Source organism: Mycobacterium mantenii, from assembly GCF_010731775.1.
Lineage (GTDB): Bacteria > Actinomycetota > Actinomycetes > Mycobacteriales > Mycobacteriaceae > Mycobacterium > Mycobacterium mantenii.
Genome location: NZ_AP022590.1, coordinates 3840503 through 3898173, shown reverse-complemented (window position 1 = coordinate 3898173; position 57671 = coordinate 3840503). Strand labels below are relative to the sequence as shown.

At 68.4% G+C, this 57671-nt stretch carries 50 protein-coding genes and 1 tRNA gene (2 of these 51 running past the window's edge); 25 read left to right on the top strand and 26 right to left on the bottom strand.

The features are described from left to right. Nucleotides 1–173 carry the 5' end (the start) of a TetR/AcrR family transcriptional regulator gene (locus tag G6N50_RS17630; protein ID WP_083096773.1) on the bottom strand. It extends 448 nt beyond the left edge of the window, so 173 of the gene's 621 nt are visible here — the first part of the coding sequence; the start codon lies at nt 171–173; the stop codon falls past the left edge of the window. Between the two features lie 38 nt (nt 174–211). Here G6N50_RS17630 and G6N50_RS17625 point away from each other — a divergent pair, with 38 nt between their 5' ends. The 4 genes from G6N50_RS17625 (at nt 212) to G6N50_RS17610 (ending at nt 5543) form a co-directional block, all read left to right on the top strand. Then, on the top strand, nt 212–1441 hold the full coding sequence (locus G6N50_RS17625) for a hypothetical protein (protein WP_083096774.1): 1230 nt from the start codon (nt 212–214) through the stop codon (nt 1439–1441). A 153-nt stretch (nt 1442–1594) separates the two neighbouring features. After that, nucleotides 1595–3559: an Hsp70 family protein gene (locus G6N50_RS17620; RefSeq protein ID WP_163650861.1), complete on the top strand. Its 1965-nt coding sequence runs from the start codon at nt 1595–1597 to the stop codon at nt 3557–3559. Between the two features lie 133 nt (nt 3560–3692). Continuing rightward, nucleotides 3693–5090, top strand: a complete 1398-nt coding sequence (locus G6N50_RS17615; protein WP_083099861.1) for a DUF7159 family protein — start codon at nt 3693–3695, stop codon at nt 5088–5090. 114 nt (nt 5091–5204) lie between these two features. Beyond that, nucleotides 5205–5543 carry a hypothetical protein gene (locus tag G6N50_RS17610; protein WP_276053288.1) on the top strand — a complete coding sequence of 113 codons (339 nt, stop codon included), beginning with the start codon at nt 5205–5207 and terminating at the stop codon, nt 5541–5543. 14 nt (nt 5544–5557) lie between these two features. Here the strand turns inward: G6N50_RS17610 and G6N50_RS17605 are convergent, their stop codons facing one another. Next, nucleotides 5558–6253, bottom strand: coding sequence for a DUF3060 domain-containing protein (locus tag G6N50_RS17605; protein ID WP_083099834.1), 696 nt, complete (start codon nt 6251–6253; stop codon nt 5558–5560). A 57-nt stretch (nt 6254–6310) separates the two neighbouring features. On the opposite strand from G6N50_RS17605, the gene G6N50_RS17600 reads away from it, so the two are divergent. After that, nucleotides 6311–7345, top strand: a complete 1035-nt coding sequence (locus G6N50_RS17600; RefSeq protein ID WP_083099836.1) for an NADP-dependent oxidoreductase — start codon at nt 6311–6313, stop codon at nt 7343–7345. A 318-nt stretch (nt 7346–7663) separates the two neighbouring features. Further along, complete coding sequence (locus G6N50_RS17595; RefSeq protein ID WP_083099837.1) at nt 7664–8485, top strand: glycoside hydrolase family 16 protein; 822 nt, start codon at nt 7664–7666, stop codon at nt 8483–8485. A gap of 6 nt (nt 8486–8491) precedes the next feature. Here G6N50_RS17595 and G6N50_RS17590 read toward each other — a convergent pair whose 3' ends face one another. Continuing rightward, complete coding sequence (locus tag G6N50_RS17590) at nt 8492–9934, bottom strand: glycosyltransferase family 39 protein (protein ID WP_232069003.1); 1443 nt, start codon at nt 9932–9934, stop codon at nt 8492–8494. Nucleotides 9935–10165: 231 nt separating this feature from the next. On the opposite strand from G6N50_RS17590, the gene G6N50_RS17585 reads away from it, so the two are divergent. The 3 genes from G6N50_RS17585 to G6N50_RS17575 all read left to right on the top strand — a co-directional run bounded on the left by G6N50_RS17585 (nt 10166) and on the right by G6N50_RS17575 (nt 11937). Next, nucleotides 10166–10471: a hypothetical protein gene (locus tag G6N50_RS17585; RefSeq protein ID WP_007768747.1), complete on the top strand. Its 306-nt coding sequence runs from the start codon at nt 10166–10168 to the stop codon at nt 10469–10471. A gap of 53 nt (nt 10472–10524) precedes the next feature. Beyond that, a complete protein-coding gene (locus G6N50_RS17580) occupies nt 10525–11199 on the top strand; it encodes a GAP family protein (protein WP_083099840.1) in 675 nt (224 codons plus the stop codon). A 66-nt stretch (nt 11200–11265) separates the two neighbouring features. Further along, nucleotides 11266–11937, top strand: a complete 672-nt coding sequence (locus tag G6N50_RS17575; protein WP_083099842.1) for a GAP family protein — start codon at nt 11266–11268, stop codon at nt 11935–11937. On the opposite strand, the gene G6N50_RS17570 is transcribed toward G6N50_RS17575, so the two are convergent. Then, nucleotides 11925–12698: a hypothetical protein gene (locus tag G6N50_RS17570; RefSeq protein ID WP_083099843.1), complete on the bottom strand. Its 774-nt coding sequence runs from the start codon at nt 12696–12698 to the stop codon at nt 11925–11927. The two genes, G6N50_RS17575 and G6N50_RS17570, sit on opposite strands and share 13 nt — an antisense overlap. Before the next feature lie 28 nt (nt 12699–12726). Here G6N50_RS17570 and G6N50_RS17565 point away from each other — a divergent pair, with 28 nt between their 5' ends. After that, a complete protein-coding gene (locus G6N50_RS17565; RefSeq protein WP_083099845.1) occupies nt 12727–14217 on the top strand; it encodes a bifunctional phosphatase PAP2/diacylglycerol kinase family protein in 1491 nt (496 codons plus the stop codon). Here G6N50_RS17565 and G6N50_RS17560 read toward each other — a convergent pair. The 4 genes from G6N50_RS17560 to G6N50_RS17545 form a co-directional block, all read right to left on the bottom strand. Further along, nucleotides 14214–15605, bottom strand: coding sequence for an FGGY family carbohydrate kinase (locus G6N50_RS17560; RefSeq protein ID WP_083099846.1), 1392 nt, complete (start codon nt 15603–15605; stop codon nt 14214–14216). The two genes, G6N50_RS17565 and G6N50_RS17560, sit on opposite strands and share 4 nt — an antisense overlap. Further along, nucleotides 15602–17005: a mannitol dehydrogenase family protein gene (locus G6N50_RS17555; protein WP_083099848.1), complete on the bottom strand. Its 1404-nt coding sequence runs from the start codon at nt 17003–17005 to the stop codon at nt 15602–15604. The genes G6N50_RS17560 and G6N50_RS17555 overlap by 4 nt, the downstream gene beginning before the upstream one ends. Nucleotides 17006–17054: 49 nt before the next feature. Then, nucleotides 17055–17399, bottom strand: coding sequence for a DUF732 domain-containing protein (locus G6N50_RS17550; RefSeq protein ID WP_067837517.1), 345 nt, complete (start codon nt 17397–17399; stop codon nt 17055–17057). 198 nt (nt 17400–17597) lie between these two features. Continuing rightward, nucleotides 17598–17936 carry a DUF732 domain-containing protein gene (locus tag G6N50_RS17545; RefSeq protein ID WP_083099849.1) on the bottom strand — a complete coding sequence of 113 codons (339 nt, stop codon included), beginning with the start codon at nt 17934–17936 and terminating at the stop codon, nt 17598–17600. A gap of 468 nt (nt 17937–18404) precedes the next feature. On the opposite strand from G6N50_RS17545, the gene G6N50_RS17540 reads away from it, so the two are divergent. Continuing rightward, nucleotides 18405–18935 carry a hypothetical protein gene (locus G6N50_RS17540; protein ID WP_232068773.1) on the top strand — a complete coding sequence of 177 codons (531 nt, stop codon included), beginning with the start codon at nt 18405–18407 and terminating at the stop codon, nt 18933–18935. Between the two features lie 192 nt (nt 18936–19127). Here G6N50_RS17540 and G6N50_RS17535 read toward each other — a convergent pair whose 3' ends face one another. Beyond that, on the bottom strand, nt 19128–19943 hold the full coding sequence (locus G6N50_RS17535; RefSeq protein ID WP_083099852.1) for a L,D-transpeptidase: 816 nt from the start codon (nt 19941–19943) through the stop codon (nt 19128–19130). A gap of 362 nt (nt 19944–20305) precedes the next feature. Between G6N50_RS17535 and G6N50_RS17530 the strand changes: the two genes are divergently transcribed. Next, the gene (locus tag G6N50_RS17530; RefSeq protein WP_083099854.1) at nt 20306–22927 is read left to right on the top strand and encodes an ATP-binding cassette domain-containing protein; all 2622 of its coding nucleotides are present in this window, start codon (nt 20306–20308) and stop codon (nt 22925–22927) included. A gap of 9 nt (nt 22928–22936) precedes the next feature. On the opposite strand, the gene G6N50_RS17525 is transcribed toward G6N50_RS17530, so the two are convergent. The 3 genes from G6N50_RS17525 to G6N50_RS17515 form a co-directional block, all read right to left on the bottom strand. Beyond that, the gene (locus tag G6N50_RS17525) at nt 22937–26140 is read right to left on the bottom strand and encodes a serine/threonine-protein kinase (RefSeq protein WP_083099855.1); all 3204 of its coding nucleotides are present in this window, start codon (nt 26138–26140) and stop codon (nt 22937–22939) included. 147 nt (nt 26141–26287) lie between these two features. Then, on the bottom strand, nt 26288–27091 hold the full coding sequence (locus tag G6N50_RS17520) for a mycofactocin-coupled SDR family oxidoreductase (RefSeq protein WP_083099857.1): 804 nt from the start codon (nt 27089–27091) through the stop codon (nt 26288–26290). Between the two features lie 150 nt (nt 27092–27241). Continuing rightward, nucleotides 27242–27315: transfer RNA gene (locus tag G6N50_RS17515), tRNA-Gly, on the bottom strand. A 214-nt stretch (nt 27316–27529) separates the two neighbouring features. Between G6N50_RS17515 and G6N50_RS17510 the strand changes: the two genes are divergently transcribed. The 7 genes from G6N50_RS17510 (at nt 27530) to G6N50_RS17480 (ending at nt 36880) form a co-directional block, all read left to right on the top strand. Beyond that, nucleotides 27530–28165, top strand: coding sequence for a hypothetical protein (locus tag G6N50_RS17510; protein ID WP_179970026.1), 636 nt, complete (start codon nt 27530–27532; stop codon nt 28163–28165). Nucleotides 28166–28194: 29 nt separating this feature from the next. Continuing rightward, nucleotides 28195–28767, top strand: a complete 573-nt coding sequence (dcd, locus tag G6N50_RS17505) for a dCTP deaminase (RefSeq protein ID WP_083099860.1) — start codon at nt 28195–28197, stop codon at nt 28765–28767. Between the two features lie 107 nt (nt 28768–28874). Continuing rightward, complete coding sequence (locus G6N50_RS29745) at nt 28875–30878, top strand: DUF7159 family protein (RefSeq protein ID WP_197748076.1); 2004 nt, start codon at nt 28875–28877, stop codon at nt 30876–30878. Nucleotides 30879–31124: 246 nt separating this feature from the next. Next, on the top strand, nt 31125–32534 hold the full coding sequence (locus tag G6N50_RS17495) for a DUF7159 family protein (protein WP_163650860.1): 1410 nt from the start codon (nt 31125–31127) through the stop codon (nt 32532–32534). Nucleotides 32535–32674: 140 nt separating this feature from the next. Further along, complete coding sequence (locus tag G6N50_RS17490; RefSeq protein WP_083098474.1) at nt 32675–33835, top strand: DUF7159 family protein; 1161 nt, start codon at nt 32675–32677, stop codon at nt 33833–33835. Nucleotides 33836–33999: 164 nt separating this feature from the next. Beyond that, a complete protein-coding gene (locus tag G6N50_RS17485; RefSeq protein ID WP_428838857.1) occupies nt 34000–35460 on the top strand; it encodes a DUF7159 family protein in 1461 nt (486 codons plus the stop codon). 94 nt (nt 35461–35554) lie between these two features. Beyond that, on the top strand, nt 35555–36880 hold the full coding sequence (locus G6N50_RS17480) for a UDP-glucose dehydrogenase family protein (RefSeq protein WP_083098470.1): 1326 nt from the start codon (nt 35555–35557) through the stop codon (nt 36878–36880). Here the strand turns inward: G6N50_RS17480 and G6N50_RS17475 are convergent. Then, entirely contained in the window at nt 36877–37221 is a 345-nt protein-coding gene (locus G6N50_RS17475; RefSeq protein WP_142275716.1) for a hypothetical protein, read from the bottom strand. The genes G6N50_RS17480 and G6N50_RS17475 overlap by 4 nt on opposite strands. 28 nt (nt 37222–37249) lie before the next feature. After that, complete coding sequence (locus tag G6N50_RS17470; protein ID WP_142275715.1) at nt 37250–37705, bottom strand: hypothetical protein; 456 nt, start codon at nt 37703–37705, stop codon at nt 37250–37252. A gap of 122 nt (nt 37706–37827) precedes the next feature. Between G6N50_RS17470 and G6N50_RS17465 the strand changes: the two genes are divergently transcribed. From G6N50_RS17465 to rfbA, 3 genes are read left to right on the top strand one after another with little or no spacing between them, the layout of a single operon-like run. Further along, the gene (locus tag G6N50_RS17465; RefSeq protein WP_083098486.1) at nt 37828–38583 is read left to right on the top strand and encodes a maleylpyruvate isomerase family mycothiol-dependent enzyme; all 756 of its coding nucleotides are present in this window, start codon (nt 37828–37830) and stop codon (nt 38581–38583) included. A 28-nt stretch (nt 38584–38611) separates the two neighbouring features. Next, nucleotides 38612–38983, top strand: a complete 372-nt coding sequence (locus G6N50_RS17460) for a nuclear transport factor 2-like protein (protein WP_083098464.1) — start codon at nt 38612–38614, stop codon at nt 38981–38983. A 26-nt stretch (nt 38984–39009) separates the two neighbouring features. Next, nucleotides 39010–39885: a glucose-1-phosphate thymidylyltransferase RfbA gene (rfbA, locus tag G6N50_RS17455; RefSeq protein ID WP_083098462.1), complete on the top strand. Its 876-nt coding sequence runs from the start codon at nt 39010–39012 to the stop codon at nt 39883–39885. On the opposite strand, the gene G6N50_RS17450 is transcribed toward rfbA, so the two are convergent. The 5 genes from G6N50_RS17450 to G6N50_RS17430 form a co-directional block, all read right to left on the bottom strand. Next, complete coding sequence (locus G6N50_RS17450; RefSeq protein ID WP_083098460.1) at nt 39827–41101, bottom strand: YibE/F family protein; 1275 nt, start codon at nt 41099–41101, stop codon at nt 39827–39829. The two genes, rfbA and G6N50_RS17450, sit on opposite strands and share 59 nt — an antisense overlap. Before the next feature lie 32 nt (nt 41102–41133). After that, nucleotides 41134–42426: a pyridoxal phosphate-dependent aminotransferase gene (locus G6N50_RS17445; protein ID WP_083098458.1), complete on the bottom strand. Its 1293-nt coding sequence runs from the start codon at nt 42424–42426 to the stop codon at nt 41134–41136. A 32-nt stretch (nt 42427–42458) separates the two neighbouring features. Beyond that, nucleotides 42459–45500: a (Fe-S)-binding protein gene (locus tag G6N50_RS17440; RefSeq protein WP_083098456.1), complete on the bottom strand. Its 3042-nt coding sequence runs from the start codon at nt 45498–45500 to the stop codon at nt 42459–42461. 258 nt (nt 45501–45758) lie between these two features. Next, nucleotides 45759–47438 carry an Hsp70 family protein gene (locus tag G6N50_RS17435; RefSeq protein ID WP_083098453.1) on the bottom strand — a complete coding sequence of 560 codons (1680 nt, stop codon included), beginning with the start codon at nt 47436–47438 and terminating at the stop codon, nt 45759–45761. 132 nt (nt 47439–47570) lie between these two features. Next, the gene (locus G6N50_RS17430) at nt 47571–48107 is read right to left on the bottom strand and encodes a hypothetical protein (protein ID WP_083098451.1); all 537 of its coding nucleotides are present in this window, start codon (nt 48105–48107) and stop codon (nt 47571–47573) included. A gap of 112 nt (nt 48108–48219) precedes the next feature. On the opposite strand from G6N50_RS17430, the gene G6N50_RS17425 reads away from it, so the two are divergent. Both G6N50_RS17425 and G6N50_RS17420 read left to right on the top strand, forming a co-directional pair. Next, a complete protein-coding gene (locus tag G6N50_RS17425; RefSeq protein WP_083098450.1) occupies nt 48220–48873 on the top strand; it encodes a DUF1345 domain-containing protein in 654 nt (217 codons plus the stop codon). A 308-nt stretch (nt 48874–49181) separates the two neighbouring features. Further along, nucleotides 49182–50663, top strand: coding sequence for a sugar porter family MFS transporter (locus G6N50_RS17420; RefSeq protein WP_083098484.1), 1482 nt, complete (start codon nt 49182–49184; stop codon nt 50661–50663). Nucleotides 50664–50704: 41 nt separating this feature from the next. On the opposite strand, the gene G6N50_RS17415 is transcribed toward G6N50_RS17420, so the two are convergent. The 3 genes from G6N50_RS17415 to G6N50_RS17405 are packed head-to-tail and all read right to left on the bottom strand — an operon-like array spanning nt 50705 to nt 53185. After that, nucleotides 50705–51436: a hypothetical protein gene (locus tag G6N50_RS17415; protein ID WP_083098448.1), complete on the bottom strand. Its 732-nt coding sequence runs from the start codon at nt 51434–51436 to the stop codon at nt 50705–50707. Continuing rightward, complete coding sequence (locus tag G6N50_RS17410) at nt 51436–51996, bottom strand: LpqN/LpqT family lipoprotein (RefSeq protein ID WP_083098446.1); 561 nt, start codon at nt 51994–51996, stop codon at nt 51436–51438. The genes G6N50_RS17415 and G6N50_RS17410 overlap by 1 nt, the downstream gene beginning before the upstream one ends. Nucleotides 51997–52006: 10 nt before the next feature. After that, complete coding sequence (locus G6N50_RS17405) at nt 52007–53185, bottom strand: putative alpha/beta hydrolase (RefSeq protein ID WP_083098444.1); 1179 nt, start codon at nt 53183–53185, stop codon at nt 52007–52009. Nucleotides 53186–53368: 183 nt separating this feature from the next. Between G6N50_RS17405 and G6N50_RS17400 the strand changes: the two genes are divergently transcribed. Further along, nucleotides 53369–53899, top strand: coding sequence for a DUF488 domain-containing protein (locus G6N50_RS17400; RefSeq protein ID WP_083098442.1), 531 nt, complete (start codon nt 53369–53371; stop codon nt 53897–53899). 159 nt (nt 53900–54058) lie between these two features. Here G6N50_RS17400 and G6N50_RS17395 read toward each other — a convergent pair whose 3' ends face one another. The 4 genes from G6N50_RS17395 to G6N50_RS17380 form a co-directional block, all read right to left on the bottom strand. After that, nucleotides 54059–54928, bottom strand: coding sequence for a GmrSD restriction endonuclease domain-containing protein (locus G6N50_RS17395; RefSeq protein ID WP_232068770.1), 870 nt, complete (start codon nt 54926–54928; stop codon nt 54059–54061). Between the two features lie 665 nt (nt 54929–55593). Next, complete coding sequence (locus G6N50_RS17390) at nt 55594–56181, bottom strand: hypothetical protein (RefSeq protein ID WP_083098438.1); 588 nt, start codon at nt 56179–56181, stop codon at nt 55594–55596. A gap of 150 nt (nt 56182–56331) precedes the next feature. Continuing rightward, entirely contained in the window at nt 56332–57282 is a 951-nt protein-coding gene (locus G6N50_RS17385) for an amidohydrolase family protein (RefSeq protein ID WP_083098437.1), read from the bottom strand. A 5-nt stretch (nt 57283–57287) separates the two neighbouring features. Continuing rightward, nucleotides 57288–57671, bottom strand: the final stretch of a protein-coding gene (locus G6N50_RS17380) for an aldehyde dehydrogenase family protein (RefSeq protein ID WP_083098435.1). 1101 nt of this gene lie beyond the right edge of the window; the window shows 384 of its 1485 coding nt (coding positions 1102–1485); the start codon falls outside the window, past its right edge; the stop codon is at nt 57288–57290.

Below are 57671 nucleotides of genomic sequence, written 5' to 3'. Positions count from 1 at the left end.
GCGCGCTCGGCCACGTGCTTGGCGGTGGCGGCGGAGAATCCCTCCTCCACGATGCAGCGGACCGTCTCGTCGATGATTTTCGCCCGGGTGTCATCGCCGCGCTTGCGGGGCGCGGTGGTTCGCCGGGTGGGGCCAACCGGGCGATCGGGCGTCTGGCCAGCGACGATGGACATTGTTGACTTTATAACATAGTCGAGTTTATTTTTGGGGCGTGAGCAGCCCCTCGCGATACGCGGAATTGTCCCGTGACGAGCTCGTCGTCCTGGTTCCCGAACTGCTGCTGATCGGGCAGTTGATCGACCGATCCGGAATGGCCTGGTGCATCTCCTCGTTCGGCCGAGACGAGATGGTGCAGATCGCCATCGAGGAGTGGGCGGGCGCCAGCCCGATCTACACCCGGCGGATGCAAAAGGCGCTCGACTACCAGGGCGACGATGTGCCGACGATCTTCAAGGGCCTGCAGCTCGACATCGGCGCCCCACCGCAATTCATGGATTTCCGGTACACCGTGCACGACCGCTGGCACGGCGAATTCCACCTCGACCACTGCGGCGCCCTGCTCGATGTGGAGCCGATGGGTGAGCAGTACGTGTTCGGCATGTGCCACACCATCGAGGACCCGACCTTCGACGCCACCGCGATAGCGACCAACCCGCGTGCCCAGGTGCGTCCCATCCACCGCCCGCCGCGCACCCCGGCGGACCGGCACCCGCACTGTGCGTGGACGGTCATCATCGACGAGTCCTATCCCGAGGCGCAAAGCATCCCGGCCTTGGAGATCGTCGGCCGAACCCGGGCTGCGACATGGGAATTGGATCCCATCGACCGCTCGGACGAGGGACAGGCGGATTACTCGGGGCCGTTGCTGTCCGATTTCGACTTTGCCGCGTTCTCGCATTCGGCGCTGGTCCGGATGGCCGACGAGGTGTGCCTGCAGATGCACCTGCTGTACCTGTCGTTCGCGATTGCGGTGCGGGCGCGCGCCGCCAGCGACGACGAAGCCCTGGGCGTGTGCACCCGCGGCCTGATCGGCATCGCGGGCGTGGCCGCCGAGCGCATTCACCGCGCGCTGAAACTTCCCGGCGGGACAGAGGGCGTGCTGCGGGTCCTCGAGCTGCACCCGCTGCTGAACCCTTCTGACTACGTTGTCGCCGAGACGGAGTCGAACCGGCTGCACGTCCGCCCGTCGCCGGCCCACGACGACGAATCGTGGATCTCGCTGTGCTCGCCGGAATCCGTGCAGCCCCTGCAGGCGATCGCCACCGCGGTGGAACCGCACATCGAGGTCCGAGTTAGCGGAACGGCGACCGACTGGACGGCGGAACTGGTCGAAACCGACACTCCCGCCGAGGAACTGCCAGAGGTTTCGGTGGTCAGGGTCAGCGGCGGATCGACATTCCAGTTCGAGCCCAGGCGTTCGCTGCCGCTGACGGTGTTGTAACACAAGGCTTTTTGTCAAGGGGTTTTCGGTACCACTTCGGTGACGCAAGGGCATCGAGCGGATACCAATGACATTGCGAAGCATCGGCTTTCCGCGTGTCCACGGCTATCGTTAACGCTGGCCACCGACCCCTATAGACGAAGGTTTCGCTCTATGTACGACCCACTCGGGTTGTCGATCGGGACCACGAACCTGGTCGCTGCGCGTAACGGAAGCCCACCGGTTAGCCGCCGTTGTGTGCTTACCCTTTATCCGCACTGTGCACCGAAAATCGGTGCACCCGAAGAGAACCCGTACCTAGCCGAGCCCGGCGTACCGATGAAGGGCTTTATCGAGCGCATCGGTGATTCCGTCGCGCTGGTGTCGCCCGACGGTTCGGCGCACGAGCCGCAGCTGCTGACGGTGGAGGCACTGGACGCGATGGTGCTCGCAGCCGGTGCGGATGCTTCAAGCTCGGAGATCTCCATCGCCGTGCCCGCGCATTGGAAACCCGCGACGGTGCAGACGTTGCGGGACGCGCTGCGAACCCATCTGGGCTTCGTGCGAAGCGGTATGGCCCCGCGGCTGGTTTCGGACGCGATCGCGTCGCTGACCGCGGTGCGCTCCGAACTCGGCCTGCCGGACGAGGGCGTGGTCGGGTTGCTCGACTTCGGTGGCAGCGGCACGTCGGCCACGTTGGTCAATGTGGCGGAGGATTTCGAACTCGTCAGCGCCACAATGCGTTACGCCGCGCTGTCCGGCGACGAGATCGACCAGGAGTTGCAGCTGCGGGCCTTCGAAGAGCTGGGCCGTGGCAGCGGCCTCGATCCGGCCAGTACCGCCGGTGTCGGAGAGCTCAGCGAGCTCAGGGAACAGTGCCGCGCGGGCAAGGAGCGGCTTTCGACGGAGATGGCCACCGACATCACCGCGGTGCTCGGCGGGCGCAGTTGCAGCCTGACGTTGACCCAAGACGACCTCGAAGAGCTGATCCAGGATCGGCTCACCGGCTTCATCTATGCCTTCGACGAGATGCTGGTGCGCTACCGCAAGAGCTGGTCGGACCTCGCGGCGGTGGTCACGGTCGGCGGAGGCGCACGCATTCCGCTTGTCACCGAACGGCTTTCGATGCACGGCCGCACGCCGATCCTGACGCCCTCGCAACCGGCCCTGGCCGCGGCGAGCGGGGCGCTGATCCTGGCCTCGCGCGGCTGCGAGCTGGACCTGCGCACGCGGACATCGATAGGGCTGCTCGCCTCGTCCGACGCCGCCGGCGACGTCGTCGACTTGGGCGCCGGCGATGTGCTGGTGATCGATGACGAGGCGCTGACCGATCGCGAATTGGCTTGGTCGCAGACCGAATACCCCGGCGACCTGCGGATGCGGTTCGGAGGGGAAACCTACGACGAAGACGGTCCGGCCGGCTGGTCGATGCGGCTCAACGTCATCGAGCCGCCGCGGGAACGGCGGCCCTGGCTGCGTCTGCGGTTCTCCCAGCTGGTGATCGGCATGTCCGCCGTTGTCGCCATGACGGCGATCGGCGGGGTGGCCTACACGCTGACCGGGATAGAAAACCGCCAGGCACCGCCGGCGCCGTCCGTCGCCCCCCGGCCGGCGCCGCCGGCGAACTCCGTCGCGCCGCGCCCGGCCGCGCCACCGCCGCCCACCGCGGTACCGCCACCGCCCCCGCCGCCCAGCGCGCAACCGATTCCCAGTCCGGCGCCGCCTCCGCCGGAACCACCGCCGTCGCCGCCGCCACCGCCGCCTCCGGTGGTGGTGACCACCGCACCGCCGGCTCCCGTCTACACCCCGAAGCACACGGCGCCGCCCACCACTGCGCCGCCGCAACCGACGGTCACCACCACGGTGCCGCCGCCACCGATGGAAACCACCACACCGCCGCCGCCACCACCGATGGAAACCACCACCACCACGACGGTGCCGATGACGACGGAGTGGATACGCGTTCCGCTGCTGCCGGTCCCGATTCCGGTGCCGGTGCCCCAGAAGCAGGCTCCTGCGACTCCGCAGTACCCGCAGTACCCGCAGTACCCGCAGAACGAATATCCGCAGTACCCGCAGAACGAATATCCGCAATATCCGGGGAACTCGCAGAATCCGTTCCTCGGGCCGGGTTACTAGCGTCCGTCCTGCGTACGCACACCATCTGCGCGCCGCGCCGCACGCGGGTAACGTTTATGTCACCAAGTTCGGACGGGGGTCCATCCCGTCATGCCCTCTGCGAAGGGCGTTGAAAAGACCTTGGAGGCGTTACGTGGACATCGTGCTTGGGGTGTCGATGGCTCCCAGGACAGTCCGCCTGGTAGCGATCGAAGGCCAAAATGCGGACGGCGTGACCGTCGAACAAGAAGAGTTCGCGGTTGGGGCCGTTGACAATTCGGCCGCTGGTGCGGTCGATCAGGTGATCGACGCGATCATCGGCAGCCGCGAAGGCGTCATGGAGGGCGGCCACCGGCTGGCCTCGACCGGCGTCACCTGGAGTGACCCCGCCGGCGTCGGCGCGCTCCGGGACGCGATCGCCTCCCACGAACTGGGCGGCGTGATGTTGGTCGCCCCGTTGCTCGCCGCGGCCGCGCTGGCACAGACCGTGGGTTACGCGCTGGGCTACGAACGCCTCGCGATGCTGTTCGTCGAGCCGGCGAACGCGACGCTGGCCGTTGTCGACGTCGCCGACGGCTCCATCGTCGATCTGCACCGGCGCCAGACCGGCGACGGTGGCGGCGGGGGGCTGGCCACCGAGCTGGCGGCGATGGTGTCCGGCCTGGACGCCCGCGGGTCCCCCGCCGACGGTGTGTTCCTGGTCGGCTGCGGCACCGACATCGTGGCGCTCAAGTCCACGCTCGAGGGGGCCACCTCGCTTCCGGTCATCGGCCCCGAGGATCCGGACATGGCGCTGGCCCGCGGGGCGGCGCTGGCCTCGGCAAACGCCCCGCTGTTCGCGTCGTCGACGGCGGCGCTGGCCTACGCGCTGGACCCGGGCACCGGAGAAATGAACCCACCCGCCCTCAGCCCGACCTACCTGGACGTCTGGGGCCACGCCGACGTCGGCACCGACGCCCGGGCGTACAGCGCCGTCCCGGACGAGGACGACAGACCCCCGCGCCGGCCCTGGTCGATGGTGCTGGCCGGTAGCGCCCTGGCCGGCATCGCCGCCGTGATCGGCGGGGTGGTGCTGGTGACGTTGACGTCGGATCGCCCGGGGCCCGACGTCGGGCACCATGCGGGCGTCAGCGTGGCCACGCCGCGAGCCCAGCTGCCGGCGGCCCCGCCGAGCAGCCCGCCGCAAGCTCAGCTGCCCGCGCCGAGCCCGGCGCCACCGCCGCCCGCACCCGCGCCCAGCCCGTCGGAGGTGGCGGCCCCGGCGCCCGCGCCGTCGCCGGTGCAGCAGGCGGCGCCGCAGACCCCGGTCAATCCGCCGCCGGCGGCACCGGTCCATCGCGCCCCGTCCCGGCCCGCGCCGCAGTACGTGCCGCCGCCCGTTGAGCAGGCGGCCCCGCCTCCGGCCGCCGCACCCGCGCCCCCGCCGGCGGCACCGCCTCCTCCGCCGGCCGCGCCGCGGCCGCCCAGCCAGCCACCGGTGACCATGTACCTGCACTTCCCGTTCGTCACGGTGCCGATTCCGATCACCCCACCGCCGCCGCCCGGCCAGTAAGCACGTGGCAAACGCCCCCGACTGAGCGCACACTGGCAGTTACGACACGAGCGCCAAGGAGGTCGCGTGGGCGAGCACAGTGGATTCGGATTCGACCCCGACGAGTTCGATCGAATGATCCGGGAAGGCAGCGAAGGACTTCGCGACGTGTTCGAACGGGTCAGCAAGTTCGTGGCCGCCCCCGGCGGCCGGACGGGCTGGTCCGCCGTCTTCGAGGACCTGTCGCGGCGTCCCCGCGGCGCCCCGGAGACCGCCGGCGAAGCCGGTGAGGGCGTGTGGGCCATCTACACCGTGGACGCCGACGGCGGCGCGCGCGTCGAGCAGGTCTACGCGACCGAGCTCGACGCCTTGCGGGCGAACAAGAACAACGTCGATCCCAACCGCAAGGTGCGCTTTTTGCCCTACGGCATTGCGGTCGGCGTCCTCGATGACGACGCCGAAGATCCTGCGTAACAACACATTTCGGCTCAGCCCCGCTGCACCACGTTCGAGCCGCCGGAGTTGCTGATCTTCGGCGTGCCCGAGTGGTAGGTGACCTTGTTGTTGAAGCCCGAGGCCTCGATGCTGTCGACGGCCTCGACGGTGATCGAATTCTGGACACCGGACACCGACAGGCTGGTGCAGTGCCCGGTGATGGTCACCGTGTTGGAAACGCCACTGACGCTGACGATGTTGTCGTTGCACGCGATGGTGCGGTTCTCGTTGATGCCGGCGACACTGAGCGTGGTGCCCGGCGGTGCGGCGGGCGAGGTCGACGGCGACGTTGACCTTCGCCGGGAGGTCGACGGGCCGGGGCTCGTCGAAATGCTCGGTGGCCCAAAGGTTGTGGAGATGGTCGGCGGTGAAGCGATGATCGACTTCACCCCGGAAATCTGGTGTGCGGCGAAGGCCGCGATGCCACCCGCGAGGGCCAGCACGCCGATGGCGACCGCCGTACCGACGATCCACCAGACGCGGTTGTTCGAGGGGCGTTGCTGGAATGGCCCGGCGATGGGCCCGCCGTAAGTCCACGGAGCCGGCGGCGGGGGCGGGGCGCCCGCCGGCCCGGGAGGATAGTTTTGGCCGGCGGGCTGCGAACTGCCCTGCTCTGACGCCCGTGCCGCCTCGGCGAGCGGGCGCTCGAGTTCCCGGATCCGGTCTTCCGGGTCTTCGTTTGCTGCCATGCAATGAATATGCCATTCGCTTCTGCGTTTCCGGCCCGTTCGGTAGTTTTTACGATCGTGCCCGATTTGCCGAATCGCCAGGTCCTGTTGCGTCGCCGCCCCTCCGGGCTTGTCCAGCCGGATGACACGGAAATGGTCACCACGCCGGCGCCCGAACCCGCCGAGGGCGAGGCGCTGCTGCGAACCACGTACGTCGGCATCGACGCCGCCGCGCGCACCTGGCTCGATGACCAGCCCAGCTACCTTCCGCCGGTGCAGCTGGGCGAGGTCATCCGGGCGGCCGGGATCGGCGAGGTGGTCGCGTCGCGGTGTGACGCCTACGCCGTCGGCGACGTCGTCACCACGCTGACCGGCTTCCAGGAATACGCGCTCATCCGCGACGACCTGTTCAGCACGCCGATCCCGGGCGAGGACGACCAGCTGGCGATCATGTCGGTCTACGGGCCCACCGGCGCCACCGCCTATTTCGGGATGACCGACATCGGCCGCCCGCAGCCCGGGGAAACGGTGGTGGTGTCCGCGGCCGCGGGCGCCACCGGATCGGTCGCCGGGCAGATCGCCAAGATCGCCGGCGCCCGGGTGGTGGGCATCGCCGGCGGCCCGGAGAAATGCCGGGCGGTGGTGGAGGACTTCGGGTTCGACGCGTGCATCGACTACAAGAACGACGACATCGCGGCGGCGCTGAAAAAGCATTGCCCGCAACGCGTCGACGTCTACTTCGACAATGTCGGCGGGCCCATCCTCAACGCCGTGCTGGGCCGGCTGGCCTCCCGCGCGCGCGTCGTCCTGTGCGGTGTCATCTCCAGCTACCTCACCGGCGAGCACCCCGGCCCGGCCAACTACGTGAACCTGCTGTCGAAGACCGCGCTGATGCAGGGGTTCAACGCGCTCGATGAGTGGGGCCGCTTCGACGAGGCGTTCGCCGCGCTGCGCCAGTGGGAGGCCGAAGGCCGACTTCACCACCGGCAGACCATCTTTGAGGGCATCGAGTCATGCGTCGATGCCCTCAACGGCCTGTTCACCGGCGTCAACGTCGGCAAGACCCTGGTCAGGCTCAGCGAACCCAGTCGCCGGCGGGGCGAGCCGTCCTAGCCTGCACCGAAATCAAACTGCTTGATATTCACCGACCGGGGTATGTCAATGCGGTTGATGGTCACGAGGCGAATCGAAAAAAGTGGGCGCCGCGGCTGCTATCGTCGCCTGTTCATGACAGGCGATGGCGGCGACGGACCGGCGCGCGGGCGCTGAGCGGGAACACCGCGCGTGGATCGGGTGCGTGCGGCGCGTGCGGACCCCGACGGCGGGATGCGGGCCACCCCCACCGCGTGGTTTCATAACACCGTTTGCGAGAGTTGCCTGGGGAGATCTTGCCGAGCTTGACGAGCCGGCTTGGAACGATTGGTGGTTTAAATGGATCGTCGCAGCATGATGTTGATGTCGGGCCTCGGCATGATCGGGGCTGCGATGCGCTTGCCGGGTGCCTGGGCCACCCCGTCGGCGCCCGAAGCGCCGCCGTCGGCCGGCGGTGGGAACTTTATCTTCGCCGACGAGTTCGACGGGCCCGCGGGCTCGGCGCCCGATCCGGGCAAGTGGACGATCCAGACCTGGCAGGACGACGTGTTCCCGCCGGTCGCGGGGATATACCGCGACGACCGCCGAAACGTGTTCCAGGACGGGAACTCCAATCTCGTGCTGCGTGCCAGCCGGGAAGGGGACACCTACTACGGCGCCAAACTGCGGGGCAACTTCCGCAGCATGATCAACCAAACCTGGGAAGCGCGGATCAAGCTGAACTGTTTGGACCCGGGCCTGTGGTCCGCATTCTGGGGAGTCAACGAGGACCCGCTGCCCGACGGCGAGGTTGACCTTTTCGAGTGGTACGGCAATGGCTCGTGGCCTCCGGGAACGACGGTGCACGCCGCGTCGAACGGGAAAACCTGGGAAGGCAAATCGATCCCCGGCATGGTCGACGGCAACTGGCACACCTGGCGAATGCATTGGGGCGAGGAGGGTTTCGAGTTCGCGCGGGACGGGGCCGAGTACTTCAAGGTTCCCAACAAGCCCATCCACGTCCACGGCGGCGCTCCCGACGACTTTCGGTGGCCGTTCAACAATCCCGGCTACTGGATGACGCCGATGTTCACCCTCGCCGTCGGTGGGGTTGGCGCCGGCGATCCCGCCGCGGCGACCTACCCAGCGGACATGCTCGTCGACTGGATCCATATCTGGTAGAGCGCGTTACCGTTCCGCTTTGAACACCTGAACCAGGTTGAACTGCCAGCGCTCGACCAGCCGGAAGCCCAAGTCGTGCGGGACCGCGAAGGCCGTGCTCGCCCAATAGACCGGGCCGGGCGGCAGCGCCGGACCCTGTTCGTGCGCCGGCTGGGACGGGTCGGCCTGGGTGATGATCCAGACGACGCCGCACTGGCTCAACGGTCCGGCCACCACCTCGGGGATGAGATTGGTGTCGAAGACGTCGTTGCGGTCAGTCGCACGCTGCCACAGCGTGAGATCGATCAGCTTGCGATAGGCATCCGGGCGCGCCGCCAACAGCGGGCGCATGGGCGCCGGCATGAACGTCACCGTGTCGTTCACCAGTAGGCAGTCGCCCGGCGCCGCTTTCGCGGTGATCAGGTCGGCGACCTGGCTGTAGTCCATTCCGTATTTGGCGTACGGATTGCGTTGCACCCGAACGTAATTCGGCGCGGCGGCCACCGCGAACAGGCCGACGACCGCGGTGGCCACCCAGGGTCTGGCCACCACCGCGCCAGCGCAGACGCCCATAATCAGCGCCAGCGCCGGCGCGGTGAAGCACAAGTAGCGCGGCGTGTAGATCGGGTGAACCAGCGCCGAATACGTCACGATCGCGACGGTCGGTGCGACAAGCCACCCCGTCGCGAGCACCAACAGCTGCCGCTCCGACGCCGCCAGCCGCGCGGAACCGCTGAGCCACAACACGATTGCCGCACCGATCAGCAACGCCGACAGCACGGCGAACGGCGGGCATCGCTCGAAATACTGCTGCATCAGCACGTCTTCGACGGTGCGGTGGCCGATGGGTGCGACCCAGCTGATCTGGTGCGCCTGCCCGGCGACCGTCATCAGGAACGGCAGCAGCGCGCCCACGGCCACGACCGACGCAATGGTGAAGCCCACCAACGCCGTTCGGCTCCGGTGGAAAACGCCGATCAACACGGCGTACGCCGCCAGCAACAGCGCGAGGTAGGCGTCGAGCACGACCGAGCAGGCCAGCGCGACAGCGTAAGACAGCCACGGCCAGCCGGTTTCACGGCGCGCGGCATAGACCAGCACAACGGTCAGCCACACGGCGGCCATCATCGACATCGCGTAGGGGCGGGCCTCGATGCCCGCCCACGTGGTCCGCGGCAGGATCGCGCAGAACACGCCGGAGGCCACCGCGACGGTCCGGGAGGAGAACTGCTTGCCCAGCACGATGACGCCCGCGGCGGCGCCCCCCACCGCCAGGGCGCTGGGCGCGCGCGACCAGAACTCGGTGGGCGGGAAAACCCGGAACCAGCCGTGCATGAGCAGGTAGTACAAGCCGTGGACGGCGTCCACGTTGCCCAGCATGTGCCACATCTGGGTCAGTGACCGGCTGTAGGCGGCCGAGATGGTCGCGGCCTCGTCGTACCAGAAGGACGGCCGGGCGGCGCCGGCCATGCTCACCGCGACGGCCAGTATCGCGACGATCAACGGATCCAGCGGGGCGGGTACCGCCGGTCGGCGACCGCTGCGTACCGCGCGGCGACTCCGTGATTCCTCGGTCGCTCCGATGCTCACCGCACCGTCCGGGACGTCGCGGTCTGGCTGGACACACCGCTATGGTGCCAGAAGCGAACCGGGCCGCTCAGAGGGCTCAACCCGACGCCTATTCGAACGTATGATCGATCAATGGGTCCGCTGGCGTCGATCGGGTACAACGGCCAGCCGGTCCGGAGCCCGTTCCGGGTGGTCCGTCCGGCGGTCGCGGTGCTGGTCGACCTGACGGTGTTGTTCCCGCGCGAGCCGCACCGTTCGGGGCGCTACCAGCCCAACGGTCTGCAGTTGCACAAGGTCGTCGAGGGGTGGCTGAGCTGCTGGGCCCTCTGCGAGCAGGGCGACTGGTGGGGGCTGGTGACCTATCCCGTCGCCTACGGATCGAAGCGCCGAACGGTGACGCACTGGGTGCCCGCCTGGACGCTGCGCCGCAAAGGCTGACCGGTGCGGTCAACCGCTGCGTGAGCGCGACGGCGATGCGATGATTGCTGCCCGTGGACGCAAGTTGGGCCTCGGTACTGAGCAAGCTCATCGCGTTGGCGGCGGTCATCGCCCTGTCACCGATCACGGTCATTCCCGCGGTGCTGGTGCTGCACGCGCCGCGGCCGCGCCCGGCCAGTCTCGCCTTCCTCGGCGGCTGGCTGCTGGGCCTCGTCACGCTCACCGCCGCGTTCGTCAGCGGCTCGGAGTTGCTCAGCGGGGTCCACGCGGCCCCGCCGAAATGGGCGGCGTGGGTGCGGCTGGCCTTCGGCCTGGCACTCATCGCGCTGGCGGCGTACCACTGGTTCACCCGGCATCGGCAGCGCAGCATGCCGCGCTGGATGCGTTCGTTCTCCACCCTCTCGCCGGGACGCGCCGGAGTGATAGGGGCGGTGCTGGTGCCGTTGCGGCCCGAGGTGCTGATCCTGTGCGCGGCCGCCGGCCTGGCCGTCGGCAACAGCAGCCTGAGCGCCGGCGAGCAGTTTGTCGCCGCCGCGATCTTCGTCATCGTCGCCGCGTCGACGGTCGCGATCCCGATACTGGCCTACGTCGGCGCCGGTGATCGTCTCGACGATGCCCTGGAACGTCTCAAAGCCTGGATGGAAGCGAACCACGACGCGATGCTGGCCGTCATCCTGATTCTGATCGGGTTGATCGTGCTCTACAACGGGATTCGCGCGCTGGCTTGATTCCGGTTCGGCCGAATACGGCGCGTTTCGGCGTCGCATCGCCCGCGCAATGAAAGGATGCCGCCCATGGCAGGAAGCTGGGGGACGGTGCTGACCGGTCTCGTTCCGCTCGGGCTGGTCATCTCGCTCTCGCCGCTCACGGTCATCCCGGCGGTGTTGGTGCTGCAGGCGCCGCGGCCGCGGCCGAGCGGTCTGGCGTTCTTGAGCGGCTGGGCGCTGACCCTCGCCGCGCTGACGGCGCTCTCCGTCGCCGCCTCCCACCTGCTCGGCGGCCTGGACAAGTCGCCGCCGCGATGGTCGTCGTGGCTGCGCGTGGTGCTGGGGTCGGCGCTGATCGTGTACGGCATCTACAAGTGGCTCAACCGGCACGGCCAGGCCGAGTCCCCCGCTTGGATGCGCTCGTTCGCCAGCATCACCCCGGCCCGGGCCGGGATGATGGGGGCGGTGCTGGCCGTGGTGCGGCCGGACGTGGTGCTCATCTGCATCCCGGCGGGATTGGGCATCGGCACCGCCGGGCTCGGCGTCGCCGGTGACTGGGTGGCCGCCGCGTTCTTCGTTGTCATCGCGGCGTCAAGCGTCGCGATCCCGATCTTGGCTTACGCGGCGGCCGGCAGCCGTCTCGACGACCCGCTGGCGCGGCTCAAGGAGTGGATGGACCGCAACAACGCCGCCCTGCTCGCGGCGGTCTTGGTGCTGATCGGTGCGATGGTGCTCTACCACGGGATTCACGCCCTGTAGCCGCCGTCCGCCAGTCCGGCGTCCTCCTCGAGCCTGTTGATGGCGCCAAAGACCAATTCGCGCAACAGCTCCCGGCCGTAGCCGGCGAGCATGCCCAGGTAACCGCGGTCCGCCCATTGCGCGGCGTGCCGCTCTTCGTGGTGCAACACCCGGTCCAGGTCGAGGCGGCTCGCCCGGGGCGTGCCGGCGGCGTCCAGATACCAGGCCCGTCCGGACGAGACGATCCGGCCAAGCTGCTCACCGGGGTCGCTGACCCTGCCCATGTTGACCATGAAGATGTCACCCCAGGTGGTGCCGCCGCGTTGGCTGAACAGCCGTTGGATCCCGTTGCCGCCCAATCCCATCAGCATGCCGTTGGGGGTGGTGACCAGGCGGCCCCCGTTGCGGTGCACGAAGGCCACGTCGCGGGTGTAGCTCCAGCGGTTTGCGTTCTGCCGGGCCATGATTCGCGCCACCTCGGCGGCGCCGTACGGGGTGGCCGGAAAGTCGGTGGGACGCTCGGCCGGTTTACCGTAGCCGGTGTCGGCGTTGAGGACGTAGGTCATCAGCACCGCGTCGCGCGCCCGGACACCGTCGGCGTAGGGCGGGATCAGGAAGAACGATTTGCCGTGCGGGTCGTTGAACTCGGCCATGTTCTCGAGGACCCCGAAGCGCGCGGCGGTGACGCCGTGCCGGCGGGCGATCTCGGCGACCACGCGGGCCGGCACGCCGCGGCGTTCGGCGTTGTCGCGCCACCTCATGCAATAGCCCTGTGCGTCCATGTCTTTTGACCAATTTAGGGTGTAGCGAATGAACAGGGGCCCCTGGCAACGCGCGCGCGGCATCAAACAAATCACCCGGGGACTGGGCACGCTCGATCGAGAGATCTTCGACGCCATCGCCGAGACCGACACCCCGCTGCTGGACACGATCATGCCGCCGCTGACCCGGGTGGCCGACAACTCCAAGCTGTGGTTCGCCATCGCCGCGGCCCTGATGGCCTCGCGGAACAAGAGCGCCCAGCGCGGCGCGACGCGCGGTGTGGTGACGCTCGCTGCCACCAGCCTGGTCACCAACCAGGTCGCCAAACGCGTCCGCCGGCGACAGCGTCCGGGGTATGAGTTGGTGCCGCTGGTCCGGCAGGTCCGCCGCCGCCCCACGTCGAATTCCTTCCCGTCCGGGCACTCCGCGAGCGCCGCGGCGTTCGCCGTCGGGGTGGGTTTGGAGAACCCGATGGTGGGTTTCGGGCTGGCGTTGCTGGCCGGCCTGGTCGGTCTGTCGCGGGTGGCCACCGGCGCGCACTACCCCGGCGATGTCATCGCCGGATTCGGCATCGGGGCGGGTCTGGCGGTGCTGGGCGGCCGCCTCGTCCCGCCGATCGCCGAAACCGCCCTCCCCAAGACCGAACCGCTTCGCGTCGAAACACCCGAACGGCCCGACGGCGCCGGGGTGGTGCTGGTCATCAATCCGGAGTCGGGCAGCGGCACCGGGGCACGCGTCGTCGACGAGGTGCGCGACGCACTGCCGAAAGTCGACATCCACGAATTGGGTCCCGACGATGACCCGGTGGAGGTCTTGCGCGAAGCCGCCGAGCGCGCCGAGGTGCTTGCCGTCGGCGGCGGTGACGGCACCGTCGCGGCCGCCGCCGGGGTGGCCATCGACGCCGGACTTCCCCTGGCGGTTTTTCCCGCCGGAACGTTCAACCATTTCGCCAAGGACATCGGCTGTGACACCGTGGCCAAGACCGTCGACGCGATCCGGCGCGGCAGCGTGGCGTGCGTGGACCTGGTGTGCCTCAACGAAAGTCAGATGGTCCTCAACACCGCCAGCATCGGCGCCTACCCGACCTTCGTGCAGCAGCGCGAAAAACTGGAGAAGCGCATCGGCAAGCCGCTGGCCGGCCTCTACGCCATGCTGCACACGTTGCGCCGCGACGAGCCCGTCCGGATCTCGTACGACAACAAGACGCTGCTGACATCGCTGTTCTTCCTTGGCAATTCCCTGTACCTGCCCACCGGGTTCGCGCCGGCGCGACGGACCCGGATGGACGACGGCCTGATCGACGTCCGCATGCTCGAAGCGGGACGACGGTGGGCGCGGACCAGGATCCTGGCCGCGCTCGCGCTGGGAGGGTTGGAGCGCAGCCCGCTCTATCACGAGCTTCAGGTGCCGGAGTTCAGCTTCGCCGCCGTCGACGGCCCGACGGTCATCGCCTGCGACGGCGAGGTCGGCGACGAATACGAAAAGGCCAGCTTCAGCGCCAAGTACCGGGTGCTTCCGGTGTTCCGACCCTGCGACTAAATCCCCTCGGTCAGGTCGCGCACCCGCGCGTAGTGCGCCAGTACCTCGGGTGCGGGGCCGGCGGCGTATTCGTCCGTGGGTGGCGGATGCCACGCGGGCGGTTGGGGCGATCCGCTCAACGCCCACGCCGCCTGCCGCGCCGCGCCCAACGCCACGTACTGCGCCGGGGTGGGTGCCAGCACCGGCATGCCGAACACCGTGGGGGCTATCTCGCGCAGTGCCCGGGATTGGGCGCCGCCGCCGACCAGCAGGATGCGGCGCGCGACGACGCCGTGCGCGGCCAGGTGGGCGACGCCGTCGGCGAGCGAGCACAGCAGCCCCTCCACCGCGGCCCGGGCCACATTGGCCGACGTCGCATTGGACAGGCGCAGGCCGTGTAGCGCACCAGTTGCGTTGGGCCGGTTCGGAGTCCGTTCGCCCTCCAGGTAGGGGACCAGCGCCAGACCCGCGCTGCCCGGCGGCGCCGACAGCGCGAGCCGGGACAACTCGTCGTGGTCGACCCGCAACATCGCGGCGGCCGCATCCAGCACCCGCGCGCCGTTGAGGGTGCACACCAGCGGGAGGTAGCGCCCGGCGCCGTCGGCGAATCCGGCGACGAATCCCGCGTCGTCACGGACGGGGTCCGCGGCGACCGCGGCCACCACCCCCGACGTGCCGATCGAGACGATCACGTCGCCCTCTTCGGCGCCCAGGCCCAGCGCCGCGGCGGCATTGTCGCCGAGACCGGCTCCGAAAAGTCCTGTGCTGCTGCGGGTTCGGCCCGAAGGTTCCAGTACGGTCGGCAGTTCGGGGTGACGGCCGCGCAGGGCCAGTTCCAGCAGATCGAAACGGTAAGCGCCCGTTGCGGCGTCGTAGTAGCCGGTGCCACTGGCGTCGCTGCGATCGGTGGTCAGCGCCGCGACGTCGGCCTCACCGCGCAGCCGCCACGTCAACCAGTCGTGCGGCAGACAGACCGCCGCGGTGCGGTCCGCGTGCGCCGGCTCGTGGTCGGCCAGCCACCGCAATTTCGCCACCGTGATCGCGGCCAGCGGCACGACGCCGACGGCCCGGGCCCACGCCCGCGCGCCACCCAGCTCGCTGACGAGGGCGCGCGCGGCATCGGCGGATCGCACGTCGTTCCACAGCAGCGCGGGGCGTATCACCTGTCCGGATGCGTCCAGGCAGACCATGCCGTGCTGCTGCGCGCCGACGGCGAGCGCGTCGACGCCATCGAGCCCGCCCGCGGCCTCGATGGCTCCATGGGCTGCGATTTCCCATGCCGCCGGGGCGATTTCGGTGCCTGGCGGGTGACTGGCGTGTCCCTCGCGGACCACCTTGCCGGTGGCGGCGTCGCACACCAGCACCTTGCAGGACTGTGTCGAGGAGTCGATGCCGGCGACCAGCGTCACGATCCGGCGGCCCCGATCAGGGCTCGCAACGTGGCGCGTGCGCCGTGCCGGTGCAGCGAATCCAGCGCCCACAGATAGGCGTCCCGGAGGCGCTCGTGATCGACGAGGTCGCCGAATACCGAACGGTTGGCCAGGAAGGCGGCGGGGTCGTCACGCTGGGAGCGGGCGATCGGAACCAGGGTGTCGGCGAGGCGGTCCACCACCTCGATCGGTTGGCCCTGCTCGTCGACGCCCTCGGCGTAGCGCGCCCAGCTGGCGACGATCGCCGCCGACAGGCGCACCGGGCCGCCGGAGCGCAGGTTGTCGCGCACCACGGGCAACAACCACTTCGGGATGCGGTCCGAGGACTCGGCGCACAACCGGGCCACGGTGTCGCGGATGTAGGCGTTGGCGAAGCGCGGCAGGAGCCCGGCCCGGAACTCGTCCAGCCCCGGGACGCGCTGCAGGGTCGGCGTGGCTTCCGAATTCATATAGCGGGCAAGGAATTCGGCGATCAGCGGGTCCTGGGCGGCTTCGTGTACCAGCCGATACCCGGCCAGGTAAGCGAAGTAACACAGGCCCTGATGGCTGGCGTTGAGCAGCCTCAGCTTCATCGCCTCGTACGGCGCCACGTCGTCGACGAGTTGCACACCGGCCTGATCCAGCGGTGGGCGCCCGTCGGCGAAGTCATCCTCGATGACCCACATGGCGAAGGGTTCCGCGGTGACGGGCCAGGCGTCGGCCACACCGTATTCGGAGCCGAGGCGCTCGAGGACGTCGGGCGTGGTCACCGGTGTGATCCGGTCGACCATCGAGTTGGGGAAGGTGGTCTCCTCGCGCATCCATTGCGCAAGTTCGGGATTGATCCGCTCGGCGTACGACGTGAAGACCCGTCGCGCCACGTCTCCGTTCCCGGCGATGTTGTCGCAGGAGACGATCGTGGGGGAGGACAGGCCGCGCTCGCGTCGCCGGTTGCACGCCTGCGCCACCAACCCGAACACCGCGCTCAGCGGCGGCTGGTAACCGCCCTCGGTGATGGTGAGCGAGATGATCCGGGTGGCCGGATCGGCGAGCAGATCGATCACGGAGTCGGGATCATCAGGCGCATAACGGTAGTCGACGATGGAGCCGATGACTCGCGGTTGCCGGGTGCCGTCGGGGTGTTCGAGGATCAGTGTGTACAGGTGGTCCTGGCCGCGCAGCGCGTCGCGCATGCGCTGGTCGCCCGGCAGCACACCGATGCCGCAGATGCCGAAATCCCGGGCGAGCCCGGCGTTGAGCAAGCGGTCGACGTACATGGCCTGGTGGGAGCGGTGAAAGCCGCCGACGCCGAAATGCGCTATGCCGATGCCGATTTGGCTTCGGTCATAGATCGGGACGGGAATCTTCAGGCGGGTCAGATTCCGTGCGTTCAGCTTCACTCGAGTGTCACCTTAGCGCGGACCGCTCAGCGCGGGGGCTAACTCGCCGTCAGGCGTTGGGGCACAGATCGCGTAGGGCGAAGATGACCACGTCTGCGGCCTGGCGACCGTTGATCCCGCCGGTTCCCTGGTCGGCGTCTGAGCGTTGCAGCGCCAGCCCTTCCAGCTGTTGGGGTGAGGCTCCCCAGGAAAGCTGCTGGCATAGGTCCGCGCCCATCTGCAACAGTTCCGGGTCGCCGCCGTTGATGGCGTGGATCCCGGCGTTGTGCAGGTCGTTGAGGAAGGCGGCCTGGTCGGCCCGCGCCGGGCCGGCGCAGAGGATCCCGGCGAGCAGAAGTGGGCCACTCGCCAGCGCCGCTCCCATGAACCGGCCATAAAGCCTGCGTGCCGCCATGCAACCTTCTCCTTATGTGTGTGCCCGATGCGGATGATGCACTTTTACACAAAAGTGCGAAAACCCGCTGCGCAAACAAATCGGGAGGGTGAATAGTCGGCAAAGACCGGTGGGCGGACACGCCATACGTGCGGATTGGCGCGTGGCCGTCCCGGGCCGTGCTTATGGATGGGCGATGTGCGAGAGGTCGGACGGCTGCTAGCTGGGGCACAGGTCCCGCTGGGCGTAACCGACGATGTCGTCGGCCTGCTGGGGAGTGAGCCCACCGGCGCCCTGCCTGTCATCGGAACGTTGCAGCGCCAGGCCTTCCAGCTGGGATGCGGGGGCGCCCCATGACAGCTGCTGGCATACGTTCAGGCCCGCCTGTAGCAGCGCCGCGTCGCCTCCGGTGACGGCGTGGATGCCGTCCCGGTGCATGTCATTGAGGAAACCGGCCGCGTCGGCCTGCGCCGGGCCGGCCCAGATGAGGCCGGCGAGAAGTGGGCCACCGAGTACGGCCGAGCCGATGAACCCGGTGGCGAGACGACGTCGCGACATAGTCCCTTCTCCTCTGAGCATCAACCGTTCTAATCACGATGTTAACTTCTACGTAACCTTCAGGGTAGTAATTGTTCACCAACAGTTTCCTGTGAATGACCTGCGGAAAATTAAAGTCCGTGGGAACAGAAGTCGGATCGGCCAACCGCGCCGGCCGTGCCCGGCGTTCGCGTCGCGGGCCGTCCCCTGACCGATCCGCCGCCCGACCACGGCGCGAATCGCTAGGCGGCCGTAGGGCGCAAGGGCGTTCGTGCAGGTCGATCGGCGCCGGCCGAGGGCGTGTCGAGTCGTGACCCCGTTGTGACGTCACCATTTGGAAACGGCGCGGTGCGGCGTGGCGCGTGTTGCGCGTCGGCTGCTGACAATTGGCCCGGTCGTGAAATGCGGCCTCGGTACGGCTAGGCGGGCCTGCTGCACCAAAAGAATGCCGAAATAGCTTGAGCGTGAATAAAAGGAGAGTTGAAGCTGATGGCGATCGTCGATCGGTTCAACATCAAAGTGGTTGCCGGCGCAGGGTTGTGCGGAGCTGCGATCGCGTTGAGCCCCGACGCGGCGGCCGCCCCGTTGATTACGGGCGGCCACGCGTGCATTGAGGGGCAGTCGGGCGAGGTGGCACCGGCCGCCGGTGGTCCGGCCGCAGCCGCCGGCACCGTCGCCGCGGGTGCACCTGCGGCCGGCGGTATGTGCGCGGCGCCGATGACTGACATGTCCGGCGTGCCGATGGCCGTGCCCGGGCCGCTGCCGATAGGCGCTCCGCTGCCGATCGTGCCGCCGCTGCCCCTTGCGCCGCCGGTGCCGGTGGTGCCGCCCGTGCCGGTCGTGCCGGCCGGTGCGCCGCTGATCGCCCTTGGTGGGCCGGCGGCCGCCGGCGCGCCGCTGGACGCGGCCGCGCCGATCATCGACATGTCCGGAGTGAAGGACGCACCGACCGGTCCGGCCCCCACCGGCGGGCCGGTGGACGGTCAGCCGGTTCGCCCCGGTCCCTCGGGCGCGAGCTGAGGCGGATAAGTCTCTACACGGGCCGGGCCCGCTGGTGTGATGCCAGCGGGCTTGTTTCGTTTGTCGGCGACCGGTGGCTCGGTGACCGGCCAACGCCTCCCGGCCTAGCGGCGATGAAACACCCACGCCGTCAAAATGATTGAAGCTCCGCACCCGGCTTGCGCCTGGGTGCGGAGCTTCGGGAAATGCGAACTATTCCTGGACGATCACCGGGTCGCCGACGTTGACGTGATCGTAGTACCACTCGGCGTCGTCGGGGCTCAGGCTGATGCAGCCGTGGCTGACGTTTTCGAGTCCCAGTGAGTTGACGGCCCACGGAGCGGAATGCACGAACAGGCCGCGGCTGGTGATGCGGACGGCGTAATTGACCGTGAGCAGGTAACCGTTGGGGTCGTCGACGGGGATGCCGACGCTGCTCGAATCCATGGTCACCGCTTCCTCTTTGGACAGCACGGTGTACGAGCCGACGGGCGTCGGGTATTCCGGCCTGCCCATCGAGGCGGGCATCACGCCCTGCTCCCCGAAGTGCGGCCGGTGGTGCGGCGCCGGCAGTGAGGTCGGCGGTCCCGCCTCGACGCCGTCGATGCTCACGGTGAAGGTGTGTTCGGAGATGCTGGCAACGCCGAGGACGGCGGGGCCCGTTTTGATCTCGGTGGACACCCCGCCCACGGTCAGCGCAATTGTGCTGTGCGCCGGCCAGTATCGATCCGGAACCCACTGGACGACCTTGTCGTCGAGCCACTGGAACTTGCCGGTCATCGCGGGCGTCGATTTGACGTCAACGGCACGCTCGGCGGCCGCCCGGTTGGCCGGGTTGGTGATGGGCGCACGGAATTTCACCATCACGGGGTGCGCCACACCCACGACCTCGTCGCGCGCCGGCAGCACCGACGCGATCGCGAAACCATGCGACTCGCTGGCCGCCGCCACGCTTACACCCGCCGGCGCCACGACCACATTCGCAGCGACTCCAATCACCGCAAGAACACACCGAACACCCGTCCGCATGGCTCCATTTCCTTTTAACTGACATAGTTGCAATAGGGATGATAAATGTGCGCTGACCTGCGGAAGCGTAAGGGCGCGTTGATATTTGGCCACGCGACGATCACGGTTTGGCCAAGGAGCGTTTAGTCCGGGGGCGTGATTGCGGCGCCGTGACCAGGCGCGTATGACCGCGGCCGACAACGCCAGCCTGACGGGGTGGCTGCGCCGAATCGCGATCGCGTTGTGATCCGCCCGTGACGCTTCGCCCACGACCGCTCGGCCCGTGGCGGCGGTGAGCTCGCCCAGCAAATGCGATCGCGGGCCGCAGACCAATATGGCGAAACTGCTGGCGCTTCGCGACGGCGGGTCGAATACTTATGGGAATGAGCAGGCCCGCACCGCCCGTGCTGACGGTTCAATCTAACTGGTCACGGCGCAGTTTTGCCGCCGGCCACGATGTCGTCGTCGGCAGTGACCTCCGCGCCGACATGCGCGTCGCCCATCCCCTCATCTCCCGCGCGCACCTGCTGTTGCGCTTCGATCGGGGCAAATGGGTGGCGATCGACAACGGGTCGCCGACGGGGATGTTCGTCAACGGCGGCCGGGTGCCCGCGGTCGACATCCGCGACGGCCAGATCATCAACATCGGAGGCCCCGACGGGCCGTGGTTGAGCTTCTCGACGGGGAACCACGACAGGGCGGTGGGCCAGCTACCGCCGACGGTGGAGGGAATGCAGGCCATCGCGCGCCCCGGCACCGCGCGGCCATCGCGTCCGGAGCCCCCGCGCCAGGCGTACGGTTCTGCGCCCCGCATCGCCCGGCCGCAACCCGCGCCGCCTCGCTACACCCACGCAGGGCCGCCGCCACCGACATCGCAGCAGTTCGGCGGGCCGCCCCGCGCCGTCGGCTACCCGAGTCGGCCGCCCACCAGCGGACCCCAGCCGGCACCGCCGCCCGAACGGCCCGCCCAGCCGTCGGCGCCAGGCCAACCGCTGACCGAAATCGGAGCGGAAGCACTCGAAGCCGCGCAGTTCGACAGCACCAACCTGCGCCGCGCGGTGCAGCGCTCCCGATCGAAGCTCACGGCGCCACCCACGGGCGCCGCCGTGATCGGCCGCGCCGAAGACAGCGACATCGTCATCTCGGACGTATTGGCCTCGCGCCAGCACGCCTACCTGGTTCCGGGCCCGAACGGCATGGAGATCCACGACGCGCACAGCATCAACGGGACCTTCGTCAACGGCACCCGAGTCCTGTCGGCACCGCTGACCCAGGGCGACGTCGTCACGATCGGCAACGTCGACCTGGTGTTCAACGGTGAAATCCTGCTTCGCCGCGCCGAAGCGGCCACCCGCACCGGCGGGCTGGAAGTGCGCGAGGTCGACTTCGAAGTCGACAGCAAACGGCTGATCCACAAGGTCTCGCTGACCGCCAGACCCGGTACGTTGACCGCCCTCATCGGCGGGTCGGGGGCCGGGAAAAGCACGCTGTCCCGGCTGATCGCCGGGGCCACCTGTCCCAGCGCCGGCTCAATCACGTTCGAGGGTCACGACATTCACACCAGTTTCGCCTCTCTGCGCAGCAGGATCGGGATGGTGCCGCAGGACGACGTCGTGCACCGCCAGCTGACGGTGACCCAGGCCCTGAGCTACGCCGCGGAGTTGCGGCTGCCGCCCGATACCAGCAAACAGGACCGCGCGCAGGTCGTCGCGCAGGTGATCGAAGAACTCGGGTTGACCAAGCACGCCGACACCCGGGTCGACAAGCTGTCCGGTGGGCAGCGCAAGCGCGCCTCGGTGGCACTCGAGCTGCTCACCGGACCGTCGCTGCTGATCCTCGACGAACCGACTTCGGGCCTGGATCCGGCGCTGGACCTGCAGGTCATGACCATGCTGCGACAGCTGGCCGACGCCGGTCGCGTGGTGCTGGTGGTGACGCACTCGCTGAGCTACCTCGATCTCTGCGATCAGGTGCTGCTGATGGCGCCCGGCGGCAAGACGGCGTATTGCGGCCCGCCCGGCGAAATCGAAGCAACCATGGGAACCACCAACTGGGCCAAGATCTTTGGCATGGTGGGCGCGGACCCCGACGAAGCCAACCGTCGTTTCCTGGCCCAGCTCAAACCGCCGCCGGCCGCGGCCGAAGCGGAGAAGCCGGCGGATCTGGGGAGCCCGGCACGGTCCAGCACCCGTCGCCAGTTCGCCACGATCGCGCGCCGCCAGGTTCGGTTGATCGTTTCCGACCGCGCCTACTTCATCTTTCTGGCGCTGCTGCCGTTCGTGATGGGCGCGCTGGCGCTCACCGTTCCGGGCTCGACGGGATTCCGGGTCGCCGACCCCAACGGTGAAGGCTCCGATGAGCCCGGCTCGGTGCTGATGTTGCTCACCATGGCCGCCGTCTTCATGGGTACCGCGCTGACGATCCGCGACCTCATCGGCGAGCGCCCCATCTTCCGCCGAGAGCAGGCGGTCGGCCTGTCCACCAAGGCGTATCTGCTCGCGAAAATGGCGGTGTTCTTCGTGTTCGCCGTCATTCAGTCGGCGATCGCGACGACCATCACGATCCTGGGGAAGGGAGCGCCGACCCGGCCGGCCCTTCTCCTCGGCAGCGCCACGCTCGAGCTGTACGTCGCCACCGCCGCGATGTGCGTCGCCGCGGCGATGGTCGGCTTGGTGCTGTCGTCCCTGGCCCGGTCCAACGAGCAGATCATGCCGCTGCTGGTGGTGTCTCTGATGCTGCAGTTGGTGCTCTGCGGCGGGATGGTGCCGGTCACCAACCGGATCGGCCTCGACCAGATGTCGTGGGCGGTGCCCTCGCGTTGGGGGTATGCGGCGCAGGCCTCGACGGTCGACCTGTGGGCGATCGAGCCCGGGCCGCTCGCCCCGAAGGACAGCCACTTCAAGCACACGGCGAAAACGTGGCTGTTCGACGTGGGCATGTTGGCGTTGTTGACCGTCGTGTACGCGGGATTCGTGGGGTGGCGCAGCCGGCTCAAGCGGCATTGATCCCCGCGGCTAGGTGAAGTCCAGGGCCTCGACCGTGGCAACCGGGCCTTCGTGGGTGGGCCGGTTCGCGCCACCGATGCAGTAGACGGTGTTGCCCACCGTTGCGACCACCTCGGCGTGGCGCGGCGTGGGCATGGGACGCAGGGTGGTCCAGGTTCCGTCCGCGATGTCGTACATCTCGGCCACCCCCAGCACCTGCGTCGGCTCCTCACCGCCGACCACCAGGATTCGGCCATCGATGAACGTGGCGCCGTAGCTGCCACGGGGGGTCGGCATGTCGATCCCCTTGGTCCACGCCCCGGATTGCGGGTCGAACCGTTCGAACGCCGCGGAGTTCTTGTCGGACGACAGGAATCTTCCGCCGACCGCGTACACGTAGGTGCCGTCCGACACCGCCGCCAGATGTTCGCGCGGGGTGGGCATGTTGGCGGCGTCGTGCCACGAGTTGCCGTCGAAGACCTCGGTCTGCGGGACGAGTTGCTTGGCGTTCTGACCGCCGATGGCGACGAGCTTGTCCCCGGCCACGGCGGCCGCCAGTGCCGCGCGGGCGTGGGTGAGGCCGGGCAATTCGACCCACTTGCCGCCGCGCAGCGCGAACACCTTGTTGGACGCCTGGGTGAGGTCGCTGCTGGCGCCGCCGAGCACCACCACCTCGCCGCGATAGGTTGCCGCCGCGGCGTGGTGCAGTGGGATGGGCAGCGCGGGTTGCGTCTGCCAGACGCCGGTGCGCGGGTCAAAGCTTTCGACCGTCTGCAGCGCGACTCCGTCGCGCAGGCCGCCGACGATCCAGATCTTGTCGTCGAGCACCGTCCATGCCGTTATCAACCTCGCCGTCGGCGCGTCCGGCAGGGAACGCCACTGCGCCGCCGGCTGGATCTGGCGCGCCGGCAGCTGCAGTGCCTCCGCCGACGAGGTCGCCTGCCCGTCGCCGACATCACTCGAGCCGCCGATGGCGTACACGGCTTGTCCCACTGCGTCGACCGCCATGCCGTGTCGCGCCGTCGACATGTCCGGCAAGCCGCCCCACGTATTGGTGGTCAGATCGAGTACCGAGACGCTCTTGAGGACTTGCCCCGCCGACTGCCCCCCGGCGGCGACCAGGCGCCGATCGACTAGTGCCGCGCCGAGGTCGCCGCGCGGTTGGGGAAGGTCGGGCAGGCGCGTCCAGCTTTTCGCGGCGGGGTCATAGGCCTCGACCGTCGGCAGGTCGGTGGTTCCGTTGCTGCCGCCCACCGTGTAGACAAGCTTTCCGTCCGACGCCGCGGCCAGCATCTGCCGGGGAGTCGGTATCGGGGTGCCCAGGGTCCAGGCGTTGCCGTCGAAGATCTCGACGGTATTCAGCAGCGCACCGTTGGAATCGACCCCGCCGGCGACGATGATGCGTCCACCCACCTCCGCCGCCGCCGCTGCCGCCCGGGGCTGCAACATGTGGGGCAGCTCGACCCAGTGGCTGTTGACCACCCGCCAAACCTGGTCGGTGGCAACCTTTTGCGGCCCTGCGGTGCGCCAGCCCCCGAGCACGATCGGGTTGCCCTGCCAGGTCACCGACATCGCGTGCTGAACCGGAACCGGAAGATCGTCGCCGCTTTTCCAGCTGTCGATCACGGGGTCATAGCCCTCGTGGTTTGCGACGAGGGCGCGGTTGCTGCCCAATCCGCCGAAGATCCAGATGGTGCCGTCGGCCTGCGTGGTTGCCGCCGCCTGGCGCGCGATGCGTGCGTTCGTGATCGGCCGCCACTTCACCGTCGGGCCGCTCGGTTGACTCGCGGCGGCGTTGTGGTGTCTGTTGCCCTGCGTGAGCAGAACGTAGACGCCGCTGCCCAGCACCAGCACGGCCACGATGATCGCCACCCCGATCAACGGCGCCGTCACGCGGTTCCGCTTCTTGCCCGACGAACTCAACCACGCCACCGCCCCGGCGGCCGGCCCGCGCCGCGCGACCTCAGGTGGGTCCGCAGAACCCGACGACGTGATCGCGTCGGTGACGCTGGTGTGCTCGGCGATCGCCTCGGTGGGCTCAGATGTGTTCGGCGCAGAGGGAACTGGCCTCCGTGTGTCTGACGAGGGACCGTGTCGTGCGGAGTGCTGCGCGCCGGGCGGCCGCGACGATGCCGCCGTGTTTCCGCGATCGTTGAGCGGGCTGATCAGAGAGGTGGCGCTTTCGGAGTCGGAATTCCTTTGGCCGGGTTTGGCGATCCGCGGCGGTCTCGACGCCGGTGTGGCCGTTGTCCCGCTACGGCCGCCGGGCGACAGGGTCCGCGCCTTCGAGGGACCCGACCAGGTGCCCATCGTGCTCCCCGAACCGGCACCGACGGCGGTGATGGCCATGGCGTCGGGCTTCAATCCGTTGCGGCGCTGACTTTCCTGCAACGCGCGACCGAACTCCGCCGCCGAGGCCGGCCGTTCAACCGAGTCGGGCGACATCGCCATCTCGATCGCCAGACACACCGCGTCGGGGATTCCACTGGGACGCAGGTCCGGGACCCGCGAGCTGTTGATCCGCGTGTAGTGCGCAAGCAGGTCTTCGCCGCCGCGGCGCTCGTAGGCGGCGATGCCGGCGATGAGCGAATAGATGGTGGCACCAAGGGAATACACGTCGCTGCCGACCGTCGCGGGATCGCCCGCCATCACCTCGGGCGCAAGGTAATCGATTGTGCCGGAGAACAATCCGGCCGCCGTCTCATACCCCCCGGCGACGTGGGCGGTCCCGAAATCGGTCAATTGGGGTTCGCCGTAGTCGTTGACGAGCACGTTCGCCGGCTTGATATCGCGGTGCAGGGTGCCGCTCAGGTGTGCGGTTTCCAGTGCGCCGGAAAGCTTCACCCCGATCCGCACCGCCTCCGGCCAGGCGATGGGTCCCTCGCGCTGCACCCGTAGACCCAGCGAACCCGCGGGGCAGTACGACATGACGATGTAGGGGCGGCCTCCGGGGGTCACGCCGACCCGCAGGATATTGACGATGTTCGGATGTCCCGAGAGTCCGCCCATCGCGTAGCCCTCGCGGAGAAATCGTTCCCGGCTCGCCTCGTCTATGAAGGTCGGTAGCACCTTGATGGCCACGTTTCGCCTCAGCGCCGTCTCGCGGCAGCAATAGACCACTCCGGCGGCGCCCCGGGCGATTTGGCGCGCGTTGTCGAATCCGGCCGCGGCTAACTCCGCCACGATCTCGCTCGGTCCCGGCGCCCGGGCGCGAGCCTTGGGTCTTTCAGCCATTACCTGGCCCCAACTTCCCAGGCGACTTATGAATCGGGGTCAAGCGTAGCGAACATTCAGCCGCCGTCTGAAGGATTCAGAACACCTCATTTGACGGCGCGACGCGCTGCCCGCCGGACCCGCGGGGACGCTTTTCTCAGCCGTTGGTCAATGGATGCGCGCGCTGCCCCCGAGGCCGATCTCGAGCACGCTTCCGGTGATGACCCCGGGGTCGGTGACCAGATAGAGCACGCCGCGGCTGACGTCCTCGGGTTGCAGCCAGGGCTGCGGTATGGGGTTGGCTTTCGTCATCCGGCGCACCAAGTCGTCGGGGACGTCATCGCTTCCGGTGGGTTGCACCATCGGTGTCTGGGTTGTGGTCGGGCAGACGACGTTGATCGTGATGCCCTCCTTGGCGACCTCCAGGGCGGCGGACTTCGCCAGGCCGATGACGCCCCACTTGGTGGCGTTGTAGGCGGCCAGCTCGGGGATGCCCATGCGGCCGCCCATCGAGGAGGTCACCACGATCCTGCCGAACCGCTGCTGCCGCATCACCGGTATGGCGGCCCGCAGGACGTGAAACGCGCCGGTCAGGTTCGTGTCGATCAGCTGTTGCCACACCACGTCGCTGACGTCTTCCAGCAGCCCGGTGCTGACGATTCCGGCGTTGGCCACCACGATGTCGAGGCTGCCCATGTCGGCGACCGTCTGCTTGATCGCGGCGCCGACGGCGGCCGAATCGCGCACGTCCAGGGTGAGCGGCACGCACCGCCGGCCCAGCTCCTCGACCAGCTTGGTCGTTTCCCGCAGGTCATCCTCGGTGCCCAAGGGGTAGGTCAGGTCCGTCATCGCGGCCGGCGCGTCGGCGACGACGATGTCGGCTCCTTCGCCCGCCAGCGCCAACGCGTGTGCGCGGCCCTGCCCTCGAGCTCCGCCGGTGATAAAGGCCACGCGTCCATCCAAGGCACCCATGGGGTAAAGCTACCAGCGGGTTAGGCGCATGCCGGTGCGCCGGGTGGGGTTATGAAACCGATTGCTGTGGGCGGGGTTTGGGTGCTGCACCGGCCTGAGCGGACCGTCAGGCGCGACGACCCGCTCGGGTCGCACGCGCTGATCGAAAAGTGGAGCCGATGACGGGAATCGAACCCGCGTATTCAGCTTGGGAAGCTGATGTTCTGCCATTGAACTACATCGGCACAGTCGCCTCAGCAGGCTAGCATCCGGCGCCGCGGATGCCGGTCCGTAAGGGCGGCCTCGCGACGACCGTCGCCCGCGGCGTCGTACCAGCGCCACGACCAAACATCGCCGCCGGCTTGCTACGCCACCAATGCCCGAATCTAAGCGGGCTATGGCGCGATTCTTAACGGGCCCGCATTTATTATTTCGTTATCGCAACGTAATGTGCTCGGGATGGGTCGACACGAATTAGCCAGGAAGCGCCGCAAACCGTCGGTGTCCCTGGCTGCGGTGCTCGCACCCGCCCTGGCGTTCTTCGCGGTGTCGGCGGACGTACACCCATTTGCGCACGACGACGAGGCCAAATCCGTTGTCCAGCACGCCGCCCCTTGCTGCGTGGAAATCGTGACCGCGGCGTCGAATCGGCTGATTAAGGGATTCGCTGACGGCGAGCCCGCCGCGGCGTCGCGGTATCACACCCGGGCCCGGTTCCTGACCGCCGACATCGCATCGGAACAGGGCATGCAGATCCGCACGATCCTGACCGCGCGCAGCATCACCGCCGACTTCCCCCAGATCCACGAGATCGGCGGAGTGCGGCCGGATGCGCTGCCGTGGCACCCCCTCGGCCTGGCGCTCGATGTGATGATTCCCAATCCGGAGTCGGCCGAGGGCATCGCGTTGGGCGATGCGATCGTCGCCTACGTGCTGCAGCACGCCAACCGGTTCGGCATCCAGGATGCGATCTGGCGGGGCGTCTACTACACGCCCGGCGGCGCGCAGCCTAGCCGGCTCGGGCACTACGACCACGTGCACGTCACGACCTTCGGGGGCGGGTATCCCAGCGGCAACGAGGTCTATCTCCGCTGAACGCGTTCGGCAGCGGCTAGGCTCGTCGCGTGCTGCTCTCCGATCGCGACCTCAGGGCCGAAATCACCACCGGGCGGCTGGGCATCGACCCGTTCGAAGCCAGCCTGGTGCAGCCGTCCAGCATCGACGTGCGGCTTGACTGCATGTTCCGGGTGTTCAACAACACCCGCTACACCCACATCGACCCGGCCAAGCAACAGGACGAGCTGACCACCTTGGTCGAACCCGTCGCCGGTGAGCCGTTCGTGCTGCATCCCGGCGAGTTCGTGCTCGGCTCGACGCTGGAGCTCATCACCTTGCCCGACGACCTCGCGGGGCGCCTGGAGGGCAAGTCGTCGCTGGGCCGCCTCGGCCTGCTGACGCACTCGACCGCCGGGTTCATCGACCCCGGCTTCAGCGGTCACATCACGCTGGAGCTGTCCAATGTCGCCAACCTGCCGATCACGCTCTGGCCGGGCATGAAGATCGGTCAGCTGTGCATTCTGCGGTTGACCAGTCCTGCCGAACACCCTTACGGCAGTAAGCAAGTAGGTTCGAAGTATCAGGGCCAGCGAGGACCGACCCCGTCGCGCTCCTATCAGAACTTCATAAGGACTACATAGGTTCTGAGGGGCTCTCGCGTTCCCCTTCTGCGCGATACTTAGTTAGCCGTGGTTTTTTCCTCCGCCTGGCCATGGTTCATCGTGCAATACCTTTGGAGGGGTTTGTATTGGATATCGTGCTCGGGGTGTCGATGGCACCGTCATCGATCCAAATGGTCGTCCTGGAAGGCGAATACGCCGACGGCGCCACGGTGGAAGAGGACACATTCGACGTCACCGACGCCGACGATCCGGCCACCGCGACCGGGCCCGACCAGGTGATATCGGCCATCCTCGGCACCCGCGAAGGCGCGGTCGACGCGGGCCTTGAGCTGTCGTCCATCGGCGTGACGTGGACGGATCACCTCGAAGCCGCGGCGTTGCGCGACGCGCTGGCCGCTCACCGGATCGACAACGTGATGCTGGTCTCGGCCTTCCTGGCCGCGGCCGCGCTGGCGCAAAACGTCGGCGGGGCAATGGGTTACGAGCGCACTGCCGTGCTGCTGGTGGAGCCCGACACCGCGACGCTGGCGGTGGTCGAGACCTCTGACGGTTCCATTCCGGACGTCTACAAGCAACAGATCCACGCCGAGTCCTACGGCGACGCCGCCGAGCAGCTCAGCGCGATGGTCGGCGGGATGGAGAAGCTGGAACTCCCGCCGGGCGGGCTGTTCCTGGTCGGCTCGGGCATCGACGTCGCGCCGTTGAAACCTGTTTTGCAGTCGACGACGTTCCTCGACGTGAGTGTCGCCGAGGAGCCGGAGACGGCGTTGGCCCGCGGTGCGGCCCTGGCGTCGGCGAACGCGCCGCTGTTTGCCTCGTCGACGGCCGCGCTGGCCTACGCGCAGGACCCCGGCACCGGCGCGGTCGACCAGTACTCCCTTCCCGAATACCTCTATGTTCCGTTGGGGCCGGAGTCCGGTGACGACGAGCTCGCCTATAGCGCGGTGGGAGACGACGACGCCGATTCACCGACCGTCGTCATCGAGAAGCTCTTCCTTCCCGAAGAGAGCCAGCCGAAGCGGCGGCCGGTCCTGCTGGTCGGCAGCGGCCTGGCGGTGGTCGGTATCAGCGCGGTGCTGGCGCTCGAGATCGCGTTGGCGATCGGCATCCGCACGACGGGAACCGTTGCGCTGCAGCCCACCCCGGGCCAGCACCTCATTGTCCCCGAGCAGGCCCCGGCCCCGGCTCCGGTGCAGGCGTCCGAACCGCTGGCGAAGCTCAGCCAGCCCGCCCCGGTGGCGGCACCCCAGCCGTTGAGCCCCCCGGTCGCCGCGCCGGTGCCCGCGGTTCCGCCACCCGCGGCCCCTCCGCTTCCCGCCGCCCCGGTTGTCCCGGCCCCCGTTGTGGTCCCGCCGGTCCCGGTTCCGGTGCCGGTCCGCATCCCGCTTCCCAACCCGGTCGACAACCCCCCGCAGCTGGCGGTCCCGCCGCACCTGTCCATCCCGCAACCGGTGCAGCCCCAGCCGCCGGTGCACATCCCTCAGCCGCCGTCGCCCCCGCAGGCCGGCGGCAGCGTTCCGCAATCACCGCCGCACCAGATGCCCCCGGGTGAAGGCACCCCTCCCAAGCCGAACGGCCCCGGTAACTACGGCGGCGGCCATAATCCGTCGCCGGGTGAGAGCGGTCCGGGCGGTTCCGGTGGTTCGGGTGGCGGGCACGTTCCCACGCCGGGTTCGGGTGGACCGGGCGGCCACGTGCCCACGCCGGGTGAGAGCGGCCCGGGTGGTTCGGGTGGTTCGGGTGGCGGCCATGTTCCGACACCGGGCTCGGCTGGCGGGCACGTGCCCACCCCGGGTTCCGGCGGACCGGGCGGCCTGGGCGGCGGCCACGTGCCCACCCCGGGTTCGGGCGGTCCGGGTGGTTTGGGCGGCGGCCACGCCCCGGCGCCTGGTGGCGTTCCGGGCGGCTTGGGCGGCGGCCACGTTCCCACACCGCCCGCGGGCGGCCCCAGCGGCGGTGGCCTCGGCGGCTTCGGCGGCGGTCACGCGCCGGCCCCTGGTGGCGGTGGCTTCGGCGGCTTCGGCGGCGGTCACGCGCCGGCCCCTGGTGGCGGTGGCTTCGGCGGCTTCGGCGGCGGCCACGGCGGTGGCGGCTTCGGCGGTGGCGGTGGGGGCGGCGGCCACCACTAGCCCGGTTTGCCAAGCAACCCACAGTGATTGGCGCTTACCCCTGCCTAGATCACGCGGGTAAGGTTGGGATATTGAGGCTGGCCAAAAAATATCGCCTCACCCGCCAGAATTTCATCAGCCCAGCAATATATGCGGGCACGCGGGCCACGCATTGCTGCGGCGGGAAATCCCTGGTGATCGCTGAATAGTGGTGCTGCCGATGGGGGGCATTGAGCAGCGCAGCGAAATGAGCAGGGGAGCCTAACGGTGGTGGGCATCGTGCTCGGCGTCTCGATGACGCCGACGAAGGTGCGCATGGTGCTGGTCGAAGGCGAATGCGCCGACGGGGTCACCGTCGACGAGGACGACTTCGACGTCGACACCCAACGCACCGCCGCGCCCGGCACTGCCCCCAACGAAGTGGTCTCGGCGATTCTCGGCACCCGGGAAGGCGCCACCGAGGGCGGCTACCAGCTGCTGTCGACGGGTGTGGCCTGGACCGATCACGTCGAGGCGGCGATGCTGCGCGACGCGCTGATCGCCCACAAGGTCGAAAACGTCATGCTGGTCTCGGCGTTCATGGCCGCGGCCGCGCTGACGCAGGCTGTCGGCGACGCCACCAACTACACGCGCACCGCGTTGCTGTTCGTCGAGCCGTACAGCGCAACCCTGGCCGTGGTCGACACCGCCGACGGTTCGGTCTCGGAGGTGCGCCGCAGGGTCCTCGCGGACGACGAGGACGAAGCGGTAGCCGAACTCGTCGACATGGCCGCCGCCGAGGCGCTCGAAACGCATCCGGAAGGCCTGGTTCTGGTCGGTTCCGGCGTCGACATCCCGCTGATCAAGCCGGCGTTGGAGGCCGCGACCTCACTCGAGTTGTCCGTGCCCGACGAGCCGGAGATGGCTCTGGCGCGAGGCGCCGCGCTGGCGGCCGCGAATGCGCCGCTGTTCGCGTCGTCGACGGCCGCGCTGGCCTACGCGCTGGATCCGGGCACCGGAGAGGTCGACCCGCTCGTCCTCGCCGGACAATATCCCGGCCTGGTGCCGGGATATCGGCCCGAATACCGCAGCCACATCGCGGCTCTGGCCGCCGACGTCGATCAGGGCAAAACCAACGTCGCCTACAGCGCCGTGGCCGACGATGACGCTGACGCCAAAACCCTCATCGGCCTGGACGAACGCGCCCGCCGGCGCAAGTCTCTCCTGCTGGTCAGCAGCACGTTGGCGGTGATCTTCATCGCCGCGGTGGTGGCCCTGGAAATCGCGCTGGCGATCAGCATTCGCCCGACCGTTGCCTTGCGGCCAAGCCCCAACGAGAACATCGTCGTCCCAGCCCCTACGCCGGCGCCGCCCAAGCCTGGGCCGCCAGTGCAGGCTCAGCCGAAAATTGCGCCGCCGCAGCCGTTGGCCGCGCCACGCCCCGTCGCACCGCCGGCTCCCATCGCCCCGCCGCCTCCCGCCGCTCCGCCCATACCGGTCCTGCCACCCCCGGTGTTCGTCCCGCCGCCCCGCCTGCCGGTCCCCGGGCTGGGTGGTGGCCACGGCCCCTTCGGTAATCAGGGTCCGTTTGGCGGTCACGGCCTCTTTGGCGGTCACGGATTTGGCGGCGGCCATGGTTTCGGTGGTGGTCATGGTTTCGGCGGCCACGGCTTCGGGGGTGGTCACGGCCACAGGTAGCGCGTTCGCCGTTCACGGACGTACCTGACCCGGCGCGCTAGGGTGGCGAATTGGGGGTGTGGCCGCGGCAGAACTGTCTGTGAGTTCGGTTACCTCTCAAACATGGCACAGCAACCAATTTCGGATGATCTGGAGGAGCGGTGGATGTCGTACTTGGCGTGTCTATGGCACCTGAGACAGTCCGCATGGTGCTCATCGAAGGTGAAGCCGCCGGCGGGGTGACTGTCGATCAGGACGGTTTTGATGTCGCGGGTGATGAAAGCCCTGTCGCCGCAGCGAATCACGTCGTCGCAGCCATTCTCGGAACCCGGGACAGCGCCGCCCAGGGCGGGTATCGGGTCAAATCCAGCGGGGTGAGCTGGACCGACCCCGTCAAGGCGGCGGCGCTGCGAGACGCGTTGAAGTCACGCAAGATTGAGAACGTGATGCTGGTCTCGGCGGTCATGGCCGCGGCCGCGCTGGCGCAGGCCATGGGCAGCGCCACGAACTGGGCCCGCACCGCGTTACTGCTCGTCGAGGCAAGCAGCGCGACCCTGGCAGTCGTCGACACCTCCGACGGGACGGTCACCGACGTGCACCGGCACCCGCTGCCCGGCAGCGACGACGCCGCGCTGGCGAAGCTGACCGCGATGGTCTCGGACGCCGAGTCGATGAGCGCGCGACCCGACGGGGTGTTTCTGGTCGGCTCGGAGGTCGACATTCCGTCGATCAAGCCGACGCTCGAGGCGGCGACCGCGCTGTCGGTGACCACACCCGAGGAACCCGAGATGGCCCTGGCACGCGGCGCCTCGCTGGCCGCGGCGAACGCGAGACTGGGAGCGCCGCGCACGGTGGCGATGCCGGCCGCGCATACCGCCTCGGTCGCTGCCGTCGAACTCGCGTACAGCGCCGAAGACGACCCGGCATCCGATGCCCATGCCGACGCCCCGTCTCGCCGGCGGCGCAGCCGCAAGTCGATCTTGACGATCGCCGCCGTGACGACGGTCTTCGTCGGCGGCATCGTGGCGTTGGCGCTGGCCCTCGTCTTCGGTATCCGCCCGCACGCGGACCAGCCGCCCGACGTCAGCACGAACGTCGTCGCGCCGCAGAATCCGGACGCCGGCCCGACGGGCCCGCCCTCGCCGCCGGCAGCGCCGGAACCACCGTCGCCGGCGCCGGTGTCGCCACCGCCCCAGGCGCCGGCGTCGCCACCGCCCCAGGCGCCGGCGTCGCCACCGCAACCCTCGCCTCATTCCGACGACCATCAACTTTGGGAGGATTGGCTGCAACGCCACCTGGGCACGGGAATTCCGTCCCCGTAGACCGGGGCGCGGTCCGGTCCGGGCCGGTACCCGAGTGCCGAACAAGCGTAAAATCGGGTTTTTAGGGGAATAACGGTGGGGACTTAGCGATGTTTCGCGCCATCAGACCGTGCGCCGAGCCCGCCCCCGCCGTGAAAGGCTAGCAACCGACTATTGGAGGAGCTTTGGACACCGTACTTGGTGTGTCGATGGCGCCGACGGCAGTCCGGATGGTGCTGGTCGAGGGGGAAAACGGCGACGGCGCGACCGTCGATGAAGACAATTTCGACGTCGCCGCGGCCGCTGATGCAGCAACGGTAACCGCCTCGGACCAGGTAGTCTCGGCCATCTTGGGGACCCGTCAAGGCGCGGCAGAAGGCGGCTATCAACTGGCGTCGACCGGCGTCACGTTCACCGATCCCCTCGAAGCCGCCGCGTTGCGCGACAAGCTGGCCGCCCACAAAGTCGAAAATGTGATGCTCGTCTCGGCCTTCTTGGCCGCGGCGGCGCTGGCCCAGGCGGTCGGCCACCAGACCAACTACGCGCAGACGGCCCTGCTGTACATCGAGCCCGACACCGCCACGCTAGCGGTCGTCGACAGCGCGGACGGATCGATCGCCGATGTTCGGCGCCAAGTCCTCCCTGAAGACGACGAGGCGGCCGTCGCCGAGCTAGCCCGTCTGGTCTCTGGCGCGGAGAATATGGAAAGCCGGCCGGATGCCGTGTTCGTCGTCGGCTCCGGCATCGACATCCCGATGATCAAGCCCGCCCTGGAGGCGGCGACCACGCTGCCGCTGACGGCGCCCGAGGAACCGGACACGGCGCTGGCCCGCGGCGCGGCGCTGGCGTCGGCGCATGCTCCGCTGTTCTCGTCGTCCACCGCCGCACTGGCTTACGCGCAGGACCCCGGCACCGGCGCGATCAACCCGTTGGCCGTGGCGCCGGGCTACTTCGAAACCCCGGGCGAGGCCGGCGCGGACGGACTCGCGTACAGCGCCGTGCCCGACGACCCGGACGAGTTCTTCACCGGCTCGCACGCCGCGACGGACTTGGTCAGCGCGGACTACCCCGAGCGCCGCTCGTTCAAGCTGGTGGGAAGCGTGGTCGCGGGGATCTTCGTGATCGGCGTGGTGGCACTGGTCGTGTCACTGGCCATCGCCATCAGGCCGACGGCCAACGTGCAACCCAGCCCGAACCAGAACGTCGTCGTCGCGCCCACCCGGCCCGCTCCGGCTCCCGCGGCGCCGGCTCCGGAACAGGCACCCGCGCCGGCGGCGCCCGCCCCGGCAGCCGTTCCGCAGGCTCCCGCTCCGGCGCCGGAGGCGCCCGCTCCCGCGCCGGCGGCTCCGGCTCCCGCGCCGGCGGCTCCTGCTCCGGTCCCGGTGCCGGAGGCTCCCGCACCGGCGCCGGCGGCTCCGCCGCCCCCTCCGCCCGCGGTGGCGCCGATCCCGGTGCCCATTCCGCTGCCGATCCCGGGCCTTGGCGGGCCGGGCTTCGGTGGTCCGCCGGGAGGCGGACATGATGGCGGAGGACCGCACGGCGGCGGCGAAGGACCGCACGGCGGCGGCGGCTTCCCCGGAATTCCGGGCTTCGGCGGCGGCCACGGCGGCTTCGGCGGCGGCCACGGCGGATTTGGTCACTTCTGAGCTGGGCCTGACGGCGGCCACCTGTCATCTGCCGTTTGCCTCCCGCTTAGCCTCACGATGCAGTTAGCTCATCGGGGCCACCTACACCGGTTGTATGCGATGCACCGTGTTTGGCACGGGTTACCTCGGCGCCACCCACGCGGTCGGGATGGCGGCACTGGGACACGACGTGCTCGGGATCGATATCGATCCCGGGAAGGTCGCCAAGCTCGCCGGGGGTGACATTCCCTTCTACGAGCCCGGCCTGCGAAAGCTGTTGAAGGAGAACCTGGCCGAGGGCCGGCTGCGGTTCACCACCGACTACGACATGGCGGCCGACTTCGCGGACGTGCACTTCTTGGGGGTGGGCACACCGCAGAAGAAGGGCGAATACGGCGCGGATCTGCGCCATGTCTACGCCGTGATCGATGCGCTGGTGCCGCGGTTGACGAGTTCGGCGGTGCTGGTGGGCAAGTCGACGGTTCCGGTGGGCACCGCGGCCGAGCTGAACCAGCGGGCCGCCGCGCTGGCACCGCACGGTGTCGACGTCGAAATCGCCTGGAATCCAGAGTTCTTGCGTGAAGGCTACGCCGTGCAGGACACCCTCAATCCGGACCGCATCGTGCTGGGCATCAAACCGGAATCGACGCGTGCCGAGGTCGCCGTTCGCGAGCTGTACGGGCCGCTGCTCGACGCCGGGGTGCCGTTCCTGGTCACGGACTTGCAGACCGCGGAGCTGGTCAAGGTTTCCGCCAATGCCTTTCTGGCGACCAAGATTTCGTTCATCAACGCGATCTCCGAGGTATGCGAGGCCGCGGGCGCCGACGTCAGCCTGCTGGCCGATGCGCTGGGTTACGACCCCCGGATCGGACGCCAATTCCTCAATGCCGGTTTGGGTTTCGGTGGCGGCTGCCTGCCCAAGGACATCCGCGCCTTCATGGCGCGCGCCGGCGAGCTGGGGGCCGACCAGGCGCTGACGTTCCTGCGTGAGGTGGACAGCATCAACATGCGCCGCCGCACCCGGATGGTGGAACTGGCCAGCGCTGCCTGCGGTGGGTCGCTGCTGGGCGCGAACATCGCGGTGCTCGGTGCCGCGTTCAAACCCGAGTCCGACGACGTGCGCGACTCACCCGCGCTCAACGTCGCGGGTCAACTGCAGCTCAACGGCGCCGCGGTCAACGTCTATGACCCCAAGGCCCTGGACAACGCGCAACGCCTATTCCCGACGCTGAACTACGCGGTCTCGGTCGAAGAGGCCTGCGAGCGCGCGGATGCGGTGCTGGTGCTCACCGAGTGGCGGCAGTTCGTCGACATGGACCCCGACGACCTGGCCGACCGGGTGCGCGCCCGCGTCATCGTGGACGGCCGCGCCTGCCTGGACGTCGCCCGCTGGCAACAGGCGGGCTGGCGGGTCTACCGCCTCGGTGCGCCGCGGCCCTAGTTTTTGGTCGAGTCGCTGTTCGCCATTCGCCGCAGCTGCTTAGCCATGTCGCGGTCGTCTTGCGCGTATTGGCGATGCACGGCCGCGTGTTCGCGGTATTCGTCGCTGCGACGCTTGTCGCGTTCGGCTGCTTCTTCGTATGAGTCCGCGGTTCGATCGTGACTGGCCGCGGATTGCTCCACGCTCTGGGCTGCAGAGCGCTGGGCCGCCTGCGCTGCTTCGAGCGCGACCTCGGCTTTTTGACGGGCGCGGATAGCCGCTTCGGCGAGCTCGGCCTCGGCGAGTTCATCGGCGCTGGACAACGCTGTCCATATCGTTCGTGGGGATGGTTCAGCCGTCACGACGCCTTCCTTCGTTCGGTTGTGTCACCTATTCACCTTCGTATTCGGCCCGTTGCCTTGCGAATCGGCGTTCGCTGGCGGCCTGCTCTCGTTCAACCTTGGCCTGCTCACGAAGCGCCGCCTCACGGTGTCGTTCTCCCCTTTCGGCCGCCCGCCGCTTATCGTTCCGGATGTGACCTCCGGGATGATCCGGACCGCTTTCCAATTCGCGTTCGTTGGCCTCGCCTTCGCGTTCGTCCGCGAATCGTTCGTGCTCGTCGGCCAGCGTTTCGCGGTGATTGGCGAGAATGGCGCGTGACGCGAGGTAGCGCACCCAGCGCTTCACGCCCTCGGTCAGCTGCTCACGCCGGGCCACCACCAGTTCACGCTCTTGCGCGAGGTGTTCGTGCTCGTTCGCGATGCCTTCCCGCTCCTCGGCGATTCGTTCGCGCTCGAGCACCACGTTGTCGCGCTCCCGACTGGTGCGGAGAAAGGGCATAACCATGGTCGGCTCCGAGGGGGTCTGTGATGATGCGATCGCAGCACATCACCCGGTGCGTCGATAGGGACCAAATTCTCTTTCTGGCCAGTCCTTGGGTCGTGGGAATGGCGAGTAGCCTGACCGGCGTGGACTACGCCGGAGCATTCCTCGACGAGAACCGGGCCTTCGCGGAGCTTTTTCGCGATGCAGACGAGTCCACGCCGGTGCCGACCTGCCCGGACTGGACACTGCGGCAACTGTTCCGGCACGTCGGTCGCGGCGACCGCTGGGCGGCGCAGATCGTACGGGAAAAACTTGACAGCTACCTCGATCCCCGCACGGTCGAGGGCGGCAAGCCGCCGCCCGATCCCGCCGGCGCGATCTCCTGGCTGCGCGGCGGCGCTCAGCGGTTGATCGACGCCGTCGAGCTGACCGGAGTCCAGACACCGGTCTGGACGTTCCTCGGATCGCGCCCGGCGAACTGGTGGGTCCGGCGCCGGTTGCACGAGGTCGCGGTGCATCGCGCGGACGCGGCGATCGCGCTGGGCAGCGAGTTCACTTTGGCGCCCGACGTGGCCGCCGACGGCATCACCGAATGGCTGGAGAGGGTCGCGATCCAGGCCGGCGGCGAGGGGGCACCGCTTCCGCTCGAGGAGGGTGACACCCTGCACCTGCACGCCACCGATCCCGGCCTGGGGGAAGCCGGCGAGTGGACGATCGCCGTCGAGCAGGGCCGGATCGCCTGGTCGCACGAGCACGGCAAGGGCAGCGCCGCGCTGCGAGGCGGCGCGACCGAGCTGCTGCTGGCGATATTGCGACGACGAGCGCTGGCCGATACGGGTGTGCAGCTGTTCGGCGACGACGGGGTGTGGGAGCGCTGGTTGGACCGTACGCCTCTCTAGCCGCGGGCCGCACGGTACTTTGCACACCATGACCACATCGGAGATCGCCACCGTTCTGGCATGGCACGACGCCCTCAACACCGCCGACATCGACACCTTGGTCGCCTTGTCCAGCGACGACATCGAAATTGGCGACGCACACGGCGCGGCGCAGGGCCATCAGGCGCTGCGCAACTGGGCCACCTCGCAGCGGGCGACCACCCAGCTCGGCCAGATGTACGTGCACGACGGCATAGTCGTCGCCGAGCAGAAACCCGGCGGCCCCGACGGCCCGGGGGCGGGCACCAACGCCTTGGCATTTCGCGTCGTCCGCGACCATGTCACCTCGGTGTTCCGGCACGACAGCCTGGCGTCGGCGCTGGCGGCCACCGAGCTCACCGAGTCCGACGCCGTCGAATAGGCCCATTGAGGCATTAGGAGCCATCCATGCGCGGAATCATCTTGGCCGGCGGGTCGGGGACCCGCCTGCATCCGATCACCACGGGTATCAGTAAGCAGTTGCTGCCCGTCTACGACAAACCGATGGTGTATTACCCGCTCTCCACCCTGATGATGGCCGGAATCCGCGACATCCTGGTGATCACCACCCCCCATGACGCGCCCGGTTTCCAACGGCTGCTGGCCGACGGCTCGCAGTTCGGCGTCAACATCACCTACGTGACGCAGGAGAGGCCCGACGGTCTGGCCCAGGCGTTCGTCTTGGGCGCCGACCACATCGGCACCGATTCGGTGGCTTTGGTGTTGGGAGACAACATCTTCTACGGTCCGGGCCTGGGTACCAGCTTGAGTCGCTTCCAATCCATCAGCGGGGGAGCGGTTTTCGCGTACTGGGTGGCCAACCCGTCGGCGTACGGCGTCGTCGAATTCAGCGACGACGGCAGGGCGCTGTCGCTGGAGGAAAAGCCCAAGACGCCGAAATCCAATTACGCCGTGCCGGGCCTGTACTTCTACGACAACGACGTGATCGAAATCGCGAAGGGCCTCAAGAAGTCCGCGCGCGGTGAGTACGAGATCACCGAGGTCAACCAGATCTATCTGAACCGCGGCCAGCTGTCGGTCGAGGTGATGGCCCGCGGAACGGCCTGGCTGGACACCGGCACGTTCGACTCGCTGCTGGACGCAAGCGATTTCGTGCGTACCCTGGAGCGACGCCAAGGCCTGAAGGTCAGCGTACCCGAGGAGGTCGCGTGGCAGCAGGGCTGGATCACCGACGAGGAGCTGGCCGAGCGGGCGCAGGCCCTGCTCAAGTCCGGCTACGGCGGCTATCTGCTGGACCTGTTGGAGCGGAACCGCTTTCAGTAGGCTTGGCCAGCACCGCGGCGATCGCCGTGGTCAGCGGCACCGACAGCGCCAACGCCATGCCCCCCACCGCCGAGCGGGCGATCTCGATGGCCACGCTCTCGCTGGTCAACACGTCGGTCAACGAGCGGTTGGCGACGCTGAACAGCAACAGCAACGGCAGCGAACTACCCGCGTAGGCCAGCACCAGCGTGTAGACCGTGCTGGCGATGTGATCGCGGCCCACCCGGATCGCGCCCACGAAGATCGCCCGCCGGGTGCCGCCGAGGTGGGCGAGCTCGAACACCGTTGACGCCTGGGTCACCGTCACGTCATTGAGCACACCCAGCGACCCGATGATGAAGCCGGCGAGCAGGAGGCCGCCGATCGACACATTGCCCAGATACGCGCTGACGGTGCTGTTCTGCTCGTCCGACAGCCCGGTCAGCTGCGCCAGTTGTATTGCTGCCCAAGACAATCCGGCCGCCAGCAGCAACGCTGACAGGGTGCCCAGCAGTGCGGCGCTGGTCCGCAGGCTGACCCCGTGGGCGAGATAGATGACCGCGTACAGGATGGCCGCCGACGCCACCAGCGCCACCGGGACCGCGGGCGCGCCGTCGCGCAGCGCCGGCAGCAGGAACGTCACCAGCACCGCGAACGCGACCACGATGCCCACCAGCGCGAGCAGCCCGCGCCACCGCGCCACCGCCACGATCACCACCGCGAACGCGATCGCCAAACCGACCAGCGCCCAGCCGCGCTCGAAGTCGTAGAACGCATAGCTGGTGGCGCCCTGCTCGTCGACTTGCCGGACCAGCCGAATGTGGTCGCCCACCGCGAATTTCGGTTGGCCGGGTCCGGGTGAGGACTCCAGCAGTGTCTGGGCACCGGCGTTGGGCCCGGAATCGATCGAGACCTGCGTCAAAACGCACCGCCCCGCGCCGGGCGGGGCCTGCTGCGGCGTGCCGGTGAGGACCTGACTGACCGACGGGCTGCCGCAGTCGCCCATCCCACTGGACAGCACGTGCCCGGCCTGCGTGCTCACCGCGCCGCCGGCCGCGTTCTGCAGCGGCATCGGGATGTCGACGTGCTGCCGGCTGGGCCAGAGCACAATCGCGCCGATGGCCACCGCCACGCCGATCGCGACCAGCAACCCGACGACGATCCTGGCCGGCAGCGAGTCAATCGGGGCCGGGCCGGACAGGCTGTGCGAGTGCGAGTGCGAGTGGGTGTGCGTCACCCGCTCTACCGTAGAGGCGGTCGCGCGGGTGCCTACGGCCGATAGCTGACCAGGAAGTTGCCCAGCCGCTCGATCGCGGCGGACAGGTCGCGGGCCCACGGCAGCGTCACGATGCGCAGGTGATCCGGTGCCGGCCAATTGAATCCGGTGCCCTGGGTGACCAGAATCTTCTCCTGCAGCAGCAGGTCGAGGACGAGCTGTTCGTCGTCGGCGATGTCATAAACCTCGGGGTCGAGCCGGGGGAAGGCGTACAGCGCGCCCTCGGGCTTGACGCAGGAAACCCCGGGAATCTCGTTGAGTTTCTCAAACGCGACGTCTCGCTGCTCGAGCAGCCGTCCGCCGGGCAGCACCAGGTCCTCGATGCTCTGGTGGCCACCGAGGGCCACCTGTATCCCGTGCTGGGCGGGAACGTTCGGGCACAGCCGCATGTTGGCCAGCAGGTTGATGCCCTCGATGAAGCTCTCCGCGTGGTCCTTGGGGCCGGTGATCGCCAGCCAACCCGCGCGGTAGCCGGCGACCCGGTAGGCCTTGGACAGGCCGTTGAACGTCAGGCACAGCATGTCGTGGGCCAGCGTGGCCACGTTGATGTGCTTGGCGTCGTCGTAGAGGATCTTGTCGTAGATCTCGTCGGCGAGCAGCAGCAGTTCGTGCTTGCGCGCCAGCTCCACCATCTGGGTGAGCACCTCGCGGCTGTAGACCGCGCCGGTCGGGTTGTTGGGGTTGATGATGACCAGCGCCTTGGTGCGCTCGCTGATCTTGGATTCCAGGTCGGCGATGTCGGGCTGCCAGGCCTGCGTCTCGTCGCACAGGTAGTGCACGGGCGTGCCGCCGGCCAGGGACGTCGACGCCGTCCACAGCGGGTAGTCCGGCGACGGGATCAACACCTCGTCGCCATTGTCGAGCAGGGCCTGCAGCGTCATCGTGATCAGTTCGGAGCAGCCGTTACCCAGGTACACGTCGTCGACGTCGAACCGGGGGAACCCCTCGACCAGCTCGTAGCGGGTGACCACCGCCCGGCGCGCGGGCAGGATGCCCTGCGAGTCCGAATAGCCCTGGGCGTACGGCAGCGCCTGGATCATGTCGCGCATGATCACGTCGGGCGCCTCAAAACCGAACGGCGCCGGGTTGCCGATGTTGAGCTTCAGGATGCGGTGCCCCTCGGCCTCCAGCCGCGCGGCGTGCTGGTGCACCGGCCCGCGGATCTCGTACAGAACGCCCTGAAGCTTGGACGACTGCGCGAAAGTCCGCTGCGGCCGGTGATGAGCCGACGGGTGCAGAGGCAGGTGATGGGTGGTCACACCACTAATGGTGCCATCTCTGTCCACTGAAATTTGCTGGCACGCGTCAAAGACGCAGGTCAGCGCTTCCCCGGAGGACGCGCTCCACGTGCGATGCCCAGGCCTTTGACCGGTGGCTGCGACGTTGCGCCGTCGCCATCGGCCTGTTTTGCCGGCTCCGCTTTCGGCGCCGGTTCGGATTCGGCCTCCGCCTGTTCGGCGGGCTGCGCCTCGGCCTTGGGTGCGTCGTCTTTGGGCGCCTCGGCCTTGGGCGCCTCGGCTGCCGGCGCCGCCTTCTTGGCGCCGGGCCGCTTGGCGCCCGCGGCGATGCCCAACCCCTTGACCGGCGCGGCGGGTGCCTTGGCTTCCGCCTTGTCCTCGACCTTGGCTTCCTCGGCGGCCGGTTCGGCCTGCGGCGCCGACTCGGCCTTGGGTGCCTCGGCCGCCGGTGCGGCCTTCTTGGCGCCGGGACGCTTGGCACCCGCGGCGATGCCCAATCCCTTGGCGGGGGCGGCGGGGGTCTCGGAAGGCTCCGCGGCGGCCTCGGTCTTGGCCTCGGCCTGAGCGGGAGCAGCCGCCTTCTTGGCGCCGGGCTTCTTGGCGCCGCCGGCGATGCCCAGCCCCTTGGCGGGGGCGGCGGGTGCGGACGCCTCGGCTTTGCCTTCGGCGGGTTCGGCCGCCGCCTTCTTGGCGCCGGGCTTCTTGGCGCCGCCGGCGATGCCCAACCCCTTGGCGGGGGCGACGGGGGTGGCCGCGGCCTCGGACTTCGGGGCCGCCTCGGCGGCCTCGGCGGGTGCCTCCTCGGCCGGCGCCTCGGCGGGCGCGGTTGCCGTGGCTGCCGAGGCCTTGGGCGCCTCAGCCGCCCGCTTCTCGGCCTCCTTGGCGGCCGTACCCTTCTCCGGCAGCGTCGCCTTGTCGTACTCGAGGGACCCCAGCAGGATCTGCGCGACGTCGAGCACCTCGACACCGCTGCGGCCGGCCTCTTCCTGGCGGTCGTTGACACCGTCGGTGACCATCACCCGGCAGAAGGGGCAGCCGGTGGCGATGGTCGCGGCCCCGGTGGCCAGCGCCTCGTCGACACGTTCGTGGTTGATGCGCTTGCCGATGTGCTCTTCCATCCACATCCGCGCGCCGCCGGCGCCACAGCAGAAGCTGCGCTCGGCGTGGCGCGGCATCTCGGTCAGGTTCGCCCCCGCCGCCCCGATCAGCTCGCGCGGCGCCTCATAGACCTTGTTGTGCCGACCCAGGTAGCAGGGGTCGTGATAGGTGATGTCCTGGGACACCGGGGTGACCGGCACCAGCTTGTTGTCCCGGATCAACCGGTTGAGCAGCTGGGTGTGGTGCAACACCGAGTAATTCGCGCCGAGCTGGCGGTACTCGCGGCCCAGCGTGTTGAAGCAGTGCGGGCAGGTGACGACGATCTTGCGGTCGACGGTCTCCACGCCCTCGAACAGACCGTCGAGGGTCTCGACAGCCTGCTGCGCCAGCTGCTGGAACAGGAACTCGTTGCCCGAGCGACGGGCCGAGTCGCCGTTGCAGGACTCGCCGGTGCCGAGCACCAGGTACTTCACGCCGGCGATGGCCAGCAGCTCGGCGACGGCCTTGGTGGTCTTCTTGGCCTTGTCGTCGTACGCACCGGCGCAACCCACCCAGAACAGGTATTCGTAGCCGTCGAAGCTGTCGACGTCTTCGCCGTAGACCGGCACGTCGAAGTCGACCTCGTCGATCCAGCTGGTCCGGTCGGAGGCGTTCTGGCCCCACGGGTTGCCCTTGGTTTCCAGGTTCTTGAACAGCACGGACAGCTCCGACGGAAACTCCGACTCCATCATCACCTGGTAGCGGCGCATGTCGATGATGTGGTCGATGTGCTCGATGTCCACCGGGCACTGCTCGACGCAGGCGCCGCAGGACACGCAGGACCACAGCACGTCGGGGTCGATGACGCCGCCCTGTTCCTCGGTCCCGACCAGCGGCCGGTTGGCCTGCTCGGGGCCGGATCCCATGACGCGGCCGAAGCCGGATTCGGGAACGTGGTGGGCCTCGGCGTGCTTCTCGCCGGACAGCTCCTCGCCGATCCCGCCTTCCGGTGTGCTCTCGAGCGGGCTCTCCTTGTCGCCCAGGATGTAGGGCGCCTTGGCCATCCAGTGGTCGCGCAGGTCCATGATGACGAGCTTGGGGGAGAGCGGCTTGCCGGTGTTCCACGCCGGGCACTGCGACTGGCAGCGCCCACACTCGGTACACGTGGCGAAGTCGAGCATGGCCTTCCAGCTGAAGTCCTCGATCTTGCCGCGACCGAATTCGGCGTCGTCGGGTGGGTTTTCGAAGTCGATCGGCTTGCCGTCGTGTTCCAGCGGCAGCAGCGGGCCGAGCCCGTTGGGCAGCCGCTTGAAGATGACGTTGATCGGCGCCGTGAAGATGTGCATGTGCTTGGAGTGCAGCACGATGATCAGGAAGGCCAGCATCACCGCGATGTGCAGCAGCAGCGCCGTCGTTTCGATGATCTCGTTGGCGGGCTGGCCCAGCGGACGCAGGATGGCACCGAACAGCTGCGACAGGAAGGCCCCGTTGCCGTAGGGCAGGGTGTGGTTGTTGACCGCGGACCCGCGGACCAGGACGTAGGTCCACACGACGTTGAAGATCATGAACAGCACCAGCCAGGCGCCGCCGGTGTGGGAGCCGTAGAACCGAGACGAGCGGCCGTAGTCCTTCGGCTCGGTCCGCCACCGGATGATGGCGAAAGTGGCGATGCCGAGGAAGACGGCGGTGGCGAAGAAGTCCTGCAGGAAGCCCAGCGCGTCCCAGCGCCCGATGATCGGGATGTGGAAGTTGTCCTGGAACAGCAGCCCATAGGCCTCGATGTAGACCGTGAGCAGGATGAAGAATCCCCACATGGTGAAGAAGTGCGCCAGGCCCGGGATGGACCATTTCAACAGCTTGCGCTGACCGAAGACCTCGGAGACCTCGGCCCACACGCGTTTGCCGGGTTCGTCGGTGTGCCCCGGGGCCGGCTTGCCGGACGTGATCAGTTTGAACAGCCAAAGGACACGCCGTGCGGCGAGTGCGGCCACGACCAGAGTCATGCCCATGCCCACGATCAGCCTGATGAGCATCTGCGTCGTCACAGAAAGTCTCCCCAATGCATAGATAATTCGGCCTGTGCTTATTTGCCTGCTTAAGCCCCGCTCATAGTTGCATCTCCGCGGCTTTCAGCGCGAGAAAGGCTGCCCTAACTTGGGAGTTCACCGTGCCTCTGGCCTGCCGGTTAACATCCACTCGCCGAATGTGACGTTGGTCGAAGTGATGAGCGCCACCAAAATTCGCCGACCGACCGCCGAAGGACCTTGCCGAAATCCGCTGGCGGCCGGGCGTAATTCGTCGCGTCAGCGCCCGAACGGCGGTTGGAAGATCGGCGGCAGCGGCCGCACGCGGGTGGTCGTCGGCGCGGCGGTGGTGGTCGCCTGCGACGCCGTGGTGGGCTCGGCGGTCGTGGTCGTGGTGCTCGGCGGGGTCGTGGTGGTCGTCGTCGAAGACGGCGCCGGCGCGGGTGTCGTGGTAGTGGCCGGCGCCTCGGTGGACGGGGGCGGCGGCGCCGGGACCACAGTGACGGTGGTGCTGTCGTTCGGCCCGGTGATGGTCACCGTTTGTGGTGGTGCCGTTTGGCTGGACGGCGACGTGGGACCGACCGGACTGGACTTGGTGAGCAAAAGGTTGATCGCCAAAATCAGGGCCACCAGTACCGCCGCGCCCGCCGCGGCCACGCTCAACACCAGCGCCGTGCGCTTGTACCAGGGCAGCCGCCCCTGGCCGGCGGCGTAGCGGCTGCCGGTCGCGTCGTCGAATTGCCTTGCCTCGTTGGCGTACTCGCCCGTCGCGTCGCGGCCGGTGTAGGGCACCGGCTCGTCGTTGTCGGCGTCTTGCGACCAGGCCAGGGCGTCGTCCACATCGGTGGCCTGGGCGGCCCACGCCGCCTGGGTCATGTCCAGCCCGGAGGTGCCAACCATTTCGGTTGGCGTTTCCACCACGGCCGCCGCGGCGGTCGGAGCAACCCCCGACGCGTAATGCGGGCCGAGCGCCGCCGCGCCAAGGGCGGCGGCGAGCGCCGGCTGCGCGGTGCTGTGCACTGGCACCCCGAATCGCTGCGACAAGCGCGCCTTGATCAGTGGGATGCTCGCCCCACCACCGACGATCGCCACGGCGCCCAGCTTGCGAATTCCGTTGCGCCGCAACGACTCATCGACCGACGAAAGGAACCGGTCCAGCGGCGTCGAGAGCAGTTGCTCGAAATCGGAGCGGGACAGCTGGGCGGCGTCACCGGAAGCCCCGGCGATGGTCCCCACCGCGGCGGTCGACAGTTGCTCCTTGGCGCGCCGGCAGGCGCCGAGCAGACGGGCCTGCGACCCGACCCGCGCGGTGCCGCCGAGCATGGCGGTGCTGACGTCGGAGGCCAGCAGATGGTCCAGGACGAGCTGATCGATCGCGTCGCCGGAGAAATCGGTGTAGCGCGCCGCCGGCCCGACGGGCGCGAACCCGGCCTTGGCGTCCATCAAGGTGACGGTTGTGCCGCCGGCCCCGAAGTCGCACAGCGCAATAACACCGTCGGCCCCGAATCCCGGTGTGCCGCGCAGCGCCGCCAGCGCGGCCGTGGCGTCGGAAACCAGCATCGGGGCCACCCCGCCGCGCGCCAGATCCGACTGCGCGAAGAACTCCTCGCGCAGCGCGGTGAACTGGGCGTCAGACCAGTAGGCCGGCACCGCGATGGTGATCGGTGTCCCGTAGCCCACGGCGCGGGCCATGGCTTCGATCGCCTCGACCGTCAGCGCCGCACCGAGGTACGTGGTGCCGTCGGCCGCCACCAACGGCGCCCGGTCGCCGACGCGTTCGACGAACCCCCGCAGCACCAGGCCGGGTTCGGTCAGGTTCGGATTCTCTTCTGGCAGGCCAACTTCGGTGGGCCGCTGCTCGAAGAGGGTCAGCACGGAGCTGCGGGTGATCGGAACGCTGCCCGCCCGGGCGGCTACCAGGTTGGCCACCCCGATCGATAGCCCGAGCGCCTCGCTCATGTCCGCACCCCTGTGTCAGTCGTCCCGTTGCTGTCGCCCGGTGGTCCTCACCGTAACGAGCGTGGATTGCAGCGAGTGTAGGGCGTCGCCGGCGCTGCGCGGTGGAACCGTGTCGGGTTTGCCGCCCGCTCGCTAACGCAGGCCCGGCGGCACCGTCACCGGGTTCGGCACTCCCGGGATGGTGATCACCGACGGCAGCTGCGGCAAATGGTGATGATGCGACGGCTGCTGCGTCTGTCCTCCCGTGGGCTGCTGCTGCGTCGGCTGCTGCACGGGCGGCTGTTCGGCGCTGCTGCCCGGCGACGTCGTGGTGGTGGTCGCGGTAGTCGTCGGAGTCGTGGTCGTGGTGGTGGTAGTCGTGCTCGTCGTCGTTTTGGGGGTGTGGTTGACGGTCTCTTCCCCGTGGATGAGCTCGATGATGCCGAACACGATTAATCCGATCAGGACGACGACCGAGACCAGCCAGGCGATCAGCATCCCGGGCTTGCGATACCAGGGAGTCGGCTCGGCTTCCTGGTCAAACGGGTCGACGTCGCCGGCCTGCTCGAACCCCTCGGGCGGGGGAGCGGAGGGTGGAATTTCACCGGTCGGCGGCTGTTCGCTCACCCCGAAGTCGCCCTGCTGCGTCGGCCGATTGTGGAAGTCGTCGCGTGGGCCGTTGGATGCCACGGCACCGATGGTACTGACCGCACCTGCCAATGTGCTGATGCCGGCCCGGGCGGCGCGGCTGCGCGGTGCAGAACGTGGGCCGACGACCCTCGTTGGTGGTTAGGTCAAGGTCGTGGATTCCCTGGTGAAGTTGTTTCGGGACACGGTCGCGGCCCGGATATCGGTTTGCGTGGCCCTCGGCGTCGCCGTCGCTTTCGTGGTGGGCAACACCGCCGGTTGGCGTTTCGCGCTGGTCGGCTGGATCGTCACCGCGGGAACGTACGTGGTGTGGACCCACCTCAGCCTGCTCGGCATGGACGCCGAGCAGACCTGCCGATGGGCAACGCGGGAGGACCCGACCCGGTGGGTCGCCGACGCGGTCATCCTGTCGGCGAGCGTCGCGAGCCTGGGCGGTGTCGGCTACGTGGTGGCCGCGGGATCGCGGTCGGGACATTCGGCCGTGGCGGCCGCCGTCCTCGGCGTGTTGACCGTCGCGGCGTCCTGGCTCGCGGTGCACACGCTGTACACCGTGCACTACGCGCGGCTCTACTACTCGGATGATCCGGGCGGCATCAACTTCCACGACCCCGAGCCGCCCCGCTTCCGGGATTTCGCCTATCTCGCCTTCACCGTCGGGATGACCTACCAGGTGTCGGACACCGAGATCGGGCTGACCTCGATCAGGGCAACGGTGTTGCGCCATGCGCTGCTGTCCTACCTGCTCGGGGCGGTCGTCCTGGCCGTGACGATCAATTTGATCGCGGGGCTGGGCTCCAAGCTCTCTTGAGTCTTCTTTCGGCCGAAAATGGTTTTAGTACAATACGACTGATCGCCGCGTCACCTCGACTTTCGTGCAGTTCGTGACAGGCTCGTTCCGTTTCGCTATGGAAGTCAGGCGGCAAGCCCGTAACAAGCGCCGCGGCTGCCGGGCCTGGGCGGACCAACCAGCAACCCGAGCGAGCTGGATGCGCGGATACGTTGACCGCACCAGCGACCAATACCCACCGCCATGCGATACCGGTCACGGCGTCGGACTCCGAGAAAACCGCGGCGAGCGACCAGGGAATCCAAGCACTGGGTAAGGAGGCGATGACGATGCCCGGCCGGCCCGCCGACCAGCCGGGGGTTCGTCACCTTCGCTCCGACGCCACCGGCCCGACCAACGCGAAAGCGTCGCAAAGCCCAGTTGGCACCAGAGCAAACGCGGGAAAGCAACTGACGAGCGCCGTGGTCATCATCGCGCTCGTCGCGGCGATCTCGGGGATGCTGTACGGCTACGACACCGGTGTCATCTCCTGGGCCCTGCTGCAGCTCACCCAGGACTTCAACATCACCGAGGGCTGGCAGCAGGTGATCGCCGCCAGCATTCTGCTCGGCGCCATCATCGGGGCGTTGACGTGCAGCTGGCTTTCCGATCTGCGCGGCCGCCGCGGCACCCTGTTGATGCTGGCAGTGGTGTTCATCGTCGGCGCGGTGTGGTGCGCCGACGCGCCCGATTCCGTTGCGCTGTCGCTGGGACGGCTGGTCCTGGGCTTCGCGGTCGGCGGGGCGACGCAGACGGCGCCGATGTATGTCGCCGAACTCTCGCCACCGGCCTACCGGGGACGGTTGGTGCTGTGCTTCCAAATTGCCATCGGGGTGGGCGTCCTCACCGCGACCCTGGTCGGGGTCTCCGACTCGACCAACTGGCGAGGGCCGATCGGACTCGCCTGCGTACCCGCCGCGATCATGCTGTGGCTGTTGCTGCGCCTGCCGGAAAGTCCGCGCTGGCTGGTCAAGCAAGGAGATCGAAACGCTGCACAGGCCGTGTTGGAACGCGTCCGGCCCGAGGGCTACGACGTGGGCACCGAGCTGGACGAAGCGATCGAACTCGCGCGCATCGAACGCACGGCCGGCACCCGCGGGTGGGCTGGGCTGCGCGACGCGTGGGTGCGCCCGGCCCTGGTCCTGGGTTGCGGTATTGCGGTGTTCACCCAGCTCAGCGGCATCGAGATGATCATCTACTACTCGCCGACCATATTGACCGACGACGGCGTGTACAGGTCCGTGGCTCTGCGGGTGTCGGTCGGCTTGGGCGCGGCGTACCTGATTGCCCAACTGATCGGGTTGGCCATCATCGACCGGGTCGGTCGGCGCCGACTCACCCTCATCATGGTGCCGGGTGCGGCGATCAGCCTGTTCGTACTGGGCCTGCTCTTCGTCACCAGCGACAACGGTCACGAGGTGATTCCCTACATCATGATCTGCCTGATCGCCTTCATGCTTTTCAATGGCGGCGGCCTGCAGCTGATGGGCTGGCTGACCGGCTCGGAGACCTACCCGCTGGCGGTGCGACCGGCCGCCACCGCCGCGCAGTCGGCGACACTGTGGGGGACCAACCTGATCATCACGTTGACGATGCTGTCGCTCATCAAAGCGATCGGGGTCGGACCCTCGATGTGGCTCTACGCGTTGTTCAACGTGGCGGCATGGATCTTTGTGTACTTCCGCATGCCCGACCTGACCGGTAAGAGCCTCGAGGAGATCGAAAACAAGCTATCCGAGGGGAAGTTCCGGCCGTCGGACTTGACGCGCTGACGAATTCGGTTGCGCGGCAAGTCGTTCGGGCTACAGTGCGGTCACGCGCCGGCCGCTGGGCGGCCCCGGAGAGTTCGTTCGATCCGATCCAGCAGGTCGCTCGGGTCATCGCGGACGCCGTCTCGCCAGGCGGTGAGTGCGTTGAGGAGGTTGACCGGCGCAACGCTCAATCGCAGCCCGAGCAGCACGGTCTTGGCGGTGTCGCTGCCGGCATCCAAGGGGCGGTAAGCAATCGCGACTTGCAGCGAGCGACCGCCCCGCGGCTGCGGGATGAGCTTGGGCCCAATCGACTCAACCAGCTCACGCCGGATTTCGGTCAACCCGCTCTTACGCTCGGCCAACCGCACGGTCAACGCCGACGGGGTAATGCGGAGAAGACAGCGACGCCACATGCGAGCGACGCCGTACCCGGTCAGCGGGGTCACCCCCAAGAGGATGATGCCGGTGAACCGAAGCCACGCCGGATTGCCGGGCGCGTACCCCGCCGCAAGAGACGCGACCCCCAACAGTGGGACCAGCGCCAGCGCGATGTATGCGTTGCCCTCGTACCAGGGGATGTAGCGGCAGACGATCTCGTTCCCCGACCTGCTGACCCCGGCACGAAAAATCCGGCGCTGACCGATGAGGATGATGCCGCCGGTCACCGCGATGCCGAGAGAGAGGTACCACGGCGATCCGATCAGCACGTTGATGGCCGCTAATACGCACAAGGCACTACCGAAGGAGTAGCGCAGGATCCGCCCCCAACGGCCTTTCGCGCCGGCACCGGCCATCACTGACCGTCTCTTACTGCGATTACCGGGGCGCGGTGCTGACCTGCTGGCGCGGGGACCGCCGCGGGACCGGGTCGGACCTTCAGCCAGATCTGTGCCCGCTCCACGGGGGAATCGTGTAGCGCGGTCACCGTTAGTTGCGCGATGAGCGTCTCCTGTTCGGCCGTGATGATCCTCGATCGTGACACGCTGTCGACGGTGCCGAGGTCATGCGCGATTTGCATCGCGAGCGACCCCGCGATCCCGCGACCTTCGGTGGCCGCGGCGAGTTCGCGGCGCATCTCCCTACAGCCCGGCACCGACTGCAACTGCTGCTCGACCAGCATGGCGAACGCTTCCGCCGGGTCCAGCGGGGCCTCGACGCGATGCATGGTCAGCACCGCGTTGGCGCAGAACACGTCGATGCACGGATCGTTGCGACAGACCCACACACGGGCTCCGACCGCCGAGTGGAAGGGTTCCCACCCCGGCGGCACCCCCACATCCACCACAAACCCGACAAACCGATCGACCGGGGACACCGAGACGCCGGACTCCTGCACAAACTCATCGAATCGCATCGAACGTGCCCTACCCGAACCCGAAGACCGATTCCAAGCCATGCACCGCACTGCCGACCGCATCCGCGACGGGGTGCCAGGCCGCTTCGACGCCCTTGGACGCCAGGTAGCTGGCGACCGCTCCGGCACCGGCGCCGACCACCAGGCCAACCGCGGTCCCTGCCCCCGGAACGACCGATCCGACCGCTGCACCGATCTCCGCACCCGCCCATAGGCCGGCGGCGACACCGACACCCTCCCGGGTGACGGCCTCCGGCACAGAGTTGCCGTCATGGACGTCGGACATGACGGCGGGTACCGCGCTGGCCGCAGCAACCACCCCGCCGATACGGGAGAATCCCTTCAGTTCGACTCCGCCGATTGTTGGATCCTCCAGCCACCTCAGTAAGGCCGGATCTGCCTTTCCGGGGCCCGTGCCCGGAGACTCGGCGATCAGGTTGGTCGCCGCCTGACGCACACCGTCGGCGGTACCTCCGGCCACCGCACCCGCACCCGCGATCGCCACATCCCCCGGCGTCGGGGTCAACTTGGGGCCTTCGCCCGGCTGGCCGGGCGCTGCCGGGCTCGGTCCCGGCTGGGGACCGACAGAGTCATATCCGTCCGCGTGCAGGGTGCCCATCGCGTTCTGAAACGAGCCGGAATAGCCGTCGCGCGTCGCTTGCAGCTGGGTCAGGGCGGCTTTGGTGTCACCAATGGCGTCGCTTTCACATTTGGCGATCAACGCTTCGAGGGCATCGATGTCGGCCTGGCTGAGGTCGTCGTCGTTTTCCATCTCGTCGGCTTCGCCGATCAGATCGTCGAGGTTCTGCAGCTTTGCTTCCAGCGCCGCGATTTGGCCGGCCGCGGTTTTCTGCGCCTCGGCCAACGTCGCGGCGATGTTCTCCAGGTCCGCACCGATCTTCGGTATCTGCAAAGACTGCGCCCCAAGGGCTTTCGTCACCCGCTGCACTTCGTCGGAGCCGGTGATCGGATGATCGCCATTCTGATGGTTCCAGGCGGCCTCGAAACGGGTGCGGGCTTGCTCGAACGCGTCGTTCGCCTCCTTTGTGCATCGGCCGGCCTTGAGAAAAGCCTCAGCCAGATTGGAGATCTGCAGCGGGCTACCCGCCTGCAGGCTCGCATTGATTGCCCAGGGGTCGCCGCCGGCCGCGCCGATCAGCGCCGGAATGCTGAGATATTGCAGTTGCATGGAATCGTCAGCTGCTCGCCCGAATGCTGATCAACCCCGTAAGCATCGCCCACCCCCTTCCGAGCTCATGGGTCAGATTACTGACGCGAGCTTGGTAATCAATTCACCTCGCACTCTCGAGTCGGCTGCCAATTTCGAACTGGCCCAAATGTTCACACCGGCTATCCCGGGCAAGCTGTCCTCATGGAGCGGGAATTGCTGACCGTGGGTCACGGGCCGGCCGGCCGGGAGCGGCTGGCGGAGCTGCTTGCCGGAGCGGGCGTTGCGCTGGTGGTGGATGTGCGGCGATACCCGGCCAGCCGGACCAATCCGGACGTGCGACGGGAGGCCCTGGAAGTTTGGCTGCCGCAAGCTGGCATCGACTACCGGTGGGAGCCGCGCCTCGGCGGGCGGCGGCATGTCCCGGCCGGAGAACCGGAGCCGGACAGCTGGTGGACGGTGGCCGCGTTCCGGGCGTACGCCGCATACACCCGGACGCCGGAATTCGACGCGGCGCTGGACGAGGTCCTGGCCGATGCGTCCTGGCGCACCACGGCGGTGATGTGCAGCGAGAGCGTCTGGTGGCGCTGCCACCGGCGGCTGATCGCCGACGTGGCGGCGCTCGGCCGCGGGTTGCCGGTGCGGCACCTGATGCCAGACGGCCGGCTCAGTCCGCACCGCCCCGCCGAGGGTGCCCGCCGCCGCCCCGACGGCCACCTGATCTGGGACGGCTGACCAGGCCGGATCGCGCTGTAGCCCAATCGAACTGGCGTCAGGCGCTCAGAACGTGTTGACCTTGTCGATGCTGACGAACCTATCTGGACGTTTGCTGCGCCAAGCTGCGTTGGCAGTGATACAAACCTGCACGTCAGGCCGTTGGCTCGGATAGTTGCATTACTCACACGCGATCCCATCGCCGTCGCGGTCAAGCCCAGGTCGGTATCCGGGTTGTCCGGCATAGATCGGCGCCGCGCCAGCAGCCCGTGCCGCCTTGCAGTTCGGGTAGTACACCTGAGACCCGTTACTGGGCAACGGCGCGGGAGGCGTCGGGACATACTCGGAGCTGGTTTCCGGTGGAGAGGGCGCCACCGGCAGCGGGGAGGGGACAGAGGCCGCCGCCTCACAGTTGGTGAGTATCTGAGCGATCGCATCGTGCTCAGCCTGTGTTACCCACAGCCCATAGGTGGCCTTAACGTCGACAATACGAGACACGTAACTGCAGCGATAAGACTTGTTGGGCGGCAACCACGTTGCAGCGTCGCCATCGCCCTTCTGCTCATTGATGGACCCGGTGGTGGCCTGCAGGTTGATTGGGTCGTTGGCGAAGTTCCGACGTTTTTCAGCGCCCCACTGCTGCGCCCCTTTCTGCCACGCATCCGACAAGGCGACTACGTGGTCGATCTGCACCTGTGACGACGTGCCTGCACCTCGGTGGAACTCGACCGTGCTGCCGGTGTAGGGATCGTGTAGTACCCCGGTAAGCACGGTGCAGCCGTTCGATTCGGATTTGATCTCGACGGTGACAAGGTCACGCCGGAGGATGTCGTTGCGCGTGTCGCAGCCGTTATGGCCGTAAGTCACTGTCACGTCATCGGACCACGCCTGCCCGAACAGGTTGCGGTTATACCCGGTTTTCGGTGCACGTCCCTTGATCGGCAGGCTGGCGAGCTTGGCCGAGGCGCCCGACGAATCGATGGCGTCCGGCTGCGCCGGGCTGGACGCAAACGACGACGGCGGGGCAGGTGATGCCGGGGGCGCGGCCAATGGCGTAGTCCACGAGGTTGTCGGTGCATGGTAGGCGGTAGCGGACTGGTGCGTCGGACTACACAAGCTGGCCAGCCACCCCACCACGCCTAAAACGATGAGGAGGCCGAGGCCGCCGCGGCTACTGCGCGATCTGCGCGATCGGCGTCCACGCCACGAAGACCCGGCCGAAAAGGGTCCGACTCCGACGCCGAAGCCCCTGTTAGAAATGCCACCCCGAACTCCAAAGGCTTTGCCGCCGACACCGAGCCGCAAGCGCATTCTCTAGCCTTCGCAGGCGATGCTGTGGTTGTCACCAAGGGCGACCCAGCCGAGGGCGGCAATCTTGGCCATTGCGGCCACGAAAACAGAAATCGTCATAGTTCTACCTCTTCCTGCGGCTGGGAGCCTAGGGCCAGCGTGAGACAAACCGGGCAAGGAAGACGGCGGCAACAATGTCCGAACGAATGAACATGCCGCTTTTAACCGCCGTTGGGGCGCCTACCCCGCCAGCGAAGATAACGCAAGAAGTGGTACGGATGTGCAGAATTGCACGGATCCACTGCCGCCGATCCCAGGTCGACCTGGATTGTGTGGCCGACAGCCTAGACGCGGCAAGCAATCTGCTGCGGACTCACTGCGGACGCGGTCGGCCCAGTAGCCCGTGTTACTGGGCTTTCAGGCCCCTAGAACGTGTTGACCTTGTCGATGCTGACGAACATGCCGTGCTTGGTCGCCTCGTTGGTGAAGCGGGTGCCGTCCGCGTTGGCGATGATCGTCCAGCCCTCGGCGGTGTAGGTCTGGTAGTCGATCTTGACGGTCGGAATGGCGCCCAGGTTGCCGAGCACCCACTGCACCTTGCCGCCGGTATTGATGCTGACGCCGTTGGCGTGCTCGCCGTCCTGCAGCGGGGAGTTGGTGAAGGGTGCCTCGCAGCCGACGGTGTCCTTGTTGATCTGGCAGCGCGTCACGCCGGACTTGGTCTCGATGAAGACGTAACCGTTCTGGTCGGGCGGCAGCGGGATGGCGCCGGCCGGGTTGGTCGGGCCCCCCGGCGGGGCAGACGGGCCGGGAGCCGGGGCGGCGGTGCCCGACGGCGGGGTGGACCTGGGCGTGGGGAAGGACGGTTCGGTGGGTCCCGCTCCGGGCGAAGCCACCGGCCGGCCCCCGATGACGGAGCTGCAGCCGGACACCGTCTCCGAACCCGCGACCAGGGCTATGAGCAGCAGCGAGCCACCGGCCAGGCTTCGCCGCGCACTTTCCGAAAACCGCACCCGCCGCTCCAAAGACGATTCATATGGCGGCACTCAGGTTACGCACCGCGGGGCGAAAGCCGCCGCTTCGGCGCGGGTATCGATACCGAGTCGATGGCCCAGATTTATCCGCGCGTGACCGGCTTGCCGGGCCGGATGTGTGGGGCGCCGCTACAGCCCCAACAGCTTTTCGGCGTTGCGGTGGCTGATGTCGGCCCGCTCGTCGTCGGTGAGCGGCAAGCCGTCGAGGAAGGCGCGGGCGGCGACCATCGACCCGAACGGGTAGTCGGCGGAGAAGGCCACCCGGTCGATCCCCACCTGTGCGACCAGGTTCGCGTACGTGGCGTAGTCGTTGAAGTTGGCGAAGGTGTAGTGAAAGTTCTCCCGAAGGTAGGAACTCACGGGGCGGTGCAGGCCGGTCAGTTCCGGCTTCAGCGTCGCGTCGAAGCGCGGCAGCATGAACGACGTCGCCTCGCCCATGTGCCCGATGATCATCTGCAACGACGGGTGACGGTCGAACACGCCGCCGAGAATCATGCGCAGCACGTGCGTGGCGGTGTTGATGTGCCAGCCCCAGCCCACGGTGGCCAGCGCGAACGTGACGGGCTCGGCGAAGCCGGCGTAGCTGGACTCGATGACACCGGCCGGCGGGATGGTCGGGTGCAAATAGATCGGTGCGTGCAGGGCGGCCGCGCGGTCCAGGACGGGCTCGAAGAACGGGTCGTCCAGGTAGCGGCCCCGGCTATGCCCGTTGATCACCGCGCCGGGAAAGCCGAGCTGGCGCACCGCCCGTTCGAGTTCCTCGGCTGCCCGCTCGGGCGCGCTGATGGGCAGGGTGGCAAACCCGGCCAAGCGGTCCGGGTGCCGCTGCACCGCCGCCGCGAGCTCGTCGTTGCAATCACGGGCCAGCCGGACCGCTTCGTCCGGCTCCAGCTGTTCCACCCCGGGTGCGGCCAGCGACAGCACCGCCAGGTCCACCCCCGCCTCGTCCATCGCCGCGATGCGGCCCTCGCCGAGGTCGCTGGCCGGCTCCACGATGCCGGCCCGCGACGCCAGCCAGGTGCCCGGGCCTTGCAGGAATTCCGTTGTGGCGTAATGCTCTTCGAGTGCGATGACACGCATCTGAGTTATCCTTCGAGGACTCGGGCGGCCGCGTTCCAGTACGGCAGCGCGTCGCGGTCGGCGGCCAGGCGGATGGTTTTGGTGTAGCCGTATTCGGCCAGCGTCTCCTGGGCGTGCTCGCGGCCGAACCCGCTGTGGCCGACGCCGCCGAATCCGCTGCCGATGGCCACCCGCGCGTAGTTGTTGACGAAGACGGCCCCCGCCCGGATCTGCCGGCTGACCCGCAGCGCCCGGTCGCCGGCGGCGGTGAACACCGCGGCGACCAGTCCGTACGGCGTGCCGTTGGCGATGCGCACCGCCTCGGCCTCGTCGCTGAACCGGATCAGGGCGACCACCGGACCGAAGATCTCCTCTTGGGCCACCCGCATGCCGGGCGTGACGCCGGTCAG

Bases quoted from the DNA above. Each gene is read 5' to 3' on its own strand.
- G6N50_RS17530 (WP_083099854.1), top strand. From the start codon at position 20,306: ATGAGCAGGCCCGCACCGCCCGTGCTGACGGTTCAATCTAACTGGTCA.
- rfbA (WP_083098462.1), top strand. From the start codon at position 39,010: ATGCGCGGAATCATCTTGGCCGGCGGGTCGGGGACCCGCCTGCATCCG.
- G6N50_RS17565 (WP_083099845.1), top strand. From the start codon at position 12,727: ATGAACAGGGGCCCCTGGCAACGCGCGCGCGGCATCAAACAAATCACC.
- G6N50_RS17590 (WP_232069003.1), bottom strand. From the start codon at position 9,934: ATGGCCGGCGCCGCCCGGCCGTCCTTCTGGTACGACGAGGCCGCGACC.
- G6N50_RS17410 (WP_083098446.1), bottom strand. From the start codon at position 51,996: ATGCGATTCGATGAGTTTGTGCAGGAGTCCGGCGTCTCGGTGTCCCCG.
- G6N50_RS17415 (WP_083098448.1), bottom strand. From the start codon at position 51,436: ATGGCCGGTGCCGGCGCGAAAGGCCGTTGGGGGCGGATCCTGCGCTAC.
- G6N50_RS17570 (WP_083099843.1), bottom strand. From the start codon at position 12,698: ATGGACGCACAGGGCTATTGCATGAGGTGGCGCGACAACGCCGAACGC.
- G6N50_RS17385 (WP_083098437.1), bottom strand. From the start codon at position 57,282: ATGCGTGTCATCGCACTCGAAGAGCATTACGCCACAACGGAATTCCTG.
- G6N50_RS17545 (WP_083099849.1), bottom strand. From the start codon at position 17,936: ATGTCGCGACGTCGTCTCGCCACCGGGTTCATCGGCTCGGCCGTACTC.
- G6N50_RS17480 (WP_083098470.1), top strand. From the start codon at position 35,555: ATGCGATGCACCGTGTTTGGCACGGGTTACCTCGGCGCCACCCACGCG.
- G6N50_RS17585 (WP_007768747.1), top strand. From the start codon at position 10,166: ATGGGTCCGCTGGCGTCGATCGGGTACAACGGCCAGCCGGTCCGGAGC.
- G6N50_RS17525 (WP_083099855.1), bottom strand. From the start codon at position 26,140: ATGGCTGAAAGACCCAAGGCTCGCGCCCGGGCGCCGGGACCGAGCGAG.
- G6N50_RS17435 (WP_083098453.1), bottom strand. From the start codon at position 47,438: ATGAGCGAGGCGCTCGGGCTATCGATCGGGGTGGCCAACCTGGTAGCC.
- G6N50_RS17550 (WP_067837517.1), bottom strand. From the start codon at position 17,399: ATGGCGGCACGCAGGCTTTATGGCCGGTTCATGGGAGCGGCGCTGGCG.
- G6N50_RS17540 (WP_232068773.1), top strand. From the start codon at position 18,405: ATGGCGATCGTCGATCGGTTCAACATCAAAGTGGTTGCCGGCGCAGGG.
- G6N50_RS17610 (WP_276053288.1), top strand. From the start codon at position 5,205: ATGATCCGGGAAGGCAGCGAAGGACTTCGCGACGTGTTCGAACGGGTC.
- G6N50_RS17510 (WP_179970026.1), top strand. From the start codon at position 27,530: ATGGGTCGACACGAATTAGCCAGGAAGCGCCGCAAACCGTCGGTGTCC.
- G6N50_RS17605 (WP_083099834.1), bottom strand. From the start codon at position 6,253: ATGGCAGCAAACGAAGACCCGGAAGACCGGATCCGGGAACTCGAGCGC.
- G6N50_RS17400 (WP_083098442.1), top strand. From the start codon at position 53,369: ATGGAGCGGGAATTGCTGACCGTGGGTCACGGGCCGGCCGGCCGGGAG.
- G6N50_RS17520 (WP_083099857.1), bottom strand. From the start codon at position 27,091: ATGGGTGCCTTGGATGGACGCGTGGCCTTTATCACCGGCGGAGCTCGA.
- G6N50_RS17575 (WP_083099842.1), top strand. From the start codon at position 11,266: ATGGCAGGAAGCTGGGGGACGGTGCTGACCGGTCTCGTTCCGCTCGGG.
- G6N50_RS17620 (WP_163650861.1), top strand. From the start codon at position 1,595: ATGTACGACCCACTCGGGTTGTCGATCGGGACCACGAACCTGGTCGCT.
- G6N50_RS17535 (WP_083099852.1), bottom strand. From the start codon at position 19,943: ATGCGGACGGGTGTTCGGTGTGTTCTTGCGGTGATTGGAGTCGCTGCG.
- G6N50_RS17405 (WP_083098444.1), bottom strand. From the start codon at position 53,185: ATGCAACTGCAATATCTCAGCATTCCGGCGCTGATCGGCGCGGCCGGC.
- G6N50_RS17460 (WP_083098464.1), top strand. From the start codon at position 38,612: ATGACCACATCGGAGATCGCCACCGTTCTGGCATGGCACGACGCCCTC.
- G6N50_RS17420 (WP_083098484.1), top strand. From the start codon at position 49,182: ATGCCCGGCCGGCCCGCCGACCAGCCGGGGGTTCGTCACCTTCGCTCC.
- G6N50_RS17470 (WP_142275715.1), bottom strand. From the start codon at position 37,705: ATGGTTATGCCCTTTCTCCGCACCAGTCGGGAGCGCGACAACGTGGTG.
- G6N50_RS17595 (WP_083099837.1), top strand. From the start codon at position 7,664: ATGGATCGTCGCAGCATGATGTTGATGTCGGGCCTCGGCATGATCGGG.